Source organism: Arthrobacter sp. ISL-69, from assembly GCF_018613775.1.
In the GTDB taxonomy this organism is placed as follows: Bacteria; Actinomycetota; Actinomycetes; order Actinomycetales; family Micrococcaceae; genus Arthrobacter.
This window is the reverse complement of record NZ_JAGGPO010000027.1, coordinates 1-56048: the sequence shown is the minus strand read 5'-3', so window position 1 is coordinate 56048 and position 56048 is coordinate 1. Positions and strand designations below refer to the sequence as shown.

The following is a 56048-nucleotide window of genomic DNA, read 5'->3' as shown; positions in this document are numbered from 1 at the left end:
GACACGGCGTCTCCTGGTGCGCCACCTGCGACGGATTCTTCTTCCGCGACCAGGACATCATCGTCGTCGGCGGCGGGGACTCCGCCATGGAGGAAGCGACCTTCCTGACCCGCTTCGGGAAGTCCGTCACCGTCGTGGTCCGCAAGGGTGAGTTGCGCGCTTCCCGGATCATGGCCCAGCGGGCCAAGGACAACCCGAAGATCAGCTTCGCCTGGCACTCGGCCGTCAGCGCCATCCACGGTGACGGCAAGGTCACCGGGGTGACGCTGAAGGACACCCGCACCGGCGAAACCCGCGAACAGGCCGCGACCGGAATCTTCGTGGCGATCGGGCACGTGCCGCGCACCGAGCTGGTGGCCGGGCAGGTGGACCTGGACGCCGAGGGCTACATCAAGGTCGATTCGCCCACCACCGTCACCAACCTGACCGGAGTCTTCGCGTGCGGCGACGCCGTGGACCACCGCTACCGCCAGGCCATCACCGCCGCCGGCACCGGCTGCGCCGCCGCCCTGGACGCCGAACGTTACCTGGCCGCCCTGGACGACGCGGACAGCATCGCCACCGCCTTGGTGGAAGAACCCACCCACGCCTAAACCATGCCGGAACGGGAGTGGAACGGACTCTGACGCAGCCGTGGCCCGACCGCCTGGAAGCGGTTGCCAAGCGCTGTTCAAGCGCTGCACGCGGGGCCACAATGGAGTATGTCTCCTGAACGCTTCAGCGGACCTCCTCCCTTGGTGGTCGGGGTGCTGCCCGGCCAGCATGCGGAGGTACTGCGGTTTGCCGGCGGCCTCGCCGAAAAGATGGGCCTCCCCTTGTTGTGCGCCTACGTGGATGAGGCAAGCTACCTGGTCGAGTGGGACCCTGCGCGTTCCGCGCACCGGCTGTCCCTGCACCCTGACAAGGACGACGCTGATGTCCGCGCCGCGAGCGAAGAGCTGCGCGCCGTTGTTGGGGCAGCCTGCGCCGGCAAGTCCGTTGAGTGGACACTCCGGGTCCTGGCCGGAGACCCTGCCCGCGCCCTGGGACGCGTGGCCGCAGAGGCAAACGCCTCCATGATTATCGTCGGCACGCCCGAGCGCGGACTGGGGCACCGCATCTCGGCTGCCCTTAACGGTTCCGTAGCCGCGTGGCTGACCCACCACCAGGACCGCCCCGTCCTCGTAGTGCCCGCCCGCATGGGTGCCCACCGGGACGAACCGGAGTGACGAACGCTCCGGGCACCATTCATCACGGCTACGGGCGCAACTGCAGGGAACTGGAGCTATGGTTGGCCGCTGCGTCCGACGCCGACCTCCGCCGCCGCAGCGCGGGCACCCGCTGGACCAATGAGGAGCTGCTTTTCCACATGGTCTTCGGCTACATGGTGGTGCAGGCGCTGCTGCCCCTGGCTCGCATGTTCGCAGCCCTTCCAGCCCCATTTAGCAGGGGATTCGCGCGGATCCTCAACGCCGGAACTGCGCCGTTCGACGTCGTCAATTACCTGGGCTCCAAAGCAGCGGCCCGGGTGTTCAACCGGAAGCGGATGGCGGCGAAGCTCCGACGGGCCACGCGGTCACTCGAGCGGCGGATGGAGGGCGAGTCAGCTGCGTCGATGGCCCGGGAAATGTCCTTTCCCGACTGCTGGGACCCGTTCTTCACGCCCTGGATGTCCGTGGCGGACGTCTATGCCTATCCCATCCTGCACTTTGACTTCCATGCCGCGCAGCTCAGTCTCGGCCCCGGAAGAACACCGTAGGAAAGTCGGGACGAAAGACCCTGTGAAACTAAAGCGAAAGTAGTTATTCAGAGTGGTAGCGCTCACCGCGGCCGCCAAGTATGCTGGATTTCGCAGGAAGATGTTGGACCTGCCCCAAAAGCTGCTCCGGAGTGCGTATCCCCCAATAACGCACTCCGGAGCTTTTTAATGTCCCGCCGGATTTCCCTTGTGGCCCCGGTCGCCCCTCAGGAGCAATCCCGTGACCTCAGCGCCAAGCCACTCCCCCACCGCAACAGCCGCGGTGACTGCCCCGCTGTACGCGGCCGGCTTCGTCACAGCCTTCGGCGCACACAGCATCGCCGCCGGAATGGGCGCCCACAGCGGTGACATCGGGCTGAGCCTGCTCAACCTGGGTATCCTCCTGGCCGTCTATGACCTGGCGGAGGTGGTGCTAAAACCCGTGTTCGGCGCCCTGAGTGACCGCATCGGCACCAAGCCGGTAGTCGTGGCGGGGCTCCTCGCCTTCGCCCTGATGTCGCTTATCGGGCTTTGGGGGGCGAACCCCCTCATGCTCGGCCTCGCCCGTATTGGCCAGGGCGCGGCCGCCTCGGCCTTTTCACCGGCCTCCTCCGCGATGGTCGCGAGGCTTGCCGGCCGCAGCGCCGGCACCTACTTTGGCCGCTACGGTTCGTGGAAAAGCCTGGGCTATGTCGCAGGTCCCCTGATCGGCGCTGCGCTGATCTTCCTGGGCGGCTTCCCCCTCCTCTTCGCCGCCCTTGGCGTCCTGGCGGCAGCCACCGCGGTGTGGGCGATGGCGGCGCTGCCCCGGCTGGACCCTCTGCCGCGGCCCCGGTACACGGTGTTGGACCTTGCCCGCCAGGTCACGCACCGCAGTTTCCTTGTTCCCACGCTGGTCCTGGCGGCAGCCACCGGCGCCCTGGGCACAGCCATCGGATTCCTTCCCGCACTAGCCACCCGGCACGGCCTGGACCCCGTCGCCGCCGTGGCCGCCGTCAGCCTGCTGGCCCTCACGTCCGCCGCGACACAGCCGTGGATCGGCCGCCTGCGCGATCAGGGCCGACTCCCTGACGGACCGGGAATGACAGCCGGACTGCTGCTGACGGCGGCCGGAATCGCAGCCGTGGCGTTGTTTCCCGGGCCGGTCACCATCTTCGGCGCGGCTGCGGCCATCGGTGTGGGCATCGGCACCGCAACACCGCTGGGCTTCGCGCACCTCGCCGCCACCACTCCGCCCGAGCGGCTGGGCCGGACCATGGGATCAGCCGAGCTGGGACGGGAACTCGGCGACGCCGGCGGCCCCCTCCTGGTGGGTGCCGTCGCCACAGCTTCGGCACTGCCCCTGGGACTCGGAGTTCTCGCCGCGGCCGTCGCCGCCACGTCCCTCCTGGGCATCGGCAGCATTGGGCGCAGCGGGCTTCCTGCGGAGTCCCCTGAACCGAGGCCCTGAACCCGCACCGTAAAAGCGCAGGCGACGCAAACCGGAGACTCGCGGCATACCCCCAGGGGGTACTTGTGTTATACCCCTCAGGGGTATATGTTGTGCATATGGACTCACCTGAAGACGCCGGCACCGGGTTTGCGGACGCCGAATCCGCCCCGCAGCACGGCTACACCTCAAACAAGGACGCGTACCTGCGCAGGCTTAAACGCATCGAGGGGCAGGTCCGCGGAATCGCCCGGATGGTGGATGAGGACAAGTACTGCATCGACATCCTGACCCAGGTTGCCGCGGTAAATAAAGCCCTGCACGCGGTGAGCCTCGGCCTGGTCGAGGAGCACATTGGCCACTGCGTCGTCGGAGCCGCCTCTGAGCCGGACCCTGTACTTCGCGCGGAAACCATCGACTTCAAGGTCAAGGAGGCCACCGATGCCATCGGGCGCCTGCTGCGGTAAACCCAACCCCGCCCGCCACACCTTCCGGCTGATCCAACCGGGTCAGTCCGGCACCACCGGCACCGCCGAGAAAAAGGAGCAACCATGAGCCCCGTATCCACCACCGTCAGCGTGTCCGGCATGACCTGCGGACATTGCGTGTCCTCCGTAAGCGAAGAACTCGAAGCGCTGGAAGGCGTGGAAGCGATCGACGTCGACCTCAACGCAGGCGGAATTTCCACCGTCACGATCATGTCCGAGAAGGCGCTCTCGCGCTCCGAAATCGGGGAAGCAGTGGCTGAGGCCGGCTATCTTGTGGTGGCCAACGAAGCCTGACCCGCCCACCCCCACCAGGACCGAGGACAGAGGACACCCTGTGAGTAACGAGCAACTGCTGCACCAGCCGGGAAACCGGGTGATTGAACTGGACATCGAGGGCATGACCTGCGCTTCCTGCGTCAGCCGCGTGGAACGCAAGCTCGGAAAGCTCGACGGCGTGGAAGCTTCGGTAAATCTGCCCCTCGAGTCCGCCCAGGTCACGGTCCCGCCCGGCATCACCGACGACCAGATCACAGCCACAGTGGAAGCGGCAGGCTACAAGGCAAAGATCCGCCCCCCGCGCTACCCGAGCCAAGGTTCCGGCCACGAAACCGATGCGCCTGGCTTCGGTGGCGCCGCGCCTGCTGACCACATGGCACACGGTGGCGCCGCCCAACTCAAGCCGAGACTGACGGTCGCAGCCGTTCTGACGGTCCCGGTGTTCGTGATCTCGATGTTCCCGGCGTTCCAGTTCGCCGACTGGGGCTGGGTTGTGGGCGCCCTGACTTTGCCCGTCGTGAGCTGGGCGGCCTGGCCCTTCCACCGCGCAGCGGCCATCAACGCCCGGCACTTCGCCTCAACAATGGACACCCTGGTCTCCATCGGCGTCGTTGCCGCTTACCTGTTCTCTGCCTGGCAATTGCTGGCCGATCCTCGCATGACCGAACACCCGGGCATGGAAATGGGGTCGGGTGGCCTGTACTTCGAGGTGGCCTCCGTGGTCACGACCTTCCTTCTCCTGGGCCGCTACCTGGAGGCAAACGCCAAGCAGAAGGCGGGCGACGCCCTGAAGGCACTGCTGAACCTGGGCGCGAAGGATGCCACAGTGCTGGCGGACGGCGCGGAGCTGAGGATTCCGGCCGATCAGCTGGTGGTTGGCGACGTTATGGTGGTCCGTCCCGGTGAGAAGATCGCCACCGACGGCATGGTGATCGACGGCGCCTCCGCGGTGGACGCCTCCCTGGTCACGGGTGAGTCGGTGCCGGTCGAGGTGGGTCCGGACAGCTTTGTCACGGGGGCAACAATCAACACGTCCGGCCGGCTCCTGGTGCGCGCCACCCGGGTGGGCTCGGAAACCACTCTGGCCCAGATGGCCCGGTTGGTTTCCCAGGCGCAGACCGGAAAGGCTCCGATCGCACGTCTCGCGGACCGCATCAGCGCGGTGTTCGTTCCGATTGTGCTGGTCATCGCCGTCGTCACGTTCGCCGCCTGGCTGCTGACTGCCGGGCCCGCCATCACCGATGCTGAATTGCGCGCAGCCTTCACCGCCGCCGTGGCGGTGCTGGTCATCGCCTGCCCCTGCGCCCTGGGCCTGGCCACTCCGGTTGGCCTCCTCACCGGCACCGGGCGCGGCGCCCAGCTGGGGATTCTGATCAAGGGCCCGCAGGTGCTTGAAGACACGCGAACAGTCGACACCATCCTGCTGGACAAGACCGGCACGGTAACCACCGGACGTCTTGCCGTTGACGGCACCCTGGCCTTCGGCACCTACAGCAGTGCAGAGGTGTTGCGCGTTGCCGGGGCGGTGGAGGCCGCTTCCGAGCACCCCATCGCCCACGCCATCGCGGCTGCTGCGCTTTCCGCGGAGCGCCTGAACGACGACGGCGGGCAGCTTCCCGCCGTCGGACACTTCCGTTCCGCGCCGGGCGGCGGGGTTTCCGGCCACGTGGCCGGCCAGCTGGTCACGGCCGGAAGGACAGGCTGGCTGCGGGAAAACCACATACCCGTAACGACGGAACAGATGGAGGCGCTACAGACCGCCGAAGAGTCCGGGGCCACTGCCATCTGGGTTGCCGTGGACGGGGAGGCCGCGGGGATCGTCTCGCTGCGGGACAGCATCAAGCCTGGCTCGGCTGATGCGATTGCGCGGCTAAGGCAATTGGGCCTCCGGCCGATCCTGCTGACCGGGGACAATGCGGCTGTGGCTGCTCAGGTGGCAGCCGCCGTCGGCATCGCTCCGGACGATGTGTTTGCCGCGGTGCTGCCGGCCGGCAAGGTCGACGCCGTGCGGACACTGCAGGCCGGCGGGGCCACGGTCGCCATGGCCGGCGACGGGGTGAACGACGCTGCGGCCCTGGCGCAGGCCGACCTGGGCGTCGCCATGGGCTCGGGCACGGATGTGGCCATCGAAGCGGCGGACCTCACCGTGATGGGCAACGATCTGGGACAGGTGGCGCAGGCCATCGAGCTGTCCCGGCGGACGCTGGCCACCATCAAGACCAACCTGTTCTGGGCATTCTTCTATAACGCCGTCGGCATTCCGGTGGCGGCGCTGGGTTTGTTGAATCCAATGATCGCCGGCGCTGCGATGGCCGCGAGTTCGGTGCTGGTGGTGGCCAACTCACTGCGGCTCCGCAGCTTCGGCCGGCCATCCGCAACCGGCCGGGGCGCTTAGGCGGCGCCGAAGCGGACAGCCGCCCTGGCACGCGCCTTGGCGGCCTCCTCGTCCCGGTGCTTGGCCGGGGCATGCGTCACCAGCGAATCAAGCAGGTGCTGGGTGATGTGGGCGATCTCGTGCACGGCCTCCTCAAAGGCCTCCTCATTGGCCTTTGAGGGCTTGGTGCTGCCGCTGACCTTCCGTACATACTGCAGGGCGGCGGCGTGCACCTCCTCGGAGGTGGCGTGCGGTTCAAAGTTGTGGAGGGTTCGGATATTCCGGCACATATGCCCATGCTAGGCTCTGGAACGCCTGGGATCGACCCCCTGCCTGTGCTGCTTGACGTCTTCCGCACGGTGAGTGGTGCATGGGGAGCGGTGCCCATCGACGGTGGGTTGGGCCGCGGGATAGGTTCTAGGTAATGGATCTTCCGGATGAGCCGGGGGCCGCTGGGGAGCCGATCGGATCGGGTCCGTTGACTAAAGGAGATAACTAATGGCTATGTGGGGCGCAGACATTGCTCAGCTCAAGGCACTCGGAACCAAGCTTCAGGCTGGTTCGTCCGAGATTGAGAAGCAGAAGTCGCAGCTGTCGAAGGCTCTTGACGGCACTGACTGGAAGGGCCCGGACGCGGACAAGTTCCGCAGCGAGTGGTCCGGTTCGCACGTGACGGCCCTGGCCAAGGTGGCACAGGCGCTGCAGGAAGCCGGCAAGCAGGCAACCAAGAACGCTTCCCAGCAGGAAGAGGCTTCCCGCTAGGAAGGCCTCCCACAGGGACGACATGCCGATGCCCCGGACGCCACACAGCGTCCGGGGCATCCGTGCGTCCGGGGTATCCGGCTGTTACCGGACCGAGGGGCCGGCACGGCGTGCCCCGCTTAGGGGACCGGCTCGACGTCGTTCGCGTGATCCAGCGGCGCGAGCGTTGCCGCGGTGTCCGAAACGGAGCCGCCCGCAGCGGCGGCTGCCGCCCGCGACCCCCGGAGTTCGTCCACCCGGACCAGAACCACACCGCCGACAATGAGCACCCCGCCGAGGAGCTGGATGGGACCGGGGAGTTCACCGAGCAGGAGCCATGCCCAGATAACGGCGAAGAGCACTTCGGTGAGCGACACGAAGGACGCCACTTTGGAACCCAGCGCCCGTGCGGCAACAATGCCGGAAACGTAGGCAAGGACTGTGGCCAGGACAATCAGGCCGCCCAGCGAAACCCACCATGGCGTGACCCACGGCCCCAGCTTGGTGTCCGCCGCGCTGAAGGCCATGGGCAGAAGGCCCGTGGCTGCGGCCAGCCACATCACTGCTGCACCCACCATCAGGCCGCCGGACGCCAGGACAATCGGCGGTAGCGTGTCATTCTCCTTGGCTGTGATGAAGAAGTAGATGGCCAGGCAGACAGCTGCGGCGATTCCCCAGAGGACACCGACGAAATCAATCTTCACTGCACCTGTCAGGTCCAGCACCAGGATCAGTCCGCCCAGCGAAAACAGCGTTCCCGCAATGGTCAGGGGGCGAGGCCGCCGGCGGCTGGCCGCCCACAGCCAAAGCACAATGATCACCGGGGCCAGATACTCAAGGAGCAGGGCAACGCCTACAGACAGCCGCGCCACGGCGTTGAAGTAGAAAAGCTGGCAGGCCGCCACGCCGATCAGTCCGAACAGCAGTATGGTCAGCCAGTTGTCCTTCAGCTGGTTCCAGCGGCCGCGCAGGGCTGGGACGGCCGGGACGGCGAGGATTATCGCCGCTCCGGTGAGTCGTGCCGTCACGGCGGCGCCGGGCGTCCAGCCGGTTTCGAGCAGGGCTTTCGCAAATGATCCGGAAAGTCCGAAAACCGCCGAGGAGAACAGCGCAACGCCGAGCCCGGACGCCAGAAAGCCGGCAGCGGGACCGCGGCGGGCGCCGGGCCGGGAAACGGCCCCCTCGACGGACGCTTCGGCGCGTTTGCGTACGGCAGGCACGGCTGCCTCCTGTCAGGAGTAAAGTGGGGTAATGGTCATGACATTACGCCCGGACCCTGTAAGGAGTCAAGATGGTATTTGCCCCTGACACTGAGGTAGCACTCCGCACCGTGGTGAGACTGATCAACAGCGCCGCCAACGGCGAGGAGCACCTCGCCACGGTCGGGGATTTGGACCGCTTTCTCCACGAGGAAGGGTTCTCCGGCGCGAGGGCCCGGGACGCGGCTGAACTGGCCAGCGTCCATAAACTGCGGGGCCAACTCACCGAACTCTGGACCATGGAGGAGGACTCGGCCGTCGAAACGGTCAACCGGCTGCTCCGCGAAGCCAGTGCCCTGCCGCAGCTGATCAAGCACGATGAATGGGACTGGCATCTGCACGCCACCACGCGGGAAGCCCCTTTGGCGGACAGAATGAGCACCGAAGCCGCCATGGCACTGGTGGATGTGATCCGCACCAAGGAGATGGACCGGATGCTGGTGTGCGACGCGGAAGATTGCGACGCCGTGGTGCTGGACCTCAGCCGGAACCGGTCCAAGCGGTATTGCGATACCGGGAACTGCGCCAACCGGGCGCATGTGGCCGCTTACCGTGCGCGGAAGGCGGCGTCATAGGAAACCGCACCGGCAGGAACCGGCGCCCGAAGATCTAGCGGGGATCGGCGCCGGGCGCGGAATCCGGCGTCCCCGGGGCCTGGGACTCCGGACGGGCGGAATAGCCACCGTGCCCGGAGGACTTTTTCGAACTCAGATTGACACCGGAACCCTTGCCCAGGTGGTCGGGGTTGTCCTTGTGGCTCATCGAGAGCATCGCGGCGATGACCAGGGTCACGATGAATGCAATGCCGGCACCGGTGAAGGCGAGATCGAAACGGGGAGCCCGGGAACTGCCCCCGGAGGCGAAGATCAGCACGGCAAAGAACGCCAGGACAGCCCAGAACGCGGAGAACATGAGGGGTCCCTTGACCGAGGTCCGCACATTGCGCGGTTCTCCTGGTTTCTGGTGTGCCAAGGTGTTTCCTCCCGTGCGGCACGGCCGGGGCCCTGCCGCCTTTAGTCAAGCGCTTGTTCTACACGAAGTAGAACCGTTCCGTACTAGTTTACGGCCTCACTGGAAACGGTCCGCGCATCGTGCCGCAGGGTCAGGGCAGCCAGGATCCAAAGAACGCCGGAAATGATCGCCCCGCCGCCGGCCACACCCAGCAGGGCATGCGCTCCGAGGCTGATGAAGAACGGCAGGGCCACAGCAGTTCCCAGGCCGATCACGCCTGAGGCCATCCAGTCGCGCGCCAGGACGCTGCGGCCGCGGTACAGGATTCCCAGGTAGAGTTCCGCTGCCCCCAGCAGGCCCAGGCCAAGCGCCGCGATGACACCGAACACCAGTTCACCGCCCAGGAACACCACGGCAACACCGGCCCCGGTCATGGCAGCGCCGGCTGCGGCCATGGCCTTGCCGGCCGGCTGCTTGGCTGCAATGCCAAACTGCCGGATTCCGCGCAGCAGCGTCACACCGGTGGCCAGCAGGTAGAGGCCGCCCGCCCAGCCCATTTCGGATGCCGACGGCGACGCCCAGAACACGGTCACCGCGCCGAAGGCAAGGGCTACCACGGCTCTGGTGAGCACCGGCTTCCACAGGTCCGCAGCGGGAGCGGTGAGGGCAGCAGGATCGGCAGGAGATGCGGGGAGGGTCACGCGTCCAGTTTAGTGCGCAGCGGATTCCACGCGAACCGGGCACGCGAACGGCCCGCCGAACCGGCTGGTCAGCCCCGGGAACCGGCCTGCGACGGACCCAGGACCATCCACTTATCGGTCCTTGCCCGCAGGCCCAGGGTCACAGCGCGGGCGGACATGTAGCCCAGCGAAAAGGCAACCCACAACCAGGCGAGGCCGGCGGCGCCGTCGACAGCGGCGAGCCGCACCGCCACCAGCAGGGGCACGTACACCGCAAGGTTCACGACGCCGGCAATCGCCAGGTACTTCGCGTCACCGGCACCAATGAGGACGCCGTCCAGGACGAAAACATAGCCGGCCAGCGGCTGTCCCACGGCGAGCACCCACAGCGAGAGCATCAGCGCGGACTGGACGCCGGCGTCGGACGTGAAGAGGCCGCCCGCCCACGGAGCCGCAACGGCCAGCAACACACCGGTGACCACACCGAAACCCGCACCCCAGCGGATCATGGTCCGGGTCAGCTCGCGCACTTTGGCAGGATTGGCTGCACCCAACTCCTTGCCGATCAGGGCCTGGGCGGCGATGGCCAGGGCATCCAGGGCGAACGCCAGGAACGTGAAGATGGTCATGGCCAGCTGATGGGCGGCCAGGTTCACGGAGCCCTGGGCCGTAACCACGAGCACCGTTGCGAGGATCGCGATGCGCAGACTCAGCGTCCGCAGCATGAGCCAGGACCCCACTTTGGTCATGGCCCGCACTCCCCGCCAGTCCGGCCGCAGCGGCACGCCGTGGTCGCGGGCATTGCGCTGGACGATGACCAGATACACCAGGGCCATGGCCCACTGGGCGATGCTGGTGCCCACGGCGGAACCGGTCACGGACCAATTCAGTCCATAGACCAGGGCCAGGTTGAGGAGAATGTTCAGGGTGAAGCCCGCCGATGCCACGGCCAGCGGCGTCCGCGTGTCCTGCAGGCCGCGCAGCACCCCGGTGCCGGCGAAAATCAGGAGCATGGCCACGAGTCCGGGCATGGACCAGCGGAGATAGTCGACGGCGAACTGGCGGACATCGCCCGTTGCCCCCATCAGGTCGACCAGGAGCTCGGCACCGGTAAACCCTGCCGCTGCCAGCACCAGGCCCAGGACAAGTGCCAGCCAGACGCCGTCCCGGCCTGCCGCCAGTGCCTTGGGGAGCTTGCCTTCGCCGATGGCCCGGGCAACCGCCGGGGTGGTGGAGTACGCCAGGAACACCATGAGGCCAACGGCCGTGTGGAGCACCGCGGACGCCAGCCCCACCCCTGCCAGTTGTGCCACACCGAGGTGGCCGACGATGGCCGAGTCCGCCAGAAGGAAGAGCGGCTCGGCGATGAGGGCACCGAAGGCCGGGACGGCTAGGCGAAGGATTTCCCGGGTGTTCCGGCCGGCGGGAACAACTTCGGCGGTGGCGGGTGATTCTGGCACGGATTCAGCCTAATACGAAAGTCGTAGGTGCCTCAGGCTGCGGTGGCCGGGGTGATGGTGACGTCGAAACCGAGGCTGTTGAGCTTTTTGATGGCGTTGTTTTGGCTTTGACCGGGTCCAGACGGGTGAAGTGGTCGGCGCCGGGGTCGGCATAGCATTCGCCGTCGGCGAGCAGGTGCCAGGCCGCGGTGAGGATGGAGTGTTCGGTGGCGACGATGGCTTTCATCGGGCCGCGCCGGGCGGCGATGCGCCGCTATTTGGCGGCCAGATAGGTTTCCTTGCCCCGGGAAGCGGACAGCGCCGCGGTGCCCAGGGCGGCTTTGAGGTATTTGTTGCCAAGCAGGATGTGCGCGGATTTGATCCGGCCGGCTGATTCGTTGGAGCCGGGACAGACACCGGTCCAGGACGCGAGCCGGCCGGGGGTTTCGAAGCGGGACATGTCGGCACCGGTTTCGGCGATGATCACGTCGGCGACTTTGAGTGAGACTCCGGGGATGGTGGCCAGGAATTCCCTGGCGGCACGAAAGGGTGTCATCGCCTCCTCGATCCGCCCGGTGAGCGCATCGATGATGCGGGATTGGGAATCGATCTGGTCCAAATGCAGCCGGGCCATGAACGCGTGGCGGGCCTTGAACCGGCCGGTGAGCGCGTCCACGAGCTCGGGGATTTTGGAGCGCAGGGTTCCCTTGGCGAGGGCCGGCGAGGACTTCCGGGTTGCGTTCGCTGGATTTCACGGGTCCGGTCCCGGGTGGCGATGGGCCGGGCCCGGGTCAGGTCGCGCAGTTCACCGGCGTCGACCGTGGCAGACATCTCCATGATCGGCCCTCAGCCTCAACCGCAGCCAGAGCCCGTCGGCGGGCAGACCCGCACTTTCTCCCACCACGGCGCGACAGCGCCGCTGGGCCGCTGGGCCGCTGGCGGGAGAGACCCGTCACATGCCGCCTCATATGGTTGACTCTTCAACTAATTCTTGGCAGTGTTAATTATTGAACTTTCAATAGCGCGGTCCTCACGGCGCCGCGGCAATGTCCCACCGATCTCCGAAATGGTGAAACTCCCATGAACCAGTCCACCCTGACCACCACAGCACTCACTATCCTGCGCGTCATAGCTGGATTCCTCTTCGCGGCCCACGGCTGGCAGAAGTTCAATGAGTGGACCATCGCGGGCACCCAGGCCTCCTTCGCCAAGATGGGCGTACCGGCCGCTGAACTGGCAGCCCCCGCTGTCGCCACCCTCGAGCTTGTTGGCGGCATCGCGCTGATCCTCGGGGTGCTGACGCGCATCTTCGCCGCACTTCTCGCGCTGGACATGCTCGGCGCTCTGTTCCTTGTCCACGCCTCTGCCGGTGTTTTCGCCGCCACGGGCGGTTACGAGCTCGTGCTTCTGCTTGCAGCCGGAGCCCTCACCATTGCCCTGACCGGCGCGGGCAAGGTGGCCGTGGACCGCGCCCTGTTCGGCCGCAACAACTCGAGGCTCAGCGTCCTCGCCTAAGCAGCCGTCCCCCGAAACAAAGAAACCCGCACGACGCCGGGCCGGTCACCAAGGTGGCCGGCCCGGCGTCGTTTTCCGTGGACTCCAAACAAATATTCCGATCTTGGAATACTAGCCGGCGACTCCCGTCAATTCGTTGGGCACGTGCGGCAGCTCAGCTGATTTACTGACACCGCCCGACGCAAGGTCCACGGCATGGATCACCCGGCGAGCCGGCTCGGTGACGTATGCAGTGGAGCCCTGCACGAACAATGTGGGGCGCGGGTCCTGCCACGCCTCGGACTCCTCCCACGCCTCCACCACCGGAACGGTGGACATGATGCTTCCCGTCAGCGGATCGATGATCCGCAGGGCACCGTCGGTCCCCAGCACCAGAGCCTCGCCCTCGGGGCCCCTGCCCAGCGAGCGGAACGAGTAGCTGGTGCCGAGCTCCACGAGGCGGAGGGTCGCCGTGTCGGTATTCACGAGTGACACACGTGTTGGACGCTCCAGTTCGGCCTCCCTTTCGACTTTGTAGTCGCCCAGGACCACGGGTGACTCCGGCGATCCCGCCTGGTTCCCCATTCGGCCGTAGGTGTCAGGACTGGCCACCTTGGAAATGCGGCCGTCGCGGTAGATCAGCATGCCGTTTTCGCAGCCCACCACAACGGCGTCCTGCCCCGCCGACGCCTCGCCATGCACGCCCGGGCAGTCCTCGTTGCGCACCAGTTCGGTCCGGTCCTGGCCCGCTCCGGCACTGAGGACGGCGACTCCCCGCCTCGCCTCATTGTCACCAGGGGTTACCAGCAGCTTGCCGTCCTTCAGCGGCACCGCCACGCCGTGGTGGGCTTCCGGCGTCGTGTAGACATCAGTCCCCGGAAGGTCCCCGCCTTCTTCCGCCAGTCCGGCCGGGTCAAAGATTTCAACTTTTCCCGAACCGTCACTGAAAAGTGCTGTCCTGCCGGCATGGAATACGGCATGGCCGGGCTTGATCGCCTCAAACGCGGTGTCCGTAAGGGCCGGCGGCGCAGCATGGGAATGCCCGTGATCGCCATGCCTTTCGGTCCAGACGCCGGGATCAAACACCCGGAAGGCGCTGCCTGTCGATACCAGGACATGACGGCCGTCATCCGCGGGTTCAGCCTGTTGAAGCCCGCGAGCTCTGCCTCGCCCACCACGTCCAGCGACGCGGCGTCGAGCACCGTGATGCCCTCGGCGTGCGTCATGACCAGCCTGGGCATCGGGCTCTGGACTTCCTGGGTGGCGGCGGACTCGGGAGCCCGCCCCATGGCTTGCGCGCCGGCTCCGGCGGCAGCGCCGACGCTTCCGGGAGCAGTACCGGCGCAGCCGCTCAGTACCAGAGCCGATGCAGCCAATGCCGCCGCACCGGAGAGGCGGGGAAGGGAGGCGTCAGGTCGCCGGGGCGCCGAGAGACCGGCGGGCCGCAGGAGCACCCCGCATATGGCGGGTGGGGCGGCGTTTGTGTCATTCCGACCGGGCGGTACGCCGGGTCATCAGTAAACTCTCAGCATGAGCGAGACTGCCGCCAATTCAGTGACCCTCCGCTTCCTTGCGGCCCCCACCGACGTCGGCCACAGCGGTTCCGTGGACGCCGGAACGGTCCTCGAGTGGGTTGACAAGGCTGCTTACGCTGCCGCCGTCGGCTGGTCCAAGTCCTATTGCGTGACCGCCTACGTGGGCAATATCCACTTTGCCGATCCGGTCAACAGCGGCGACATGGTGGAGGTCACTGCCACGATCGTCTACACCGGGCGCTCCTCCATGCATATCCGGACCGTGGTGTCCTCCGGTGACCCCAAAGGCGGCCCGGCCACGATGCGCAGCCAGTGCATGGTCATCTTCGTGGCCGTGGGCCCGGACGGGAAGCCGGTACCCGTCACGCAGTTCGAGCCGTCCACCGCAGAGGAAATCGAAGAGCGCAGCCACGCCCTGGCACGGATCAAGGTCCGCGAAGACATCGTCCAGGCAATGAACGCGCAGGAATACACGGACGCCGGAACCGCCGAACGGGTTGTCCTCCGTTTTATGGCCGCTCCCACGGATGTGAACTGGGGAGGCAAGGTGCACGGCGGCATCGTCATGAAATGGATCGACGAGGCCGCCTATGTGTGCGCTTCGCGGTACTGCGGCAAGGACACCGTGGCCGTGTTCTCCGGCGGCGTGCGCTTCTATCGTCCGCTGCTGATCGGCCACGTGGTGGAAGTGGAAGCGCGGCTGGTGTACACCGGCACCAAGGGGATGCACATTGCCGTGCACGTCCGTTCCGGCGATCCCAAGGGCCGGGAGATGAACCTCACCACCTACTGCCTGACCGTCATGGTGGCCCGCGACGCCGCCGGGAACTCGGTGCCCATTCTGCCCTGGGTGCCGGTCTCCGAGGAGGACAAGCGCCTGCACGCCCACGCCCGGGAACTGCTGGAGATCCGGGGCCGGGCACCTGGAAACCGGCTGCCCAACCACCTGCTGGCCGGTGGCGCGGCGCAGCAAACGGCCACGGCGCGGCAGGCGACGTAGCCCGGCGGTCTAGAAGCCGCCGCCTCCGGCGTCAGCCGCCATGTTGGCAAAGCGCGAGTAGTGCCCTTGGAACGCCACCACAATGTCCTTGGTGGGGCCGTTACGGTGTTTGGCGATGAGGATGTCCGCCTCGCCGGCGCGCGGCGATTCCTTGTCGTAGACGTCCTCACGGTGGAGCAGGATAACCATGTCGGCGTCCTGCTCGATGGATCCCGACTCACGGAGGTCCGAGACCATGGGCCGCTTGTCCTGCCGCTGTTCGGAGCCACGGTTCAGCTGCGAAAGGGCAATCACGGGCACCTGGAGCTCCTTGGCCAGCAGCTTCAGTGCACGCGAAAACTCTGAGACTTCCTGCTGACGGGATTCGACCTTCTTACCGGAGCTCATCAGCTGCAGGTAGTCCAGGATGACCAGCTTGAGGTCGTGCTGCTGCTTGAGCCGGCGGCACTTGGCGCGGATTTCCATGAGCGACATGTTCGGGCTGTCGTCAATGAACAGCGGGGCGTCGTTCATCCGGCCCATGGTGGTGGCGATTTTGGACCATTGTTCGTCCTTGATGGTGCCCTTACGGAGGTCCTGGAGGCCGATGGTGGCCTCCGCGGAAAGGAGGCGCATGGCGATTTCGTTCCGGCCCATTTCCAGGGAGAACATCACCGTGGCCAGGTTGTTCTTGATGGCCGCGGACCGGGCGAAGTCCAGGGCGAACGTGGACTTGCCGACGGCCGGGCGGGCGGCGATGACGATCATCTGCCCCGGGTGCAGGCCGTGGGTGAGTTCATCCAGTTCGTAAAAGCCCGTTGGCACGCCCGTCATGCCTTCGCCGCGGTGGCCCGAGGCTTCGATCTCGTCCACAGTGGATTCCATGACGTCCTTGAGGACAACGTAGTCCTCAGCCGTACGTCGTTCGGCCACGGCGTAGATCTCGGCCTGGGCCTGGTTGACGAGGTCTTCCACTTCACCGTCTGAGCCGTAACCCAGCTGGACGATCTTCGTGCCGGCATTTACCAGCCGCCGCAGCACGGCACGCTCGGCAACGATCTCCGCATAGTATCCGGCGTTGGCTGCAGTAGGTACGGTCTGGATGAGCTCGTGCAGGTAGGCGGGGCCGCCGATCCTGTTGATCTCTCCGCGCTTGGTCAGCTCATCAGACACGGTCACGGCATCGGCAGGCTCGCCGCGGCCATAAAGGTCAATCACGGCCTCGTAGATTGTCTCGTGGGCCGGGCGGTAGAAGTCCTGGCCCCGCAGGATCTCGACGACGTCGGCGATGGCGTCCTTGGACAGCATCATGCCGCCGAGAACTGATTGCTCAGCAGGGATGTCCTGGGGCGGCTTTCGGTTGCCTTCGGAACTCCGGGTGCCCTCGATTGAGTCCAGGTGCGTAACTGACAAAGCTGCCGTCCTCCATTGTGTACCGCGGCGGTTTCTCAATGCCGGCGGTGCTGTAGCTATCTGCCTGTGGGCTGCCATGCGCAGCGGAAGTCCCCGCTGGCCAGCAGGACCAGTAGTACCAGCAGGCACTGACAGTTTTCCGGCGTCGGCAAAGCGCCGACGTCCGCTCCTTCCGGCCGCTAATCCGGTTATCCCCAGTTTGCGGAGGTTATCCACAATTGAGCGTCCGAGTCCGTTTCCGGTTGTCCCGCAGCAGGCCTGTCCGGACTATCGAAAACAGGAACCAACGCCCCAAAAACAGGTATCCCGCTACGTTAGTACCCGTTCCGCCGGCCACCAAGCCCGCATACATGCACACCTGTGGATAAGTTGTGGATTAGGGGTCCCTGCTTGTGCACAGCCTGTGTGGTCACCTGTGGATACCAAAAAACTTTCGCCGCCAATGTGCCCCTGACCTGCGGAAACGTTCAAAGTGGCTTGTGGATGAAAGATTCTTTTGGGGAACGTTCATCCACAGCTTGCAGGTTTACATTGGGGATACTGGCCAGTAGGAGAGGCGTAGTGACGCAGAATATACGCGCATTGTGATGTACGCCATGACACCTGGCTCGAATTGACGGTTTACCCACCCGGGCTGTATGCGTCCGTCAGAATATGCTGTGGATAACGGTGAACTGGCATAAGCTCTATTCATGGGCGATGTATTAGTAGTTATGCTGCCTGCCCTCATTCTGGTGGCAGTGATTTGGGGGGTTTCAACGGCGTTGAAACCACGGGACACCGGCATCTCCGACGCGGAACGCTATCAACTGGAATTGGCCCTCCGGTCGCAGGCTCACTACGCTGCCCAGGTCAAGGCAGCCACGGCCGCGCGGGCGCGGGTTGACGCCTCCACCCGGCCAAGCCAGAACGAGCAACAGCAGTCGCAGCAGGCCGACCACGCACGGGCGGCCCTGAGCGCCCAGGCCGGCTCCAGTCCGGGCGTGGGCATGCACGGCTACCAGGGACCGGTCCTCCCCGGCGGGCAGCTGAACCCGCAGTTCGCCTTGCAGCTCCAGTCGATGGCCCGCAGCGGCCACAAACTCCAGGCCATCAAGTTGCTGCGGCAGGCAACGCATTCGGATCTCTTGACCGCCAAGAATTATGTAGATCGGCTGTAGTAATGGAATCGCTAGTGATCCCCGTTCTGATCCTGCTCCTCGTGGGAGCGGGCGTCCTCCTGGTGGCCCGCGCCGTCGGACGCCGCACCGCCGGCAACAGGGCGAGTGGCAGTACGCCGCCCGGGGACCCTGCGGAACTGGCCCGGGCCGCGGCGGCCAAGCTCACCGAGGAACAGCACCGGCGCCTGTACGCCCTGATCGCCCAAGGGCAGGCCATGGCGGCCATCAAGCTCTACTACGAAGCCTCAGGAGAGGGCCTGCGGGCCTCGCGTGACGCCGTCGGCGCCCTGGCGGCCAATCCGCAGCCCTTCCACTCAGCGGCCCCTGAGGAGCCGGAGAATGACGACGACGACGCTCCCGAGCGTTTCCCGTACCGCTACCGCGCCATCGCCAGCAAAGGCGATGTCACCCGCGAGGTCAGCAGCAACATGCTGAACGACGAGATCTACGGCCGGATCCGCACGCTGGCCAGAAGCGGCGACACGGAAGCCGCGGCAATGGCGCTGACGCGGCACTCGGACATCTCCATGAAGCAGGCCCGAGAGTTCATCGCCCTGCTCGACGACTGAGCTTCCAGCCGGGGCAGCCCGCCTGACCCCGCAGGCGTGGCCCCGCTGTTAATGCGGGCCGCCGGGGCCCTTGTCAGAAATCGAAAAGCTCCCCGAGCCAGCCTTCCTTCTTTTTGGGCCGCCTGCGGTCGTCATAGCGCCGGTCGTCATGCCGGGGCTGATCGTACCGGGGCCGGTCCCGCCGCTCGTCATAGCGGCGATCATCGGGACGCCTGTCATCGCGGCGCGGGTCCAGGTTGTTGTTGTACAGCGGCGGCGGAATGAGCCCCGGGGCGGGAGGGGCAGCCGGCGCAGCCGGCGCGGCCGGACCCATCAGATCTGCCGCCCTGTCGATGATCTTGTCCAACTCGCCGCGGTCAAGCCACACGCCGCGGCACTGCGGACAGTAATCGATCTCCACTCCGCTGCGTTCGCTCATGATTAGGTCTACTGAATCCACAGGGCATTTCATGACCGGCACAACGAGCAGGGCCCCGGAATAGTTCGGAGTGTCCACCGCGGCCAGCTGCCGAGGACCCGCGCTCTGTTCCTACCGCCCGCTCGAGATTCCGGCCAGCAGCTGTTCGAACGGCAGGGACTCGGCGGCTTCGGGCTTCCGCCGCGGCCGGGAAGCCGTCAGCAGCCCCGCGAACTCATCCGCAGCCCGGTCGATCCGCACCGAAAGGGGCGAACCGCCGTCGTCCGTGTTGCCCCAATCCTGGGGGCCGGCGAAGACGGCGGTGGCCGCTGTGCGAGTCCGCAGGTAGCTGAACAGGGGACGCATGGCATAGTCCAGGACCATCTGGTGGCGGTCGGTGCCGCCGGTTGCCCCGAGGAGGGCGGCCTTGCCCTCCAGCGACTTCGGATCCAGGACGTCGATGAAGGACTTGAAGAGGCCGCTGTACGAGGCACTGAAGACGGGCGTGACCGCGATGATGCCGTCCGAGTCCTCCACGCCGGCAATGACTTCAGCGAGGCGCGGGCCCGCATAGCCCGTCACAAAATTGTTGGCGATGTCCACCGCGAGGTCACGGAGTTCCACAACGTCCACGGCCACGGCGTAGCCTGCTGCGGCCAGCCGCTGTTCGGCTGCGACCGCCAGCTGGTCAGCCAGAAGCCTGCTCGACGACGGTACGCCGAGGCCGGCGGAAAGGACGGTTATGCGGCGGGTTTCCACGGTTTTCTCCTGAAGGTCAACGGTAAATCCAGAGTATATGCGTTTGCATCTACCTACTCAACCCACGCATCCTCGTGTTTATTCCGCAGCGACGGGGCACCGCGGGCGGGCATGCTGACAACCCGGGCGGCGTCTGCCAGACTGCCGTCATGGCTGAAAACAAGACCCAGGCAACCGACGCGTCCGTGCAGGATTTCCTGGACGGCGTAGAAAACGACGCCCGGCGAAACGATGGCCTGCGGCTTCTGGCCCTCATGAAGGAAAACACCGGGGAGGCACCCGTGATGTGGGGTCCCAGCATCGTTGGCTTCGGAAGTTACCACTACCGGTACGAGAGCGGCCGTGAGGGAGACACCGTTGCTGTGGGGTTTTCCCCCCGGAAGGGGAGCCTTTCTCTGTACGGGCTCACCTACGCACCCGAGGCGGCGGACCTGCTGCCGCGGCTGGGCAAACACAAGGTGGGCGCGGGGTGCCTGTACGTCAACGTGCTGGACGACGTGGACGAGGCGGTGCTGGCCGAACTCATCCGGGCAGGCCACCGGCACTCCACCACCGTGATGCACCAGGACTAGGACTCAAGTGGGAACCGGGCGTCAAAGACAAAGGCCCCCACGTTCGGTTCCGAAGCGGAATCCGAATGCGGGGGCCTTCAGCAGTTCAGGACTGCGTAGCGCTCTGGCGAAGGGCCGGAGGGACTACTTGCCTGCGACTACGTCGAGTTCGATCACAGCGGCAACGTCGTCGTGCAGACGGACGTTGGCCTGGTAGGAACCAACCGACTTGATGTGTGCCGGCAGTTCAACCTTGCGCTTGTCGATGCGGCCGAGGCCAGCGGCCTCAACAGCGTCGGCCACGTCGCCCTGCTTGACGGTGCCGAACAGGCGTCCGGTTTCGCCAGCCTTGACAACGAGCTTGACCGGCTTGGCGGAGAGTGCAGCAGCCTGCTTCTGAGCATCTTCCAGGGAAGCGTGCTCGCGGGCAACGCGGGCAGCCTTGATGGACTCAACCTGCTTTTCGCCACCCTTCGACCAGGTCAGAGCGAAACCGCGGGGCAGCAGGAAGTTACGTGCGTAACCGTCCTTGACCTCGACAACGTCGCCAGCAGCACCGAGACCGGTTACTTCGTGGGTCAGAATGAGCTTTGCCATTTTAGTTAATCCCTTCCTTAGCCGCGGCCAGCGCCGGAGTAAGGCAGCAGAGCAACTTCGCGGGCGTTCTTGATTGCCTGGGCGATCTTGCGCTGTTCCTGCACCGTGACGCCAGTGACGCGACGGGCGCGGATCTTTCCGCGGTCGGAGATGAACTTGCGCAGCAATGCTACGTCCTTGTAGTCGATGACGGTGATGTCAGCGGCCTTCAAGGGGTTGGACTTTGGTTTGGGCTTACGGAGTTCAGCCTTAGCCATCGTGGAGCTCCTATTCTATGGAGCCCGTGGATATTGATCCACGGGATGGTGGTGGTTCGACGGCGGCACTCACCCGGGAGCCGTGAGGCATCCCGGCGGGTTCCGGCGCCGGACCTGAATTATTGGTTAGAAGGGAGGTTCGGAATCCGGGCCGTTGCCCCAGCCGCCGCCCGCATTGCTGACACCGGGCGTTGCCCAGGGGTCTTCCTGCGCTGCGGGCTGGTTGCCGCCCCAAGTTCCTCCGGTGTTGCCGCCCTGGTTTGCACCCTGGCCGCCACCGAATCCACCGCCGCTGTTGCCGCCGCCGAAGCCACCCTGACCACCCTGACCGCCGGAGCGCTGGGTGCGGTTGACCTTGGCGTTGGCGTAGCGCAGGCTCGGGCCGATTTCATCGACTTCGAGCTCGATAACGGTGCGCTTTTCGCCTTCTTTGGTTTCGTAGGAACGGCTCTTCAAACGGCCGTTGACGATAACGCGCATGCCCTTGGTAAGGGATTCCGCGACGTTTTCGGCTGCTTCACGCCAAACCGAGGCGCGGAGGAACAGGGTTTCCCCGTCCTTCCACTCATTCGACTGGCGATCGAAGGTGCGGGGCGTAGAAGCGATGGTGAAATTCGCTACTGCCGAACCTGACGGTGTGAACCTCAGTTCGGGGTCATTGGTGAGATTACCGATGACCGTAATAGTGGTTTCGCCTGCCATCTACTGCCTCCTTGTTCGTTCCTGCGGGGTAAAGATTGAATGCCGGGAGCTGAAATTACTCAGCAACGACCTTCTGCTCTTCGGGGCGGGTGATCTTGGTGCGCATGATGGTCTCATTGAGACTCAGCTGGCGGTCAAGTTCCTTGGCGGTGTCCGGCTTGGCGGTGAAGTTCACCACTGCGTAGATACCTTCAGACTTCTTCTTGATTTCGTAAGCCAGGCGACGACGGCCCCAGATGTCAACCTTTTCGATGGTTCCACCATCGTTGGTGATGACGTTCAGGAACTTCTGAAGCGTTGGCTCAACGGTACGCTCTTCGACCTCGGGGTCGATGATTACCATCAATTCGTAAGGACGCATATGTGAACCCACCTCCTTTGGGCTAAGCGGTTACGGCATTTCCGTAACAGGAGGTTCATTTGCGATGCCATGCACGCCCGGTCACCAAAACGGAGCCAGGACGCAGCACAGACTTCAATATCTTAGTGCATTTAGGCCGGTTTCGGCGATTCGTGACCCGTTCAGGCTAGTCCCGTGGCCGCGCCGGGCGGAAACGTCCCCGGACGCTATGTGGAAAAGCGTGCGGGAAAGGGGCCCGGTCTGTTTGTTTGGCTAGAGTAACGACACATGGACACCAGCCCTCCGCCCGCCAGGATCAGACGAAGCCGGCTGCGGTTCTTTGCCATGGTCGCGGCAGGCCTGGCTACCGCGGCAGCAACCGGGCTGTCCGGGCACTGGGTCGAAGCGCCGGCCGTCGGTTGGGGCAGCGCCGCGCTGGTCTACGTGGCTTGGGTGTGGCTTGTGGTGGGAAGGCTCGACCCCGCCGGGACGCGGGCCCATGCGACGTCGGAGGACCCGTCCCGCAGAACAACCGACCTGCTGATCCTGGTGGCCAACGTTGCCAGCCTGGCCGCCGTTGCCGTAGTCGTCGTGGATTCGCACAGGGCCGACGGCGGCTCGCGACTCAACGGCGGGCTCCTGGCCCTGGCGTGTGTCGCATTGTCCTGGATCCTGGTGCAGACACTCTTCACCCTGCGCTACGCCGAGCTCTACTACAGCACCGGCAAACGCGACGCACGGGAGGTGGGCGGCATTGACTTCAACCAGGAGCGGCCGCCGCAGTACACGGATTTTGCCTATCTCGCCACCAGCCTTGGCATGACGTACCAGGTGTCTGACACCAATCTTCAGAACCACCTCATCAGGGCCGAGGCCCTCAAGCACAGCCTGCTTTCCTATGTCTTCGGCACCGTCATCCTCGCCACGACCATCAACCTGGTAATCGGACTGGCCTGAGTACGGGCCGAATGGACCGGGCTCCCGGGCGGAATTGATTGCTCGCGGTCTTGACCCATCGGACGCCGAGGAGCACTATGACACAAGCACCGGTCTCACCTCGGCGACGATAGGGGTAGACCATGGGAAAAATCACGCGTCGCAGGGCGGCAGGGGCCGGAGGAATTAGCCTCAGCGTCCTCATCGCAGCCATCCTTGTTGCTTCAGGACTTTCCTTCGTGTGGAACCAGACGCAATCTGCCCCTGCCCAGGCCGTGGCAACCGCCGGCCCTGCTCAGTTGCGTGGAGTGGACGGCGGTCCCGATTACTTCAGGAACTTTCCCAATTCACTGCCTACCGATCCTTCCTATTTCCCCATCGGCATCTGGCAGGAAAGCCTAACCGACCTCGCCGACGCCCCTAAGGACCGCGTCGTCGGAATCAATCTGTACGTTGATCTGACGAGCAATTCGGACATCACACTTGCCACCAACCAAGGGATGCACGCCTTGCCCAGCACTCCGTTTCCGACTGCCACAGGACGGATGCTTTCGGATGAGGTGGACATGTGGGCAGGCCCCGGTGATGCGGCCTGGACAGGTATCTGGCCGGGATACGGCCCAATTTGCACGCCGGAGAACCAGCGCTGCGGCTACACCGTCCAGCGCGACCTCCGAAAGTCTCTGCCCGCCGGAACGATGGTCTATGCGAACTACGGAAAAGGCGTGACGTTCTGGGAAACCAACGAGCAGGCTGCCGTCTTCATCAATGAATTCCAGGACGTGGTGTCGGCGGATACCTATTGGTTCACGGACCCGTTCATTTGCGGCCCCTCCGAAGGCGGTGCCGTGTTCGCCGCCGGAGGCCAGTTGGCACCGGAGAAGTGCAGACTGGCCGCCAACTACGGCTGGACCATCGAACGGCTTCGTTCGCTGGTAACGCCAGCAAAGAGCAAGCCTGTCTGGGCATTCGTTGAAGTGGGCCATCCCTTCACTGAAGCCGATGCACCGAATATCTCCGGACCGGAAATCCGCGCCGCAGTGTGGAGCAGCCTCATCCACGGGGCCCGAGGGATCGTGTACTTCAACCACAACTTCGGCGGAGACTGCCAGACCCAGCATGTGCTGAGGGACCCCTGCGGGGATGCAGTCAGACCGTGGGTGACGGATGTGAATGCACAGATTACGAGGCTGGCGCCTGTACTCAATGCCCCTTTCCTCGACAATGCACTCTCCCACGGCGAAGGGATTGATGCCGCCGTCAAGGTCCGCGACGGATCGCTCTACGTCCTGGCCGGTGCTGGCGCCGCTGTAACTGTCCTGGACGAAAACCGCACCGTGACGATGGCCGACGGCGCCTTCAGCGATCACTTTGCGGACGGCAATGCCGTCCATTTATACAAGATCGACGGCGGCGCCGCGTCCTGCGTCAAGTAGCGGAGCCGCCGAACTTCCTGGCTACGCCGGCGTCCGGAAGAACAGTTCGGTCACACGGGCCAGCCGGAACGGGTCTTCGACGCCGCAGAGTTCGCGTGCCGAGTGCATGGACAGCAGCGGCACACCCACGTCGACAGTCCTGATGCCCAGCCGCGTCGCTGTCAGCGGCCCGATGGTGGAGCCGCACGGCATGACGTTGTTGGAGACGAACTCCTGGTAGGGAATGCCTGCCTCCCCGCACAGCCGCGCCCAGAAGGCGGCCCCGGGTCCATCAGTCGCATAGCGCTGGTTGGCGTTGATCTTCAGCAAGGGCCCGCCGTTGAGGACCGGCCGGTTGACCGGATCGTGGCGCTCGGCATAGTTAGGGTGCACCGCGTGACCCGCGTCGGCGGACACGCAGAAGGACGCCGCCAGCGCCTGTCGCCGCTGGCTCGCCGATGCACCGAGGCCGTCCGAGATGCGCACGAGGATGTCCTCGAGCAGCGGGCCGCAGGCACCCGAGCGCGAGTTGGAGCCGATCTCCTCATGGTCAAAGGCCGCGAGGACGGCGATCGGCCCGCCGTCCGCGCGCTCCCCGGCCTCACCGTGTGCGATGAGTGCTGCCAGGCCCGCATGGGTGGCGGACAGGTTGTCCAGCCGGCCGGAGGCGAAGAACTCACTTTTGGCCCCGAAAACCGCGGCTGGCTGCGTGTCCGCGATGACGACGTCGTACCCGCCGATCTGTGCCGGATCCACCGGCGCGGAGCCGGGAGCCGCCGGGGTGGCCCTTTCGGCCAGCAGCGCGAGGAGGTCCTCGCCGGCCGGGTCGCCGAGCCCGAAGACGGGATTCATGTGCTGCTGCTTGTCCAGCGCAAGGCCGTCGTTCACCGCCCGGTCCAGATGAATGGCCAGCTGAGGGAAGCGAAGCAGCGGTCCGGTGGCGGTCAGGCACTGCGTGCCGTCGAGCATCACCAGGCGCCCGGCCAGCTGCAGTTCACGGTCCAGCCAGGAGTTGAGCAGCGGACCGCCGTAGACCTCGACGCCTGCCTGGAGCCAGCCGAACTTCCCCATGGTGGGCTTGGGCTTGAGCTTGAACGACGGCGAATCGGTGTGCGCCCCCAGGACGTTGAACCCGGTGGTGGGTCCGGCAGTCTCCGGCGTCACCCAGGCGATCAGCGCACCGTCGCGGACCACGTAAAACCGGCCTGCCGCGCCGGCTTCCGGGCCTTGGCTTGCGCCGGCCGGCCACGCCTCAAGCTCGTCCAGTCCGGTGAAGCCCGCCTCGTCCAGCCGCCGCGCGGCTTCCTCCACTGCGTGGAAGCTCGATGGCGACGCGCTGACGTACGCGCCGAGGTCCCGGATATGGTCTGCGGCGGTGGCGTGGGAAGGCATGGCTCCGAGTCTAGCGGTGCCACGACGACCCACCGTTGAAGGCCCTTTTCCACACCGTTTCCTACACCGTGACGTTGAGCCCCGCCGTGTAGCCGCCTGCCACCGAACCGGACATGGTGGCCAGCTGGTAGATGCCGCCGTCGTCGCCAAAGACGTTGTCCGAGGAGAGCGTGGTATTGGGAAAGTTCCGGGCGCTGGACTCGTAGCCTGCCGTGGCATAGACCTCGGTGCAGGCAGCCTCCGTCATAGCGATCTGGGAGACCGCCAGCACCTGGCCGGCCACCGTGGCATTGCTCATGGACTCGAAGACTTCGAAGTGGATGTGGGGCCAGCGGCCTTTGTACGCCCCGGGGAAGATGGTGGTGAACGAGACCTGTCCGTTCGCGTCAGCTTCCTGGACCCCGCGGAGGAAGTTCTCGTTTTCCAGCCCGGCGTCGTACATCGAGTACTTGCCGTCGCGGTCGCAGTGCCAGGCATAGACGGCGGCGCCGGCGAGCGGTTTGCAGCCGTTGGCGTTGTCCAGAAGAGTCAGGGTGACCGTCAGCGGGGTGCCTTCGGCCTTGGTGGTGGAGGTCCCGAAGCTCGAGGTGATGTCCTGCCGGACCACACCGGATGCCTCCAGGACGTTGGGCCCGTTGGAACCGTCTCCCGGGTAGGGGCCCGCTGTCTCCTGCGGAATTTCCACACCGCATTCGGCAATGGCACGGGTCAGCGTGGCGGACGCCGACGCGGAGGGGGTCGCCGTCGCTGTTGCGGAACCGGTGGCGGCCGCCGTCGTACTGGCAGCTCCGGAGGTGGACCCGCCCGGGCTGCAGGCAGCCAGTGCTGCGGCCGCGGCGCCGGCGCCGAAAAACATGCCCAGCGACCGGCGGCTCATCAGCGTCGAAAGGTCGAATTCCAGGCCGCGGTCATGGTTGGGATGCGGTTCGTGGGGAGGCTGCGGTGAAGTAGTCATGGACCCATGAAACTCCGAACGACTATGCCGCGCATAGGCCGTTCCTGTGTGCCGGTTGTGCGGTTCCTTCAGGCGCAGCGGCGGTTCCTTCAGGCGCAGCGGCGGTGCCCGCCGCAGGGTTCTCGCCGTTTCGTGAATGACTGGTCCAGTCGGGGACTTTGGTCCCTACCCCCGGTCCGCGGACAGGTATCTACTGGTGTGTGGGTCCGACCGCCTGCGGCTGCCGCCCTGCCAGGAGAACAACCAGGAGAGAGCTATGTCCGGTGCGTTGAAATGGTCCCCGTTCGAGTCGGCCCGATGGCCGGACGCCGACGACGTGGCGGGCAGGGCTCCCTCGGGCTTCACCGGCGCACTCGGGCGGGTCTTTGATCGCAACAACGTACAGGTCCCCGCTCATAACGAGGAGGTCCGTATCGCCGATGTGCATGTCGAGGAGTTCGTCGACCGGGAGACCCTCGTGGTCCGGGCCGACATGCCCGGCGCGGACCCGGACCGTGACATCGAGGTGTCCGTGGCCGGAGGCGTGCTTCATATCCGCGCCGGACGCGGGGATTCCGATGGTCCCTCCGACGGGAACGGCCATCATTCCGGGTTGCATTACCGCCCCTTCACCCGCAACCTGCCGTTGCCGGAAGGGGTTACCGACACAGATATCAAGGTGTCCTTCAGGGACGGCGTGCTCGAAGTCAGAACGCCGCTTCCCGCGGCACCATTAGCCGATGCCCCGGAGAAGCGGCTCCCGATCAGCCGCGAATAGCGTCGGATCCATCGGCCAACAGGCTCATTCAACCAGCCGGGCGACCGGGAAAGAGGCAGCAGAACATATGAAACGGGTCCCTCAATGGAACTGAAAACACAGTGGCACCGGCTTGATCCCGCTACCCGCCGCTGGTTCATGGACAATCCCGGCTGTGTGGTGCTGCCGAGGACGATCGCCACGATCGTTGCCCGGGTTGCCGATGAGCCGGTGGTTCGGGACCAGCACGGCGCCATCCAGCTCAGTGCGGAGGACGTCAGCTTCATTCAGACCCGGGTTCACAGTTCCGCCGCCGCAGCCGGGGAGCACAAATTCTTCGATTCCGTGCAGCCGGGCCAGGGCGTGGATCCGGCGACGGAAGTGGACTCCGAAAGCACGGAGTCCGGCCACCTGGACTGAAGGCGGCCGGACTCCGGTTGCGGGCGGGTTACGCCCGCTGCTGCTGGGCTAACGCAAGAGAATTACGACGCCGGTCCGGCACCTACGCCGGCTTCTTCGGCTGTGGCGTCCGTCCGGTCGGTGCTGGTCGTGGCGGTTTGTTCGGTCCCGGTTTGTTCTGTCCCGCCGGTGCTGCCGAGGTTCTTGCGGTAGCGCCAGACGCCGATGCCCACCACAACCAGAGCCAGTGCCAGTGAGAGCAGCAGCGACTCCCGGGTGGACTCCAGGACCACCATGCCGATCAGCAGCGCAACAATGCTGACGATGGACACCCAGGTCAGGTAGGGGAAGAGCCACATCTTCAGGGCAAGATCCTTGGCGGCCGCGCCCATGCGGCGGCGGAGAATCAGCTGCGAGGAAGCGATGACCAGCCAGACGAACAGCGCGATGGCGCCTGACGTGTTGACCAGGAACAGGAACACCGTGTCCGGCGCAATGTAGTTGAGGCCGACAGTAACGAAACCCACCACGGTGGAGGCCATCACCGCAGCGGCCGGAACGCCGCGCTTGGAGATCTTCATCCAGGCCCGGGGTGCGTCCCCCCGGCGGGAAAGCGAGAACAGCATGCGGCTTGCCGTGTAGAGGCCTGAGTTCAGGCAGGACAGCACCGAGGTCAGGACCACAATGTCCATGATGGTGCCAGCGCCCGGGATGCCGAAGAGCTCGATTACGGCGACGTAAGGGCTCTTGGCCACGGAGGCGGAGTTCCACGGCAGCAGGGTGACCACGATGGCGATGGAACCGATGTAGAACACCAGGATGCGCCAGACGGTGGACTTCACGGCCTTCTTGACGGCGTCCACGGGGTTCTCGGACTCACCGGCGGCGATGGTGGCGATTTCAGCGCCGAAGAAGGAGAAGACGACCACCAGGATGCCGGCGAGCACTGCCGCAGGTCCGTTGGGCAGGAATCCGCCGTTGTTGACCAGGTTGTCCAGCCCCGGTGCCGGAACTCCAGGGATCAGGCCCAGGATGGCGGCCACGCCGAAGAGCAGGAACAATACGATGGCAGCCACCTTGATGGAGGCAAACCAGAACTCGAACTCGCCGTAGGACTTCACCGAGCCCAGGTTCGTCAGCGTCAGCAGCACCATGAGGACCAGCGCCCACACCCACTGGTCGATTCCCGGAACCCAGCGGTGCATGATGGCTGCGCCAGCCGTTGCTTCGATTCCCAGGACTATGATCCAGAACCACGCGTAGAGCCAGCCGATGCTGAATCCGGCCCACCGACCCAGGGCCTTGTCCGCGTAGGTGGAGAACGATCCGGTCTCGGGGTTGGCCGCGGCCATTTCACCCAGCATCCGCATCACCAGGATCACCACGATTCCCGCAGCCATGTAGGCGAGCAGGATGCCGGGGCCGGCCTGCTGGATGGCGGCACCGGAGCCGACAAAGAGGCCAGCGCCGATCACGCCGGCAATGGCGATCATGGACAGGTGCCTGGGTTTCAGGGACTTGGAGAGCTGTTGGTCAGCGTGCATGGAAGCGCCGTCCTTAGTTGAGGGTGCGGGCCCCGGACAGGCACGGATCTCCGTGCGTCAGGCCACATTTCTCTCTCACCCTAGACCGGATGCCGGACGCCACATCTTGTGCAGTCGAACATATTGGGTGCCCATGAAACAGCGCTTCCCACAACGAAGAACAGCATTAGGCAACGAAAGTATCCCTTAAGGCAAAATGGAAATGTGCCCGAAATCTACTTCCGGGTAGTTAGTAGTCCGGATTGCTCGGGACCACCAGCCCTGTCTCGTAGGCATAAACAACTGCCTGAACCCTGTCCCGGAGATGCAGTTTGGCGAGGATCCTGCGCACGTGGGTTTTCACGGTTGCCTCGGACAGGAAGAACCTCTGGGCGATCTCGGCGTTGGACAGTCCCTCGGCCATGGCCTCCAGCATTTCCGTTTCGCGCGGTGTCAGCGCCTCCAGCAGAGGGTCCCTGTGCTGCTCGTCGCCGTTTGCATGCCTGCCCCGGCCCGCTGCCGGCGCGGAAGCTCCCAAGCGTTGACCGGGCACGGCCGAGGGGTGGTCCCCGCGAACATAGGCTTCCAGCAGGCGGCGCGTGACGCGCGGTGCCACCACGGCGTCTCCGCTGGCCACCACCCGCACTGCATTCACCAGGTCAGCCGGGGCCACGTCCTTGAGCAAAAATGCCGAAGCACCGGCCTGCAGGCCGGCAAAGGCGTACTCGTCCAGGTCGAATGTGGTCAGGATGATCACCTTGGCGGCGGATCCTGAAGAGGTCACTGCCCGGGTTGCCTCGATTCCATCCAGGACCGGCATCCGCACATCCATCAGCACCACATCCGGGTTCATTTCCCTGACCTGCCGGATTGCTTCCGCCCCGTCGGACGCTTCCCCCACGATCCGCAGATCATCCTCGCCCTCGAGGATCAGCCGGAAGCCCATCCTCAGCAGCGGCTGGTCGTCCACCAGCAGGACTTTGATCGGTGCATTGCCATTCATGATTTTCCTTGGTCCCCATTCCAATTCAGTACAGCCCTGACCCGCCATCCTCCGGCGGCCGGGCGTCCGGCTTCCACCGTACCGCCGTAGATCCCCGCCCGCTCGCGCATTCCGGTCAGACCCTGGCCGGTCCCCAGCGGTTTGGCTCCGCCGGCCACCGTTCCCGCTCCGCCCGTTCCCGCCTGGCCCACAGTGCCCCGGCCGTCGTCGAGCACTTCAATGGTGACCGTGCCGTCAGCACGCACCATGCTCACATCCACCCGGCTCAGGGCCCGGCCGTACCGGAGCACGTTCGTCAGTGATTCCTGAACAATCCGGTAGACGGTCAGCTGGAACGCCGCGTCGTCAGGAAGTGCCGGCCCGGTGTGCGAGTAGTGCAGCGGCAATCCCGCCGTACGGAATCCCTCCAGCAGTTTGGCAAGGCTGTTTCCTGCGCTCAGGGGCTGGCGCGGTGCCTGTCCGGCGGGCGATTCGTCGCGCAGGACTCCCAGCACGCGGCGCATGTCGGCCAAGGCCGTCCGTCCGGTCCGCGACAGTTCGGCCAGCACCACGGCGGCGCGGTCCGGGCTCTTCCGGACCACCACGGCCGCGCCGTCCGACAAGGTGACCATTACCGTCAGGGAGTGGGCAACGACGTCGTGCATTTCCCTCGCGATCCGGTTGCGTTCAGTGACCGAACCCAGTTCCGCCGTCCGGGCCGCCCATGCGGCGATTTCCTGTTCGTGTTCCCGGCGCTGCCGGACGGAGATGCCGATTCCGGTGGCGATGATGTTGGACAGCGTGATGGTGATGCCGGCAACGATTCCGAAGACAAGCTGCGAATTCTCCGGCGCTGCGGGACCCCCGTTGGGAAGCGCCCGTTCCAGCGGCCCCACAAGGGTGAGGAAGTACAGCAGTGATAACGGAGCGTTGGCCAATGCTAGCGCCGTGATGGAGAACCTGCGGGACCGCTGCACTGCCAGCGCATAGAGGGCAAACCAGAGGCCCCCTGAAACATTGGAGCCCCAGGGGTGCAGGAAGGTGATGCCTACTTCCAGCACGGCCACTGCCGCCACAACGGCCACCGGATGGGACCGGCGGAACGAGAGCGCAACGGCGACGGCGGCAAGGAGCGCCGTCGCCGCCCAGCCGCCGTCGGCCACGGTGTCCACTGTGGTGGGAGTGACGAGGAGCAGGTAGCACAGCACCACCACGGCATCCATGGCCCGGGGGTGCCGGTGGAGGTACCGCCGAAGCCTGCCGCGGCGCCGGTCGGCGAGTGCGGCAAAGGACGCATCAACCTGATTCAGGGCTGATGCGTCCTTTGCCATCGGTTCTTCATGCATTCGTTGAGCCTAGACGGCCCTTCCGCTGCGGGACCGGCTCATACGTCGCGCTTCTTCAGCAGGATCATGGCGAGCACTGCGGGAACGACCACCCACGCGCCGAGCACCAGGGCCGCCTGCCACGCCTCAAGGGACCCGTCCACATGGTTCACGGCCGTCAGGGCGTCCACGGTGTTGCCCGGCAGGTACTTGCGGGCTTCCTCGAAGAATTCGCCGGGAATCAGCTGGAAGGCGATCGGAACCACGAAGAAGAGACCCACCAGGCTCATGATCCCGCCGGCGGAATTCCGGATGATGCTGCCCAGGGACATGCCGATGGTAGCCACAGCGGCCACGTAGAGGCTGTTGACGATCAGGAGTTTGACCGACTGCGAACTGGCCAGATCCAAGCCAAGGTCGTAGTTGTCCAGGATCGGAACGGATATCAGGCCGGCCAGCAGGGTCGAGACGCCTGTGAGGGCGAAGGACACGACACCAACCACGAGGAATTTCGCCACGAAGGCGGGGATCCTCTTGGGCACGGCCGCGAACGTGGAACGCGCCATTCCGGTGGTGAACTCGGAGCTCATCAGCAGCACGCCGAGGGACCCGAGGATCAGCTGGGCGAAGACGACCCCGGAAGTGGGCGCGGTCACCGCAATGTCTCCGCCCTGGGCGGCCATCTGGGCTGCCGCTGCCGGATCGGACGCCATCTGCTCGCGGAACTGGCCCGTGGAGAATGCCGCCAGAGCCCCGAAGCCAACCATCACCAACATGGTGGAACCGAGCAGGATGAGCGTCGAGAGCAGGGTGCGGAACTTGATGAATTCCGAGTTCAGCACACGCAGGAAACTGGGACCGGGGCCCGGTGACGCCGGACGGCCGGCCGGAAGGGCAGCCTGCCCTGCGGGCGTCCCGGCTTGAGGCTGGCTGCCGGACTGGGCCCGGCGGCCTGAGGGGTTGGGTTCCAAAGTGGTTGAGCTCATGGCTTAGTTGCCTCCGGTCTGGGCGGGAACGGGGGCTCCCGTGGTGATCAGCGAGTGGTATTCGACCTCATCCTTGGTCAGCTCCATGTAGGCCTCTTCGAGGCTTGCCTGGAGCGGAGTGAGTTCGTAGATCATGACGTCGTTGTCCAGGGCGGCGCGTGCGATCTGGCGGGGATCCAGCCCCTTGACCTCCAGCAGTTCCTGATCCTGGGCCTCCACCGAAACTCCCGCGCCGGCGAGGAGGCGCATGAGCTGGTCGGGCTGGTCGGTGCGGACCCGCGTGCGGCTCGCGCCCTTGCCGTTGATGATGTCCCTGATGGGGGCGTCGGCAATGATTTTTCCGCGGCCGATCACAATCAGGTGGTCCGCCGTCACGGCCATTTCGCTCATCAGGTGGCTGGACAGGAAGACGGTCCGCCCTTCAGAGGCGAGGTACTTCACCAGGTTGCGGACCCACACCACCCCCTCCGGGTCCAGCCCGTTGACCGGCTCGTCCAGGATGATGGTCTGCGGATCCCCCAGCAGTGCCGCGGCAATGCCCAGCCGCTGGCCCATGCCCAGCGAAAAGCCCTTGACCTTCTTTTTGGCGACCTCACCCAGTCCGGTCATTTCGATGACCTCGGTGACGCGCTTCTCGGGAATGCTGTGGGTGGCGGCCATGGCCAGCAGGTGGTTGTAGGCCGAACGGCCCGTATGGACTGCCTTGGCGTCCAGCAGGGCACCGATTTCCCGCAACGGGGCGGCGTGCTTGGCGAATGGGACACCGTTGACGGTGACCGAGCCCGACGTCGGGGTGTCCAGTCCCATGATCATTCTCATGGTGGTGGATTTGCCGGCTCCGTTGGGGCCAAGGAAGCCGGTGACCTGGCCTGCCTGGACCGTGAAATTGACTCCGCCGACGGCGGTTTTATCGCCGTAGACCTTGGACAGGCCTTTTGCTTCAATCATGGAAGCGTTCCTTTGCGTAGCTGTGGATGCGGTGACGGCTTCTGCTCGCCGCAGATCCGTTCGTACCACCCACGCTACAGACGCAAGCCTCCGATTTCGCCGGTCTCAGGGATGATTCAGGGTGCAGTCAGGGTAGTCCCAAGGGATGACCCCCGCCCCGTTCCGCCTGCCTACTCCGGCTGCGGCGAGTAGTAGGTCAGCGCCCCGGCCAGCACGGAGAATTCGACGCGGCGCACGCCGGGCATGGCTTCACCGTCCACGGCCAGGGCCATGGGCGATCCGGCTGCCTCCACTGTCACCGACGTAGTTTCGCTCAGGTGCGTGATCCGGGACGTGGCCACAGTGCCCGTAAGGACGGACCACAGCAGCCGGATCCGCGCAAACGACTCGTCGGCGGTGATCATCCGGAGGTCCAGGACGCCGTCGTCCATCACCGGCCGCACCAGCGGGGCATGGTCCCGGGGGTAGTAGCGGCCCCGGCCAACGTAGAGGATCCACAGCTTGTGGCGGACGCCGTTCACAATCATGGTGGTCGGGGTTCCGGAAGCGAAGGTCCGGAACATGGCCCCGACTCCGGCAAGCGGTTTGCCGAGGGCCGGCTGGAGCTGTTCCCGCCGGCGGACCAGGTTGGGATACAGGCCGATGCTGGCCGTGTTGAGCATGATCCGTTCCAGCTTTTCGGGACTTCCCGCGAGGCCCCGTTCGAGCCGGACATGCCCGACGTCGGCGCGGGCCGCCGCCCCGTTGGAGGCCGCCTGCACGGCATCTTCGAGGGAGGATGTTCCGGCGTCACGGGCAAAGTGGTTCAGTGTTCCGCCGGGAAGGACCAGCAAAGGAAGCGAGAGTTCGACGGCGACAGCCGCCGCCGTCCCCACCGTTCCGTCCCCGCCCCACACGCCGAGCGCCGTCACACCGGGCCGGACAGCAGCCGCCTCGATCTCGGCGGCGATGTTTCCTTCGTTACCGATCTCCTGTATATGCGCCAACGGGAATACATCCTGCAGCGCCTTCACGGTTTCCGGCGCATAGGACCCGCCCAGGGTGTTGACCGCGATGCTGAGGCCCTCGCCGCCGGGCAGCTTTGCGGCCTCGGCACCGGAGCGGCTGGTCTCCGGGAAGGGCGGGCGGACGGGCCACCACTTGCGGGTAATCATGGCTGCACCGGCGCCTATGGCGGACCCGAACAGCACGTCCGAGGGCCAGTGGGCGCCGGTGTGCACACGGGAATATGCAACACCGGCCGCAAGTGGCGCCAGGGCTGCGCCGATGGCCGGCTGAACCAGCCCGACGCCCACGGCAAAGGCCGCCGCGGACGCCGAGTGGCCTGACGGCATTGAGGAACTGGTGGGTTGCGGGTTGACGAACCTGAACACGGGAAGATGCTCGGGCAGCGGTCGGGCACGCGGAAGGAGTGTCTTGAACACCACGTTGGTGATCGCCGACGCCACGCCCTGGGCAATCAGCCCGTGCAGCGCTGCGCGCCGCGGTTTGCCCGGGATGAGGGCCAGGCCTCCGGCCACCGCGAACCAGAGCTTTCCGTGGTTGGCGGATGCCGAGAGCCGCCTGAACAGCACATCATGGTTGCCGCCGGGCAGGCCGGACACGGCCTTGAGTAACATCCGGTCCAGCCCGGCGACCAGGCCCGGGCCCTTCCTCAGCATGCTTCGCATTTTCCCACCCTACCGCCGTGGAGCCGCCTACTCGTTGCGGAGCGGCGCGCCCGGCAGCGGCTTCGCGGCTCCGGCAAGGAGGAGCGCCACGAGGATGGGCGCCATGATCGCGAGCAGGGCCAGGTGGATGCCGGTGAGGTCACCCAGGTATCCGAGGAGCGGCGGCCCTGCCAGGAAGGAGATGTATCCCAGCGTGGACACCACCGACACCCGGGCGGCGGCCTTTTTCGGATCGTCGGCAGCGGCGGACATGCCCATCGGGAAGGCCAGCGCGGCCCCGATTCCCCAGAGCGCGGCCCCGGCCGTGGCCAGCCAGATGTTGCCCGCAAGGACAAAGAGACCCAGGCCCGCGGCTGCGGCGGCCATGCTGGCGCGGAGCACGGCAACACGTCCGTACTTGTCGATGACGAACCCGCCGCAGAACCGCATCGCCGTCATGGCGAGGACAAAGACAGCAAACATCAGTGCGCCGGTGGATTCGCTGGTGCCGAGGCCGTCCACTGAGGCCTTGGCGATCCAGTCATTTCCGGCACCCTCGGTGAGGGTGGCCCCGAGGACCACCACGCCGATCAGCAGCGTGCGGCTGTCCCGCCAGGCGGACTGCCCCTTGGTCGTTGCGGTTTCCGGGTCGGAGTGCACCTCGGCGGCGATGTGCGGCAGGAAGTAGCGGGGCGCCACCATGGTCAGTACGGCCACTATGGCGGCAATGACCAGCAGGTGGGCCGGGAGTCCGACGCCAAGACCGGAGAGGCCGGCGCCGATCAGGGCGCCCACGAAGGCGCCGCCGCTGAAGGCCGCGTGGAACTGCGGCATGATGGTGCGCTTAAGCCGGTGCTCGACGTCGGCTCCTTCAATGTTCTGGGAAACGTCCCACAGACCGATGCCGATACCGAAGAAGAACAGCGCCACCGCCGTCCCGGGCACGGATTCGGCCGTCAGCGAGAGGGCGATGCCCACGCCGGCCACAGCAGCCAGAAGACCGCTGGCGCGTACAGCGTTGGCCGTTCCGATCCTTCCCACTACCCACCCGGCGGTGGGAAGGGCGATCAGCGAGCCGACGGCCGTGCAGAGGAGCAGCGTTCCCATCTGTCCGGAGGTGACGTGCAGAATTTCGGTGACAGCGGGGATGCGGGCGGCCCAGCTGGCAAACACCAGGCCATTGATCCCGAAAATCAGGAACGTCGCGGCGGCCGCGGCATTCAGTTTCTGGCTGGAGACGGCGATGCTCATACGTTCACTACTTTCACTGAGTGTTTTCCAAGTTGTGTGAGTTCCTGCGGGCTGAATGTCCTGTCCGTCACGATGACGTCGACCGCCTCCAGGGCTGCCACGAGCGCCACGGCGGCTGCGTTCCATTTGGAGTCGGCGCAGGCGGCGATCACCCGGCCGGCGGATTCCAGGCCGGCGCGCTTAACGGCGGCATCGTCGAGGTCGTGCGCCAGCAGTCCGTCTTTGAGGGTTACCGCGCAGGGTGTCACCACGGCAGTGTCAAAGCGGAGGGAGCGGATGTTGGCCTCGGCCAGCGGCCCGCGGAAACACAGCTCGCCCGGGATCAGGCTTCCGCCCGGCACCAGGAGGGCGGGCCGGTACCCGGCGTGGCTTTCCGCCGTCAACACATTGAGGGCGCGCAGCGACATGGGCATGAGGGTCAGTTCGCGTTGCCGCAACTGGCGGGCGATCTCGGTCGCAGTGGTGCCGCTGTCCAGCCAGACGTGCTCCCGGTCCCGCAGCAGTCCTGCCACGCCGGCGGCGATCCGGACCTTGGCGTCCTGCCCTTCCAGCTCCCGCTGCCCGTACCCGGGATTCTCGCCCCGGAGCACCAGGCTCTTGGCTCCGCCGTGCACCCGGCGGAGGACGCCGTTGCCGGCCAGGGTATCCAGGTCGCGCCGGATGGTGGCACCGGAAGCTCCGCATTCCGCCATCAGCTCGTCAACGGTCACATCTTCGCGGCTCCGCAGCAGTTCACCGATCAACCGGTGCCGCTCTTCAGTCCTCATGTTCAAATGCTAGCGGAACATGATCATTTAGTCAGAACCGTGAGCGTTTGGACGGCGTAGTGTTTCCCTATGGCTGAGGAACTCTTCAAGGACGGCAAACTTTCAGGAGCCGGGGACTACCTCGACGGCGAACGCGAGGGCCGCTGGCTCTTTTATTACCGGAACGGGCAGCTGAAGGCTGATGCCGGCTACCGCCGCGGTGAACTGGACGGAGACTGCGTCTGGTACCGCGAAGGGGGCGGACTGCTCCAGAAGGGGGCGTTCCGTGAGGGGCAGCAGGACGGTTTCTGGCAGCGGTGGCACAGCACCGGGAACCTCATGGATGAAGGAACGTACGACGCCGGCCGCAAAGCGGGCGAATGGGTCACCTACGCGCCGGACGGCGCGGAGACCAAGCGCAAGACCTTCAAATAGTCCGACGCTCTCTCACTTCCTGCAACTAATCCCCAAACCCTCTCTCACTTCCTGCAGGAAAAACACGAACGCTCGTTCACCAGGTGAGCGAGCGTTGGCGCAAAACATGCAGGAAGTGCGGGAGCGTCCCGCTCAGCGTGCGCGCTGCACGCGCTTCTCGTCCCAGACAGGCTCGGCGGATTCGTACACCCTGCCGTCCGAACCGAACACCATGAAGCGGTCGAAGGTCCGGGCGAACCAGCGGTCGTGCGTCACGGCCAGGACGGTTCCCTCGAAGTGGTCGATGGCGCGTTCCAGCGCCTCGGCCGAGTGCAGGTCCAGGTTGTCGGTCGGCTCATCGAGTAGCAATAGTGTGGCGCCGGAGAGCTGGAGCAGCAGGATCTGGAACCGGGCCTGCTGCCCGCCGGACAGGGACTCGTATTTCTGCTCCGACTGCGAGGCCAGTCCGTAGCCGTCCAGTGCGCCGGCGGCAGCCTCGCGGCCCAGGCCTGAGCGGTGCTCGTCACCGCGGTGCAGGATCTCCAGCAGCGTCTTGCCGAGGAGGTCGGGGCGGACATGCGTCTGCGCGAAGAAGCCGGGACGGATCCGGGCGCCGAGTTTTACGGTGCCTTCGTGGGGCACTTCGGCGATGTCGACGTCGGACACCGGCAGGTGCTCACGCTCAGGGTCGGTGCCGCCGGTGGCGAGCAGCCGCAGGAAGTGGCTCTTGCCGGAACCGTTGGAGCCGAGCACGCCGACCCGGTCACCGAACCACACTTCGGTGGAGAACGGCTTCATCAGTCCGGTCAGTTCCAGCTTTTCGGCCACAATGGCCCGCTTGGCGGTCCGGCCGCCCTTGAGCCGCATCCGCACGTTCTGCTCGATCGGCAGCGCCTCTGGCGGCCCGGCTTCGAGGAACTTCGCCAGCCGGGTCTGGGCGGCGTGGTACCGGTTCGCCATGTCGGAGCGGAACGCAGCCTTGTTCTTGTACATGTTGACGAGTTCCTTGAGCTTCACGTGCTCCTCGTCCCAGCGCTTGCGCAGTTCCTCGAAGCGGGCATTGCGGTCTGCACGGGCGTCGACATAGGAGCCGAAGCCGCCGCCGTGGACCCATGCGCCCGCACCATTGATGCCCGGTTCGAGGGTGACGATGCGGCCGGCCGCGTTGTTGAGCAGCTCGCGGTCGTGGCTGATGAAGAACACGGTCTTCTTGGACTCGTTGAGCTTGCCCTCGAGCCAGCGCTTGCCCGGCACGTCGAGGTAGTTGTCCGGTTCGTCCAGGAGCAGGAGCTCGTCCGGGCCGGCGAAGAGCGCCTCAAGTACCAGCCGCTTCTGCTCGCCGCCGGAAAGGCTCGACGCCGGGCGGTGCTGCGCACGGTCGAACGGCAGTCCCAGCGCGGCCATGCAGACCTCGTCCCACACGGTCTCGACGTCGTAGCCTCCTGCGTCTCCCCAGTCCACGATTGCCTGGGCGTACTGCATCTGGGTGGGCTCGTCGTCGTGCTCCATCATGGCCATCTCGGCCTCGTCAACGGCGCGGGCAGCGGCGGCCAGGGCGGGCGGGGCAGCCGAAACCAGCAGGTCGCGCACGGTGGAGTCATCCCGGACCTGTCCGACGAACTGGCGCATGATGCCCATGTTGCCGGAGCGTCCGATCACACCTTCGTCCGCGATGAGGTCGCCGGAGATGATCCGGAACAGCGTCGTCTTGCCGGTTCCGTTGGGCCCGATCAGCGCGGTTTTGGTCCCGTCCGGGACCTTGAAGGTCACGCCGTTGAGCAGCTGGGTGCCGTCGGACAGGAAGTAATCGATATTGGAAACGTCAATATGAGCCACGCTTCCATCCTCCCACGGCCACCCCGCCGGAGCTTTTGAAGGGCGCACTACCCCGCTGCGACCAGGAATTCCTTGAGCAGCGGGCCTGAGGTGGTGGCGCCAAGGCCACCTTCCTCGACGAACACGGCAACGGCGAGGTCGCCGTGGACGGCCACAATCCAGGCGTGCGTCTTCGGCGGGTTTTCGTTGCCAAATTCGGCGGTGCCTGTCTTGGCGCCGACGGGTGCCCCCGGCACGGAAGAGAGGAATCCAGCGTGGCCCGACGTCACCACTGCACGCATCATGTCGGCCAGGGCGGCAGCCTCCGCCGCCGTAATCGGCTTGTCCGCGGCTTTCGCGGGCGCAGGTGCAGTGGAGGTCAACGACGGCGACGTTCCGTCCGCCGTCGGCGTTCCGGTGCCGTCCGTGCCCGCCGTGCCGGCGCCGGCTTCAGCGTTGAGCACGAGGGTGGGTGAGACGGGGGAGCCCTTTGCTACGGATCCGGCCATGACGGCCGCTGCCAGCGGGGACAGGAGCACCTTGCCCTGTCCAATCATGGATGCGGCATGTTCGGTGCCTTCAGCCTCGCCGGGGACGGAGCCGAGGAAGGCATCGGCCCCGAGGCCGGGCGCCTCAACGGCAACGCCCAAGGACGTGGCTGCGGACTCCAGCTGGGCCTGGCTGACTGAATCCCGGGCCGAGATGAACGCGGTGTTGCAGGAGTGGGCAAACGCGTCGCGCAGGGTGACGGACCCAAGGGAGCCTGCCGGATAGCCTTCGGCGTTTTTGAACGTGCGGCCGTCCACCGTGAGCGTGGGCGTGCACTCAACCTTGGAGTCCGGGGTCATGCCGTTGCGGATCATGGCGAGTGAATCCACCATCTTGAACGTTGAGCCCGGGGCGTACTGGCCCAGCATTGCGGTGTTATAGCCGTTGCTGCCCGGTCCTGACGCTGCGGCCAGGACCGCGCCACTGGAAGGCCGCAGGGCCACGATGGCGGACGCCGGACCCACTTCGGCAAGGACGTCTTCTGCGAGCTGCTGAAGATTCGGATCCAGTGTGGTCTTCACGGGCGTCCCCGGCTCGATCTCAACCTGGAACAGGAGCCGGCGGCCCTCGTTGGGAAGCGCCTGCTTCTCCTCAGCCGTGAGGCCGGCCTTTTCGGCGAAGACCTGGACTCCATCCGTGCCGCGGAGTTGCGCGTCGTATTGTTGCTGAAGCCCGCCGGTGCCGGTGGTGTCCCCGGTCTTAAGGGTCCCGCCGGACTTTTCGATCTGTTCGGCATTCGCCTCGGCCGCAGTGCCCAGGAGGGCGCGGGCGAAAGTGCGGGAGGGTGCCAGCGGCAGGGAGTCGTGGATGGAGCGGGCGCCGGGAATCTCGGCGATCTGCGCGTCCGTGACGGTCCGGCCGTCCTCGCGCAGGGTGATGGCGGCGACGAAGGCCTCGGCCCCGGCCGCCTGGACCTGCTGGGTGTAGGCGGCGGGATCCACTCCCACAAGCTGGGCAAGTTTGGTGGCGGACGCAGCCGGATCGGCGGAACCCAGCTGGGGCTTGTCGATGCCGACGTTCACTACCGGCCGGTACGTGACGAGTTTCGCGTCACCGGCGCCCAGGATCTCGGCCCGCTGCGGCGAGTGTACGGCTGCGCTCAGGACTTCGCCGTCCGCCAGTTCGGGGACTAGCATGTCCGGCTTCCACACGGTCAGCCACTTGTCGCCGGACTTCTTCAGTTCGGCGGAAACGGTGTACTTCCAGTCATCGGAGCCGACCTTCCAGCTGTAGTTCAGGGGGACCGTTGCCGTGTCCTTCTCCAGTTTCACCTCGCCGCTTTCAACAGCCGGCTTGGCAGGCTCGAGCGCCTGGAACACCTCTTTCAGCTGTTCGTTGGCGGCGGCGGCGTCCTTGCCGTCAAAGGCAACGGAGCCTACATCCAGCGCCGTCACTGCCGCAGCGAGCTGCTTCGCGGTGTCCTGCGCACCGGCACGGCCGTCATCGCAGGCCACCAGCGATCCGCCAATTATGAGTCCGACAAGGGCAAGCGAAAGTTTCTGAAAGTTCCCCACCGCGCCATTATGCCCGTTGGCGCGGACAAAGTCCTTGTCACAGCGTTGCTGCGCTCAGGCGGGGCGGATGATCCGGCGCTGCGTGGCGACCGAAATGGCCGCCGTGCGGTTGTCCACGCCCAGCTTGCCGTAGATGTGCACCAGGTGGGTTTTGACAGTTGCCTCCGAAATGAAGAGCTGCCGGGCGATAGCACGGTTCGGCAGTCCCGTGGCCAGCAGCTGCAGCAGCTCGATCTCCCGGCCGGACAGGGCCGGTTCGGGATTCCGGATCCTGCCCATCAGCCGGGCGGCCACCTCGGGTGCCAGCGCCGTGTGGCCTGACGCCGCCATCAGCACGGCCTGCCGGATGTGCTCGGGCGGTGCGTCCTTGAGCATGTAGCCGCTGGCACCGGCTTCGACGGCGGCGAGGATGTCGGCGTCGGAATCGTAGGTGGTAAGGATCAGCACCGGCGGTGCGGGTGTGCCTGCCGCACCGGCCTTGATCTTTTCCGTGGCCGTGACGCCGTCCATGCCGGCACCCATTTGCAGGTCCATGAGCACCACGTCCACGGGCTCACCGAGGGTGTGGAGCCGGGAAAGCTGGGCCAGTGCCGCGGCACCGTCGGCGGCTTCTGCATCATATTCCAGCAACCCAATCTGCTGCCGTCCCTGACGGCAGTCGACCAGCTCCTCCTGGCTGACCACCTGCGCGGCAGGCCACTGGCGGCGGCGCGCCGGAGGGCAGCCGAGCTATTGGAAAGGGTCGGACTCGGTCCGGTCCGGAACAAACGCCCACATCAGCTGTCCGGTGGACAGCGCCAGCGCGTGAACATTGCGCGCGCCTTGATGGGGCGTCCTGCCGTACTCCTCGTGGACGAACCAACGGCGGCACTGGACCACTCGCGGAGCGGGGAAATTGTCCGGCTCCTGCGGGAGGTCACCGACGAATTTAGCGTGGCCACCGTGATGGCCACCCACGACACCGAATTCGTGCCGCTGACGGATGCCGTGGCCACCATGCGGGATGGCCGGATCTTTGCCCGTCAGCCCTCCGGCAGCGCCCCGTCACGGGCGTCATCGTAGGCGTCCCTGGCGTCCAGGATGCTGGGAACGTTTGACTCGGCCCATTCCCGGAGGACCGCGAGAGGGCCCAGCAGCGACTCCCCCAGGCCGGTCAGTTGATAGTCGACGCGCGGGGGAACCTGGGCGAACACTGTCCGGGTGATCAGCCCGTCCCTCTCCAGCGTCCTGAGGGTCTGGGTCAGGACCTTGGGCGTAATGACGTGGACGTGCTTGCGCAGTTCGGAGAAACGGACGGGCCCGTCCGCGAGCACCTGGACCACAAGCGCCGCCCATTTGTCCCCGATCCGTTGGAAAATAACGCGGGACGGGCACAGCGGATCCATGATGTCGGCTCCTGGCCTTAGGCCGGGCAGTAGGGTATCCAAGCAGCACCTCATTTCTCTGACGCCAACGGTATCCTATAGATACTGTGGTGAAGTCCTACGGTACCAACGCTAGGAGCGGCATGAAAATTGCGGTGTACGGTGCCACCGGGATGGTGGGCGGCCAGATCGTCAAGGAGTCGCTGCGGCGGGGCCACGAAGTCACGGCCGTCACGCGGACAGGCGCCCCCGTCCGGGGTGCCACGGCATGCAGCGCCGAATTGGCGGATGTCCGCACGTTCGCCAACATAGCCAATGATCACGACGCCGTAGTGCTGGCCACGGTGCCCAGCCGCACAGGCGGCGACCACGGTGAGTGGCTGGCGGCCATGACGGCCGCCTTCAGCCACGCCGGCGATACGCGGCTGTTGGTGGTGGGCGGTGCAGGTGCGCTCGAAATCAATGGTGTCCGGCTATGCGATTCCCCAAATTTCCCTGAGCCGTACCGGCCCGAGGCCCGCACCATGGCAGCCGCCTACGACGAGATCCGGTCAGCCCCGGAGACCCTCGACTGGACCGTGGTTGCCCCTGCGCCCGTCATGCAGCCGGGTCCGAGGACCGGCATGTACGTCACGGCGAAGGATTCGCCCGCAGGCCCTTCCATCTCCACTCAGGACTTTGCCGTGGCGATGCTGGACGAGTTGGAGACCCCGTCCCATCACCGTGCCCGCTTCACGGTGGCAAACCCTGAAGGAGCGTTGGCCCGGGACGCTCCCGCCTATCCCGTCTCCTGAACTGGAGTGCTAGAGGCCCAGCCGGGGCACCGGCAGCCCGAATATGTCCTTGAGGGCATATTTAGCGGCATGGAAGCCCGGCATGCCGGTCACACCCGGACCTGGCGGGGTCGACGAGGAACAGAGGTACACACCGGCCAGCGGAGTGCGCCACGGCACGGGGCTGATGACCGGCCGCTGGATCAGCCCGCGGAGATCCATCAGTCCGGCAGCGAAATCTCCGCCGACGTAGTTCTGGTTGTACTCGGCCAGCCCGGCCGCCGTCGTGACGTGGACCTGGACCACGAGGTCCCGGAAACCCGGGGCGAACCGTTCCAACTGGGCCGAAACCGCCTCCGTCATATCAACCGTTGAACCCGCAGGAACGTGGCAGTAGGTCCACAGGATATGCCGCCCCTCCGGAGCGCGGGAGGCGTCAAACCGTGACGGCTGGGACACCAGCACGTAGGGCCGCTCCGGGTGCTTCCCAGCAGCCACAAGGTTTTCGGCCTCGGCCATCTCGGCGCGTGAGCCGCCCACATGGACTGTTCCGGCGTCGGCCAATCCGGCTGCGGCCCACGGCACAGGTCCGGACAGGATGAAGTCCACTTTGCAGGCGGCGTTGCCGAAGCGGAAAGACTCGAGCGACCGGCGGTAACCGGAAGGCAAGCTGTCCCCGGCGAGCCTGAGCAGTGCAGGCGGCGCAATATCCAGGAGCGTCGCCTTGGCCGCCGGCAGCTCCTCCAGGGAGCCGATCGACCGCCCGGTCTCGACGGTCCCGCCATGGGCTTCGATGTCCCGGACCATGGCACGGGCGATCGACACGGACCCGCCCACGGGTATTGGCCAGCCCTGCGCGTGGGCCAGCGTCCCGAGCATCAGCCCGGCTCCCGAAGGTGCCAGCGACGGCAGCCGTCCCACGGAGTGCGCGGCAACACCGGTCAGGAGTGCCGGCGCCAGCTCGTCCCGGAATCTGGCACCCCATGCCGCTGAACCCTGTTCGAGCGTCCGCAGCCCGAAGAGGATGGCTGCAAGCGGATCGTGCGGGATGCGCAGGAGTTGGTTGAGGGTGAAGTCGGCTACGCCGTTCGCCCGGCGCACGAGAGGTGCCATCAGGCGGCGGTAGGCGGGGCCGTCGCGCCCCAGCCCTGCAACCGTCCGGTCCAGGGAGTGGTATGCCAGGGCAGCCCGGCCGCCATCCAGGGGCGACCCGAAGGAGAGCTCCGGCGTGATGAGCTCCACGCGCCGGGACAGCTCGAACGCCCGGAAGAACGGCGACGCAAGCGCCATGGGCTGCACGGCCGAGCAAATGTCATGCAGGTGCCCCGGCTGCATCAGCTCGGACGTCCGGAGTCCGCCGCCAGGGGTGCCGGCCGCCTCAAACACATGCACCTTGAGGCCCGCGCGGGCCATTGTCACCGCAGCGGCGAGTCCGTTGGGACCGGAGCCGACGACGGCGACGTCAGGCATTGCTGGCCGCCCGCCGCCAGGGGAGGACCGAAGAGGCGGGATCTCCCGGGTTAAACCGCAGCCAGTCCCGGGCGCCGCCGAACGGGCCGCCCTGCGGATCGTCCAGGGCATGGCGGCGGATGACGTCGTAACCCGGGTCCCAGATATCCCATGCCACGCGGACCATAAGGTATGCCGTGGCAATCATGTGCAGGCCCACCGCCAGTACGTAGTACGGCATATCGATATTGTGCTGCGTCGGGCCTCCGCTGGTCACCTGTCCCAGATACATCCACACGGCCGCCCAGTGCAGTCCTTCTATGCCCTGCCAAATGAGGAAGTCGCGCCAGCGCGGGCGGGCCAGGGCCAGCAGGGGGATCAGCCAGATGACGAACTGCGGCGAGTACACCTTGTTCGTCAGGATAAAGGCCGCCACAATCAGGAACGCCAGCTGTGCCAACCGGGGGCGGCGGGGTGCCGTCAGGGCCAGGCCTGCGATGAGCACGCAGCTGATGAGGAAGAGGTTGAGGGCGAGGGCGTTGATCGCCTCCGGCCCCAGGACCGGCCATTGCAGGCGTCCGGCCACAAGGTTGTACGCGAACCAGGGGGAGCTGTATCCGGCCGGGCGGTCCTCCGTGAATTGGTAGAAGTATTTCCAGCCGGAGGGGTTCATGGCGGCAATGGGGATGTTGACGGCGAGCCAGGCCGCTGCGGCTGCGGCGGCCGTGACCAGTAGAGGACGGATCTTCCCCGTGCGAAGGGCCAGCAGGAGGATCGCGCCGAAAACCAGGACCGGATACAGCTTGGTGGCCGTGCCCAATCCGATGAGGATGCCGGCCAGCACCAGCCGTTCGCGCGAGAAGAAGTACATCCCGACGGCCAGCAGTCCGACCGCCCACATGTCCCAGTTGATAACTCCGGCGAGGATGATTCCGGGTGCGACGGCAACCATGGCCGCATCCCACGGCCTGCGGCGGCTCATGCGCGCGGTGGCCAGGACCGTAACGATCCAGACGGCGGCGATCAGTGTGGCGTTGACGTCGAAGTAGCCGAGGATGCGGGCATCGGTGGCGCCCTGCCCGGGGACCAACATGGCTGTCAGCCCCGCAATAATTCCCATCAGGACGGGATATTCGAAGAAACTGCCCTCGCTGAAAAAGGGGAAGGTGCCGTCGCCCAGGCCGCGGTTGCGGAAAAGTTCCGGGAAATCCGAGTAGCAGGTGGAATAGAACTGGCCCGGCGAATCCCAGCCGTTTGCCCGGCAGTAGTTCTTGACCAGGACACCTGCCAGGGCGGCCAGCACGGTGAGGACGATGAGGACGCGTTCGACGCTGAATATTCCGGGCGAGACGATGCCCGGTGCAGCCCGGCGGCCCATGGGGCCGCCGATCAGCTCGGTGAAGTTCCTGAGCAGGAGATCGCTTCGGCTCGGGATAACCAGGCGGGACCGTTTTCGGTGCGCCGGCGGCATAGTCTCCTGCATTCCTCGAGCTTACCGTCGTGTTTAGGGGATCAGGGTCCCCGTAGCGGCTTGGCCCGCCCGGGGGAGCGGCTCCGGCAAAACAAAAAGCCCACGCGTTGCCGCGTGGGCTTTTTGTGCATGGAGATCGGTTGCCGCCATCAGGTCCTCCTGGTTGATCCGTTCCCGGCTGCAGCCCGGGAAGTTCAGAAACGAGGGTCCTGCCTCAGCGGATGACGCCCATTTGGTGCATTACGACGTACACGTCTTCACGTTTCTGGTCGAGGAGCTGGCCGTCGAACAGCGTCTTGTCCTTCAGGGCAGGCCTCCAGCCAAGGCGCAGAACGCTACGGAGTCTTTTCATCATGGTTACCTCCTTTCGGGGTGTGTTTCGCCGGTGCCGGACGCGGCGGGGTTCGACGCGGCGCTTTGCCTCGGTCGTGCTGACAGGGGTGCTGACTGTGGTGCTCACACTGGATCCTTTGATTGGTTGAATAGTGAATTCTCTTGGAGTTGGGCATGACAATTAGGGCCAGTTAATTTCGCGAATTAATGGCTTGAATAAAGGCAGGGAAATGCCCGGTGAATGTACCCGCGCAAAGAATGCGCTGGTAATTGGTGGGGTTCGCTGGGCGAAGGATGGCCCCTGGATGCAGTTACGCCGCCGCCCCAACAAGAAGCTGGGTTTCGAATTATGGGGTGGTGTTGCGCAACCGCACGGGCCCGCGCGGACGGCCGCCTGCCGCACGGCTTCCTTTGTCAGGAAGCCGGTCACCGATACCTCGGCCGCAAGGCCGGAGTCAGTGGGTCAGGAGACGGTCAGTCCGTGATTTGGGCGCGATTCAGCAACAGAGGCCGGGGACGCGGTGATGGTCATCTTCCATCCGCTAGTCAAAGTAATCATTTCCCAACCTCCTTTTCTGCTATGCCGCCGCCCAGTCGACTAACTGGACAACGCGCGCCGGTGACCCTGGCAGGACGCACTGGGGTCAGGAATAAAATTACACTAGGCTCAGGGCTTTTGCCTACTGAATTTAGAAGATTCTTCGAGATATTTGATAAATCGTCTTTATAGTCCCCAGCGGACCACAGCGGGGGTCTTCTTATCCCACCCCAAGGTGCAGACCTTCGCCGTCCCCAGGATGAAGTGCCGGCCTTCTTGCGGGTCCAGTCCGAGCCAGCGCGCGGTCAGGATCCTGGAGAAGTGTCCGTGGGCCACAATGAGCACGTTGTCGAGACCGGATTCCAGCACGCGGGCCACGATCTTGTCCGCCCGCGCTGCCACTTCCTCCAAGGCCTCGCCGTTGGGTACACCGTGGGTCCAGATCAGATACTCCGGGTTGTCCTTGCGGATCAGGTCCGAACTGATGCCTTCATAGTCGCCGTAGTTCCATTCCACCGCGAGGGGTTCCTGTTCGGCGTCGGGGAAGCCTGCAAGTTCCGCCGTCCGGCGTGCCCGCCGCAGCGGCGAGGTCAGCACCAGGTCGAAATCGACGCTATCGAGGACCTTCCGTGCCTCCACGGCCTGCTGCTCGCCTTCGACCGTCAGGGGAAGGTCCGTGAGTCCGGTGTACTGGCCGCTCTTTGACCATTCGGTTTCACCATGGCGCAGGATCCAGAGCTGGGGGCGGGCAGTGCTGTTGAACGACATCACTTATGACTCCTCGGTAGTGGAAAGTTCGACGCCGGCGGCCGGCTCCTGTTGGGCGGCTTCAGGCTGGTCCGCCCACCACTCACGCAGCTTTGCCTCGGCTACTGCAGGTTCGAGCGGGCCGTACTCCATGCGCTGATCAAGCAGGAACTTATAGGCCTTGCCCACCACGGGCCCGGGTTTCAGGCCAAGCAAGGCCATGATCTGGCCGCCGTCGAGGTCGGGCCGGACTGCTTCCAGTGATTCCTGTTCCCGCAGCGCCGCGATGCGCGCTTCAAGGTCGTCATAGGCGAAGGATAGCCGGTCCGCCTTGCGCTGGTTGCGGGTGGTCACGTCCGACCGTGTCAGCAGATGCAGGCGGTCCAAGAGGGGCCCCGCGTCGGTCACGTAGCGGCGGACCGCGGAGTCGCTCCAGCCGGCCTCGCCGTAGCCGTAGAAGCGCATGTGCAGCTCGACCAGCCGTGCCACAGCCTTGATGGTGTCGTTATCGAAGCGGAGGGCTTTCATCCGTTTCTTTGTCAGTTTGGAGCCCACCATGTCGTGGTGGCGGAAGCTCACCGCGCCGCCCGGCTCAAAACGGCGCGTAGCCGGCTTGCCGACGTCGTGCATCAGTGCCGCAAACCGCAGGACAAAATCCGGGCTGGGCACGGGGCCCTCAGGGCCCCCGGTTTCCATCCCTACGGCCTGCTCAAGCACCTGGAGGGAGTGCTGGTAGACGTCCTTGTGCCGGTGGTGTTCGTCAGCCTCCAGGCGCAGGGCGGAAACTTCCGGCAGGACGAATTCGGCCAGGCCCGTGTCCACCAGGAGGTCTATGCCCACGCGCGGGTGGGTTCCGCAGATGAGTTTCACGAGCTCCTCGCGGATCCGCTCCGCGGAAATGATGGTGATCCGCTCCGCCATCTGCGTCATGGCCTGCTTCACGTCGTCGCGGACCGCCACACCAAGCTGGGAGGCAAAGCGGGCCGCCCGCATCATGCGCAGCGGGTCATCGGAAAAGGATGTCTCGGGGGCGCCGGGAGTGGCCAGCACGGAGGCGTGGAGGTCGCGGACTCCACCGAAAGGGTCCACGAGTTCCATCGAGGGCAGCCGCAGCGCCATGGCATTGATGGTGAAGTCCCGTCGAAGGAGGTCATCCGTCAAGGATGAGCCGAACGCGACGGCGGGCTTGCGCGACTCCGGGTCGTACGCCTCGGCGCGGTAGGTGGTGATCTCGATCTGGAAGCCGGATTTCTTCATGCCGATCGTCCCGAACGCCCGTCCGATCTCCCAGAAGTTGTCCGCCCATTTACGGATCAGCGCCAGGGTCTGGTCCGGCGTGGCGTCCGTGGTGAAGTCGAGGTCGGGGGAGAGCCTGCCCAGGAAAAGGTCACGCACGGGCCCGCCCACCAGCGACAGTTCATGGCCGGCGTCGACGAAGCGCTGCCCGAGCTCCAGGACCACCGGGTCCACCTGGAAATCGACGGTGTGGGAGTCGGACTTTTGATGTGCGTGCGCCATAGTTACTTAAGCTTGTCAGAAAACCACGCCAACAAGCACCAATAGGGGCCGCGGAACCATGCCGTTACGCCGCGGGTTCCGGAAACTGCGTCACACGCAGTCCACTTTCTTGTCATGTTCCGGTCATCACCAAGGGGCAAGAGTCGTTAGAGTGGACTTCATGGCCCATCCCGTACCGAGTGCTCCAGGCAGGAGGACAAACCCACCGTTGCCGTCGGCAATCGGTGCCCATGTCGCGCCCGCCCAGCACCCGGGGCCGGCCTCGCTGCCTACTGTCGAAGAAGTCTCCGCCGGAGGCGTTGTTGTTGACACGTCCGACGGCGAGCTGAGGGTTGCGATTATCGCCCGCCTTAACCGCGGCGGCCGCCTCGAATGGTGCCTGCCGAAGGGCCACCCTGAGGGCAAGGAAAAGAACGAGGAAGCGGCAGTCCGCGAGATCGCCGAGGAAACGGGCATCAGCGGCAACATCCTGGCGCCGCTCGGCAGTATCGACTACTGGTTCACCGTCAGCGGGCACCGGGTCCACAAGACCGTCCACCACTACCTGCTTCGGGCCACGGGCGGCGAGCTGACCATCGAAAACGATCCCGACCAGGAAGCCGTGGATGTCGCGTGGGTACCCATCCAGGAGCTCGCACGCAAGCTCTCTTTTCCGAATGAGCGCCGCATTGCCGACCTCGCCAGAGAAGTCCTGCCGGAACACCTCTGAGGCCATGTGACGGATTCCATGAAGCGCCCGCGTGCGTAACTGCGCACCTTTGAGACGATGAAGGCCATGTCAGCAGCCAATCCAGCCACTCCCGAGCCAGGCTCGGCCGAATCCCAGGCCGATTCCCGGGCCGTCCAACGAGGAGAGGCCCGTTCCAGCGCCATCATGGCGGCAGGGACCCTGGTCTCCCGCTTCCTTGGCTTCGGTAAGACATGGATGCTGGGTTTTGCCCTTGGCCTCGGATCCACCGTCAATGACACGTTCATCAATGCCAACAACCTGCCGAACCTGATCTTCCTGCTCGTGGCCGGCGGCGTGTTCAACGCCGTCCTGGTGCCCCAGATCATCAAGGCCAGCAAGGCACCGGACCGGGGAGCGGACTACATCAGCCGGCTCCTCACACTGGCTGTCCTGGTGCTTGTGAGCCTGACCCTGCTCGTCACCCTCCTGGCTCCGTGGGTCATTGAGCTGACCACGCAGGGGTACTCACCTGAACAGAAATCACTCGCGGTGTCCTTCGCGTTCTGGTGCCTGCCGCAGATCTTCTTCTACGGCCTGTATGCCCTGCTGACGCAGGTGCTGAACGCCAACGGGGCCTTCGGTCCGGCCATGTGGGCGCCCATCCTGAACAACATCGTGGCCATTGCCGGCCTGGGCATGTTCATCTGGATCCTCGGACCCAACTTGAGTAATCCCCACACACTGGACAACTGGGGCCCCACCCAGACCTTCCTGGTGGCCGGCTTCTCCACCATCGGTGTGGTGGCCCAGACGGCCATTCTGCTGATTCCGGTGTTCAGGCTCAGGCTGCGGCTCCGGCCCAGGTTCGGCTGGCGCGGGGTGGGCCTGGGACAGGCCGCAAAACTGAGCGTGTGGACGCTGCTCACTGCCGCCGTCGGGCAGCTCGCTTTCCTGTACGTGATGCGCATTGCCACCATTCCGGGTGCCGAGCGGCTTCGCCTTGAGCACGCGGGGGACCTCACCGCTGCTGCCACCCTGCCCGGCAACGCCGTCCTGGAGGTGGCCAGCCAGCTGTACTTGCTGCCACACTCCATCATTGCCCTGTCCCTCGCGACCGTGCTGTTCAACCGGATGACCAGGGCAGTCCAGGACGGTAACCGGGCCGAGCTGCGGGACGCGCTGTCTCACGGCCTCAGGACCATGGCAGTGGCCACGGTCTTCGGGGCACTGGCGCTGTTCGCCCTCGCCGGGCCGCTGGGCATGTTCTTCTCGGGCGGAAAAGAGCAGGACGGCGTGATGCTCGCCCAGACGCTCACCATCCTGGCGCTCAGCACGCCTTTCATGAGCGCCAACTTCATGATGTCCCGGGTCTTCTACGCCAACGAGGACGCCCGAACGCCGTTCTACATCCAGCTCGTGCTGGCCCTCGTCAACGTCGTGGCGGCGTTCAGCATTCAGTTCCTGCCCTTCGACCAGATCATCTTCGCCATTGCCATCCTGTACACGGGCGGAAACATCCTGTCGGTGGTTGTGAGCGCGTTCTTCCTCCGCCGCCTGCTGGGTCATCTGGACGGTCCCCGGATCGCCAACTCCTACATCCGGATGGGTTACGCGGCGCTCGGTTCCGCTGTGGCTGGTGCCGGTGCGCTTTGGCTCATGGGTAGCTACAGTGCCGATGGGTTTGCCTGGAGCGGCAGGATCGAGGCCTTGGTGACAATTGTCGTCGTCGGGCCCGTGATGCTCGTGGCGTACCTGTTGCTGCTCAAACTTTTCCGCGTCACCGAACTTCGCGACCTGCTGCAGCCCCTGCTCGGCCGCCTGGGCCGGCGCTCAGCCCCCGCCGCCGCCGGACCGGCGGAATCGTCCGCGGGGACGCCGGCGGGCACCCCTGCGGCACGGGGACGGACGACGGCGGAGCGCGCCACGGTTTCGGTCGACACCGGCCTGATTCCCAGGATTTCCGGAGAGTTCGACGCCGCGTCGTTCCGTGCGGGACCCCAGGTTGAAGAACCGGTACAGCACCACGACGGGCAGGGTCCGGCGTCCGCGGACGAATACCTCCCGGCAGAGGAAGTGCCCAACACCGCCCGCGGAAGCATCATGCGTGAGGAGATCCCGTTGCCTGGCCGCAGGACGTTCCAGGGAACGGCTGGCCGCAACCCGCACTTCAGCAGGCACCGGAGGAAGAAAAGGTGACAATGCGGCGGTTTCACAGCGCCTGTCTCACACGGCCGTTATGCTCCATCGGCTAGGATCAGAAGCTAACTAGGGTAATTACAGACCAGAAATTAACCGGCTAACCGGTGGATACGCTTTGGCATGACCGAGGCGGCGATTCGCCGGACAGTCTAGGAGGAACCCGTGTCCCACCCGATCGATGTTGGATCAGTGCTCGGCGGCCGCTACAAGGTCACCGCCACCGTATTGACCTCACACGACCATGATCTGGTGCTGGATGGTGTTGACCAAGTCCTCAACCGGCCGGTGAGCATCCTGGTTGCGGGTCCGGACAATGCGGAGCAGGTGGCCCAAAGCGCCCGCGAGGTTGCCACCGGAGAACGTCCGGGAAATGTCCAGATCCTGGACCTTGGCGTCAGCGATTCCACAACCTACCTGATCACCAACCACACATCGGCTGCCGACCTCCTGGACCTTGTGGTTGCGGCTCACCCGCCCTACGTCGAGCCGTTCTTTACCGACACCCTCGGAAGTGAGATTTTCGGCCAGGCGCGGTCCCACGAGCCCGAGACCTATGACGGCCTCTACGACGAAGAAGAGGTCGACGCCGGCTACATCAATTACGGCAACAACAAGCCCGCAAGCCAGGACGGCAAACAGTCGACGCCCCCGGTGGTGCCGCCTCGCGCTGCACCGGCGCGCCCGTCGTCGGCGCCCTCCCTTGGCTCCTCCGGCGCCGGTGCTGCCAATGGACGCGGACCCGGGGCCGGGGCTGCAGCCGCCGGTGCAGCCGGGGCCGCCGGGCTTGCTGCCGGAGCGGCAGCAGCGGGCAAATCGTCCAGGGATCCTTCCACTGCGCCCCAGGCGACCACCCCGCACCAGGCCGTTTCCCCGCAGGCCAGTACACCGGCATCAGCGCCCAGCGAACCGCGGAACACCGAAGCGCTAAAGGCCCAGGCTCCGGCTGCGGAATCTCCAAAGGTGTCCCTGTGGGCCGACGATGACTATGACTACGGGGATGAAGCGGAAGCGGCCCCCGCCACCGGACCCGCCAAGACGGCGCGGGAGCGCATGGCCGGCACTTTCCCGGCTTTTGCCCGAAACAGTCGGGACGACGAGACAGACGAATACTACGACGACGACGAGCCTGTGGAGCGCGAGCCCCGGTCAATGCGATGGCTCGTGGGCGGGCTGCTGGCCGCCGTACTGGTAGTGGGCCTCATCTTTGCCGTATCCAACCTGGGAAGCCTGTTCAAGAGCGAGCCCCAGGGCAATCCTGCCCCGGGAACCTCCGGTGCGTCCCAGCCGCAGACGTCAGGGGAGGCCACCCCGAGCCAGTCCTCCTCACCGGTGGTAGGCCCGCCGGCGGTCGACGGAGTATCCCGCCTGGGCGACTTTGACTTTGCCGCCACCTATGACGGCGACCTGTCAAAGACCTTTGACGGCAACGGTGCAAGCTACTGGTCGGATATGGAGTTCGCCACGGACAACTGGGGCGGCCTGGCTCCTGATGTGTCCCTCGTCGTCAAACTGAAGAGTCCATCGAAAGTCTCTTCCATCACCCTTAGCCAGCTGGGCGGTTCCGGCGGCAGCATCAGTGTGCTGACGAATGACCGCCCGTCCATGGAGGGCGCCAAACAGGTTGGAAGCAACAGCTTCACCTCGCCGGACCTGACCATGCCGCTGTCTGAGCCTGTGACGGCGCAGTATGTGATTGTGACCATCAAGAACCTCCCCAAGCTGGCGGCGCCCAAGACACGCTTCGGCTACGGACTCCGTCTCGCCGAGATCAAGGTCCAGTAGGCAGCCCCACGCACCCGGCAGCAACGGGTTCATGAACGCGCTCGAGGCCCGGTAACACGCCGACTCCCGGCCCGACGAGACGGTACCCTGAGTTGTGGCGTCTTGTTGGGCTACCGCCTTCCCCGGAATATTCAGCACCAACAATGGGTTGTGCCATGTGGCCGGCCAGCAAAAGCAGGCGCATCGACTAAGGAAGAGGTTCACCGTTCAGTGAGCAACGCAGAAAACACCGCGTCCCAGGTACGTGATGTCATCATCGTCGGCTCCGGCCCTGCAGGCTACACGGCTGCAGTCTATACGGCACGAGCCAACCTGAAGCCGCTGCTCCTTGCCGGTTCCGTCACCGCCGGTGGGGAACTGATGAACACCACCGACGTGGAGAACTACCCCGGGTTCCCTGAGGGCATCATGGGCCCGGACCTGATGGAGAACTTCGAAAAGCAGGCCGCCCGTTTCGGCACGGAGATCCAGTTCGAGGACGTCACCGCACTGGACCTCGACGGCGACGTCAAGACCGTCACCATCGCCACGGGGGAGACCTTCCAGGCCCGCGCCATCATCCTCTCCACCGGATCGGCTTACCGCGAGCTCGGCCTTCCGAACGAGAAGCGACTGTCAGGCCACGGCGTTAGCTGGTGTGCAACCTGCGACGGTTTCTTCTTCAAGGATCAGGATATCGCCGTTATCGGCGGCGGAGACTCCGCCATGGAGGAAGCACTGTTCCTCACCAAGTTCGCCAAGTCAGTCACCGTCGTTCACCGCCGGGACACGCTGAGGGCCTCCAAGATCATGGCGGACCGCGCACAGGCCCACGAGAAGATTGATTTCGTGTGGAACACCGCCGTTGAGGACGTCCTCGGTGGAGACAAGGTCACCGGCCTGAAGCTGAAGAACCTTGTGGACGGCACCGAGTCGGAGCTGGCTGTGACGGGCGCCTTCGTGGCCATTGGAAACGATCCCCGCACCGACCTGATCAAGGACACGCTGGACCTCACTCCGGAGGGGACCATCGCCGTCGAGGGCCGCAGTTCCAAGACGAGCGTCAAGGGCGTATTCGCAGCCGGCGACGTTGTGGACCCCACGTACCGCCAGGCAATCACTGCGTCCGGCTCGGGCTGCGTTGCAGCCATCGATGTCGAGCACTACCTCGCAGACTTCCACGCCTAAACAGCGCACTATTGATCCGAAGGGAAACAACAAGCTAATGAGCAACGCAAAAGACGTAACGGACGCAAGTTTCAGCACGGATGTACTGTCGGCCGACAAGCCGGTCATCGTGGACTTCTGGGCCGAATGGTGCGGTCCCTGCCGCAAGCTGGGCCCGATCCTGGACGAGATCTCCGTTGAGTACAGCGAGAAGGTCAATGTCGTCAAGGTAAACGTTGACGACAACCCGGCTATCGCAGCCGAGTACGGCATCACCTCAATTCCGGCCGTCTACCTGTTCCAGGATGGCGAGGTGAAGAACACCGTCATCGGCGCCAAGCCGAAGCAGTTCTTCGAGAAGGAATTCGCCGACGTCCTGTCGTAGCTCGTTGACCGCCTAGGTTGTGTCTGTTAAT

59 protein-coding genes and 1 pseudogene are annotated in these 56048 nt (G+C 65.5%); 26 read left to right on the top strand and 34 right to left on the bottom strand.

What is annotated here, in order from left to right:
• From J7I79_RS19255 to J7I79_RS19225, 7 genes are all read left to right on the top strand, one after another.
• The coding region (locus J7I79_RS19255; protein ID WP_214955952.1) for an NAD(P)/FAD-dependent oxidoreductase at positions 1–593 on the top strand (593 nt) is incomplete at its 5' end.
• Positions 594–701: 108 nt separating this feature from the next.
• Positions 702–1208, top strand: coding sequence for a universal stress protein (locus J7I79_RS19250; RefSeq protein ID WP_214955950.1), 507 nt, complete (start codon positions 702–704; stop codon positions 1206–1208).
• Positions 1205–1738 (top strand): DinB family protein, encoded by a 534-nt coding sequence (locus J7I79_RS19245; protein ID WP_214955948.1) that lies wholly within the window; start codon positions 1205–1207, stop codon positions 1736–1738. Before J7I79_RS19250 ends, J7I79_RS19245 begins: the two co-directional genes overlap by 4 nt.
• 220 nt (positions 1739–1958) lie before the next feature.
• Positions 1959–3167 carry an MFS transporter gene (locus J7I79_RS19240; protein ID WP_214955946.1) on the top strand — a complete coding sequence of 403 codons (1209 nt, stop codon included), beginning with the start codon at positions 1959–1961 and terminating at the stop codon, positions 3165–3167.
• Positions 3168–3265: 98 nt separating this feature from the next.
• Positions 3266–3613: a metal-sensitive transcriptional regulator gene (locus tag J7I79_RS19235; protein WP_214955944.1), complete on the top strand. Its 348-nt coding sequence runs from the start codon at positions 3266–3268 to the stop codon at positions 3611–3613.
• An 84-nt stretch (positions 3614–3697) separates the two neighbouring features.
• A complete protein-coding gene (locus J7I79_RS19230; protein WP_214955943.1) occupies positions 3698–3928 on the top strand; it encodes a heavy-metal-associated domain-containing protein in 231 nt (76 codons plus the stop codon).
• A gap of 40 nt (positions 3929–3968) precedes the next feature.
• Entirely contained in the window at positions 3969–6305 is a 2337-nt protein-coding gene (locus J7I79_RS19225) for a cation-translocating P-type ATPase (RefSeq protein WP_214955941.1), read from the top strand.
• On the opposite strand, the gene J7I79_RS19220 is transcribed toward J7I79_RS19225, so the two are convergent.
• Positions 6302–6574: a DUF2277 domain-containing protein gene (locus tag J7I79_RS19220; RefSeq protein ID WP_104174555.1), complete on the bottom strand. Its 273-nt coding sequence runs from the start codon at positions 6572–6574 to the stop codon at positions 6302–6304. The two genes, J7I79_RS19225 and J7I79_RS19220, sit on opposite strands and share 4 nt — an antisense overlap.
• A 208-nt stretch (positions 6575–6782) precedes the next feature.
• On the opposite strand from J7I79_RS19220, the gene J7I79_RS19215 reads away from it, so the two are divergent.
• Positions 6783–7046 (top strand): hypothetical protein, encoded by a 264-nt coding sequence (locus tag J7I79_RS19215; protein WP_214955939.1) that lies wholly within the window; start codon positions 6783–6785, stop codon positions 7044–7046.
• Positions 7047–7165: 119 nt separating this feature from the next.
• Here J7I79_RS19215 and J7I79_RS19210 read toward each other — a convergent pair whose 3' ends face one another.
• The gene (locus J7I79_RS19210) at positions 7166–8158 is read right to left on the bottom strand and encodes a DMT family transporter (protein ID WP_214955961.1); all 993 of its coding nucleotides are present in this window, start codon (positions 8156–8158) and stop codon (positions 7166–7168) included.
• Between the two features lie 158 nt (positions 8159–8316).
• On the opposite strand from J7I79_RS19210, the gene J7I79_RS19205 reads away from it, so the two are divergent.
• Positions 8317–8859 (top strand): CGNR zinc finger domain-containing protein, encoded by a 543-nt coding sequence (locus J7I79_RS19205; RefSeq protein WP_214955937.1) that lies wholly within the window; start codon positions 8317–8319, stop codon positions 8857–8859.
• A 34-nt stretch (positions 8860–8893) separates the two neighbouring features.
• Here J7I79_RS19205 and J7I79_RS19200 read toward each other — a convergent pair whose 3' ends face one another.
• The 5 genes from J7I79_RS19200 to J7I79_RS19180 form a co-directional block, all read right to left on the bottom strand.
• Positions 8894–9256 carry a hypothetical protein gene (locus J7I79_RS19200; protein WP_214955935.1) on the bottom strand — a complete coding sequence of 121 codons (363 nt, stop codon included), beginning with the start codon at positions 9254–9256 and terminating at the stop codon, positions 8894–8896.
• An 83-nt stretch (positions 9257–9339) separates the two neighbouring features.
• On the bottom strand, positions 9340–9936 hold the full coding sequence (locus J7I79_RS19195; protein WP_214955927.1) for a hypothetical protein: 597 nt from the start codon (positions 9934–9936) through the stop codon (positions 9340–9342).
• A 68-nt stretch (positions 9937–10004) separates the two neighbouring features.
• Positions 10005–11375 (bottom strand): MATE family efflux transporter, encoded by a 1371-nt coding sequence (locus J7I79_RS19190; protein WP_214955926.1) that lies wholly within the window; start codon positions 11373–11375, stop codon positions 10005–10007.
• Between the two features lie 4 nt (positions 11376–11379).
• Positions 11380–11601, bottom strand: coding sequence for a hypothetical protein (locus tag J7I79_RS19185; protein ID WP_214955924.1), 222 nt, complete (start codon positions 11599–11601; stop codon positions 11380–11382).
• Between the two features lie 27 nt (positions 11602–11628).
• Entirely contained in the window at positions 11629–12030 is a 402-nt protein-coding gene (locus tag J7I79_RS19180) for a transposase (RefSeq protein WP_214955922.1), read from the bottom strand.
• Between the two features lie 404 nt (positions 12031–12434).
• Between J7I79_RS19180 and J7I79_RS19175 the strand changes: the two genes are divergently transcribed.
• A complete protein-coding gene (locus J7I79_RS19175) occupies positions 12435–12869 on the top strand; it encodes a DoxX family protein (RefSeq protein ID WP_214955920.1) in 435 nt (144 codons plus the stop codon).
• Between the two features lie 111 nt (positions 12870–12980).
• Here the strand turns inward: J7I79_RS19175 and J7I79_RS19170 are convergent, their stop codons facing one another.
• Entirely contained in the window at positions 12981–13961 is a 981-nt protein-coding gene (locus J7I79_RS19170) for a hypothetical protein (RefSeq protein WP_251043032.1), read from the bottom strand.
• Between the two features lie 417 nt (positions 13962–14378).
• On the opposite strand from J7I79_RS19170, the gene J7I79_RS19165 reads away from it, so the two are divergent.
• On the top strand, positions 14379–15383 hold the full coding sequence (locus tag J7I79_RS19165; protein ID WP_214955918.1) for an acyl-CoA thioesterase: 1005 nt from the start codon (positions 14379–14381) through the stop codon (positions 15381–15383).
• A gap of 9 nt (positions 15384–15392) precedes the next feature.
• Here J7I79_RS19165 and dnaB read toward each other — a convergent pair whose 3' ends face one another.
• Complete coding sequence (gene dnaB / locus J7I79_RS19160; RefSeq protein ID WP_104174562.1) at positions 15393–16775, bottom strand: replicative DNA helicase; 1383 nt, start codon at positions 16773–16775, stop codon at positions 15393–15395.
• Between the two features lie 692 nt (positions 16776–17467).
• Here dnaB and J7I79_RS19155 point away from each other — a divergent pair.
• On the top strand, positions 17468–17935 hold the full coding sequence (locus tag J7I79_RS19155; protein ID WP_214955916.1) for a hypothetical protein: 468 nt from the start codon (positions 17468–17470) through the stop codon (positions 17933–17935).
• A gap of 2 nt (positions 17936–17937) precedes the next feature.
• Positions 17938–18504: a hypothetical protein gene (locus J7I79_RS19150; RefSeq protein ID WP_214955914.1), complete on the top strand. Its 567-nt coding sequence runs from the start codon at positions 17938–17940 to the stop codon at positions 18502–18504.
• A gap of 73 nt (positions 18505–18577) precedes the next feature.
• Here J7I79_RS19150 and J7I79_RS19145 read toward each other — a convergent pair whose 3' ends face one another.
• Positions 18578–18955, bottom strand: a complete 378-nt coding sequence (locus J7I79_RS19145; protein WP_214955958.1) for a zf-TFIIB domain-containing protein — start codon at positions 18953–18955, stop codon at positions 18578–18580.
• A 78-nt stretch (positions 18956–19033) separates the two neighbouring features.
• Complete coding sequence (locus tag J7I79_RS19140) at positions 19034–19660, bottom strand: FMN reductase (RefSeq protein ID WP_214955912.1); 627 nt, start codon at positions 19658–19660, stop codon at positions 19034–19036.
• A gap of 149 nt (positions 19661–19809) precedes the next feature.
• On the opposite strand from J7I79_RS19140, the gene J7I79_RS19135 reads away from it, so the two are divergent.
• Positions 19810–20232 carry a DUF1801 domain-containing protein gene (locus J7I79_RS19135; RefSeq protein ID WP_214955910.1) on the top strand — a complete coding sequence of 141 codons (423 nt, stop codon included), beginning with the start codon at positions 19810–19812 and terminating at the stop codon, positions 20230–20232.
• A 123-nt stretch (positions 20233–20355) separates the two neighbouring features.
• Here J7I79_RS19135 and rplI read toward each other — a convergent pair whose 3' ends face one another.
• The 4 genes from rplI to rpsF form a co-directional block, all read right to left on the bottom strand.
• Positions 20356–20808, bottom strand: a complete 453-nt coding sequence (gene rplI, locus J7I79_RS19130) for a 50S ribosomal protein L9 (RefSeq protein WP_011693939.1) — start codon at positions 20806–20808, stop codon at positions 20356–20358.
• A gap of 17 nt (positions 20809–20825) precedes the next feature.
• On the bottom strand, positions 20826–21065 hold the full coding sequence (rpsR, locus tag J7I79_RS19125; RefSeq protein ID WP_003800144.1) for a 30S ribosomal protein S18: 240 nt from the start codon (positions 21063–21065) through the stop codon (positions 20826–20828).
• A 126-nt stretch (positions 21066–21191) separates the two neighbouring features.
• Positions 21192–21767 carry a single-stranded DNA-binding protein gene (locus J7I79_RS19120; protein WP_104174567.1) on the bottom strand — a complete coding sequence of 192 codons (576 nt, stop codon included), beginning with the start codon at positions 21765–21767 and terminating at the stop codon, positions 21192–21194.
• Positions 21768–21822: 55 nt separating this feature from the next.
• A complete protein-coding gene (gene rpsF, locus J7I79_RS19115) occupies positions 21823–22128 on the bottom strand; it encodes a 30S ribosomal protein S6 (RefSeq protein WP_055802737.1) in 306 nt (101 codons plus the stop codon).
• A 267-nt stretch (positions 22129–22395) separates the two neighbouring features.
• On the opposite strand from rpsF, the gene J7I79_RS19110 reads away from it, so the two are divergent.
• Positions 22396–23064 carry a DUF1345 domain-containing protein gene (locus J7I79_RS19110; RefSeq protein WP_214955908.1) on the top strand — a complete coding sequence of 223 codons (669 nt, stop codon included), beginning with the start codon at positions 22396–22398 and terminating at the stop codon, positions 23062–23064.
• Positions 23065–23186: 122 nt separating this feature from the next.
• Positions 23187–24479 (top strand): hypothetical protein, encoded by a 1293-nt coding sequence (locus tag J7I79_RS19105; protein ID WP_214955906.1) that lies wholly within the window; start codon positions 23187–23189, stop codon positions 24477–24479.
• A 21-nt stretch (positions 24480–24500) separates the two neighbouring features.
• On the opposite strand, the gene J7I79_RS19100 is transcribed toward J7I79_RS19105, so the two are convergent.
• Positions 24501–25850, bottom strand: coding sequence for a M18 family aminopeptidase (locus J7I79_RS19100; protein ID WP_214955904.1), 1350 nt, complete (start codon positions 25848–25850; stop codon positions 24501–24503).
• Positions 25851–25911: 61 nt separating this feature from the next.
• The gene (locus tag J7I79_RS19095) at positions 25912–26805 is read right to left on the bottom strand and encodes an intradiol ring-cleavage dioxygenase (RefSeq protein ID WP_214955902.1); all 894 of its coding nucleotides are present in this window, start codon (positions 26803–26805) and stop codon (positions 25912–25914) included.
• Positions 26806–27061: 256 nt separating this feature from the next.
• Between J7I79_RS19095 and J7I79_RS19090 the strand changes: the two genes are divergently transcribed.
• Both J7I79_RS19090 and J7I79_RS19085 read left to right on the top strand, forming a co-directional pair.
• Positions 27062–27562: an Hsp20/alpha crystallin family protein gene (locus J7I79_RS19090; RefSeq protein ID WP_214955900.1), complete on the top strand. Its 501-nt coding sequence runs from the start codon at positions 27062–27064 to the stop codon at positions 27560–27562.
• A gap of 84 nt (positions 27563–27646) precedes the next feature.
• Positions 27647–27961 (top strand): hypothetical protein, encoded by a 315-nt coding sequence (locus J7I79_RS19085; RefSeq protein WP_214955898.1) that lies wholly within the window; start codon positions 27647–27649, stop codon positions 27959–27961.
• Between the two features lie 62 nt (positions 27962–28023).
• Here J7I79_RS19085 and J7I79_RS19080 read toward each other — a convergent pair whose 3' ends face one another.
• The 8 genes from J7I79_RS19080 to J7I79_RS19045 form a co-directional block, all read right to left on the bottom strand.
• Complete coding sequence (locus J7I79_RS19080; protein ID WP_214955896.1) at positions 28024–29484, bottom strand: amino acid permease; 1461 nt, start codon at positions 29482–29484, stop codon at positions 28024–28026.
• A 229-nt stretch (positions 29485–29713) separates the two neighbouring features.
• A complete protein-coding gene (locus J7I79_RS19075) occupies positions 29714–30466 on the bottom strand; it encodes a response regulator transcription factor (RefSeq protein WP_214955895.1) in 753 nt (250 codons plus the stop codon).
• The gene (locus J7I79_RS19070) at positions 30463–31791 is read right to left on the bottom strand and encodes a sensor histidine kinase (RefSeq protein ID WP_214955894.1); all 1329 of its coding nucleotides are present in this window, start codon (positions 31789–31791) and stop codon (positions 30463–30465) included. The genes J7I79_RS19075 and J7I79_RS19070 overlap by 4 nt, the downstream gene beginning before the upstream one ends.
• Positions 31792–31829: 38 nt before the next feature.
• Positions 31830–32756: an ABC transporter permease subunit gene (locus J7I79_RS19065; RefSeq protein WP_214955892.1), complete on the bottom strand. Its 927-nt coding sequence runs from the start codon at positions 32754–32756 to the stop codon at positions 31830–31832.
• 3 nt (positions 32757–32759) lie between these two features.
• Positions 32760–33704: an ABC transporter ATP-binding protein gene (locus J7I79_RS19060; RefSeq protein WP_214955890.1), complete on the bottom strand. Its 945-nt coding sequence runs from the start codon at positions 33702–33704 to the stop codon at positions 32760–32762.
• A gap of 170 nt (positions 33705–33874) precedes the next feature.
• Positions 33875–35374, bottom strand: a complete 1500-nt coding sequence (locus J7I79_RS19055; RefSeq protein WP_214955876.1) for a bifunctional phosphatase PAP2/diacylglycerol kinase family protein — start codon at positions 35372–35374, stop codon at positions 33875–33877.
• A 27-nt stretch (positions 35375–35401) separates the two neighbouring features.
• Positions 35402–36604 carry an MFS transporter gene (locus J7I79_RS19050; RefSeq protein WP_214955874.1) on the bottom strand — a complete coding sequence of 401 codons (1203 nt, stop codon included), beginning with the start codon at positions 36602–36604 and terminating at the stop codon, positions 35402–35404.
• Positions 36601–37371, bottom strand: a complete 771-nt coding sequence (locus J7I79_RS19045; RefSeq protein WP_214955872.1) for a DeoR/GlpR family DNA-binding transcription regulator — start codon at positions 37369–37371, stop codon at positions 36601–36603. Before J7I79_RS19045 ends, J7I79_RS19050 begins: the two co-directional genes overlap by 4 nt.
• Positions 37372–37440: 69 nt before the next feature.
• Between J7I79_RS19045 and J7I79_RS19040 the strand changes: the two genes are divergently transcribed.
• Positions 37441–37785 (top strand): toxin-antitoxin system YwqK family antitoxin, encoded by a 345-nt coding sequence (locus tag J7I79_RS19040; RefSeq protein ID WP_214955870.1) that lies wholly within the window; start codon positions 37441–37443, stop codon positions 37783–37785.
• A gap of 132 nt (positions 37786–37917) precedes the next feature.
• Here J7I79_RS19040 and J7I79_RS19035 read toward each other — a convergent pair whose 3' ends face one another.
• From J7I79_RS19035 to J7I79_RS19025, 3 genes are read right to left on the bottom strand one after another with little or no spacing between them, the layout of a single operon-like run.
• Positions 37918–39600: an ABC-F family ATP-binding cassette domain-containing protein gene (locus tag J7I79_RS19035; RefSeq protein ID WP_214955868.1), complete on the bottom strand. Its 1683-nt coding sequence runs from the start codon at positions 39598–39600 to the stop codon at positions 37918–37920.
• Positions 39601–39647: 47 nt separating this feature from the next.
• Positions 39648–41642 (bottom strand): penicillin-binding transpeptidase domain-containing protein, encoded by a 1995-nt coding sequence (locus tag J7I79_RS19030; RefSeq protein ID WP_214955860.1) that lies wholly within the window; start codon positions 41640–41642, stop codon positions 39648–39650.
• A 54-nt stretch (positions 41643–41696) separates the two neighbouring features.
• Positions 41697–42272 carry a response regulator transcription factor gene (locus J7I79_RS19025; protein ID WP_285291478.1) on the bottom strand — a complete coding sequence of 192 codons (576 nt, stop codon included), beginning with the start codon at positions 42270–42272 and terminating at the stop codon, positions 41697–41699.
• Here J7I79_RS19025 and J7I79_RS19020 point away from each other — a divergent pair.
• A pseudogene (locus tag J7I79_RS19020) lies at positions 42258–42704 on the top strand (ATP-binding cassette domain-containing protein); the annotation flags it as partial. The gene J7I79_RS19025 and the pseudogene J7I79_RS19020 sit on opposite strands and share 15 nt — an antisense overlap.
• On the opposite strand, the gene J7I79_RS19015 reads toward J7I79_RS19020, so the two are convergent.
• Complete coding sequence (locus J7I79_RS19015; protein WP_214955956.1) at positions 42665–43027, bottom strand: helix-turn-helix domain-containing protein; 363 nt, start codon at positions 43025–43027, stop codon at positions 42665–42667. The pseudogene J7I79_RS19020 and the gene J7I79_RS19015 overlap by 40 nt on opposite strands.
• Positions 43028–43149: 122 nt before the next feature.
• On the opposite strand from J7I79_RS19015, the gene J7I79_RS19010 reads away from it, so the two are divergent.
• A complete protein-coding gene (locus J7I79_RS19010) occupies positions 43150–43800 on the top strand; it encodes an NAD(P)-dependent oxidoreductase (RefSeq protein ID WP_214955855.1) in 651 nt (216 codons plus the stop codon).
• Between the two features lie 9 nt (positions 43801–43809).
• Here J7I79_RS19010 and J7I79_RS19005 read toward each other — a convergent pair whose 3' ends face one another.
• The 5 genes from J7I79_RS19005 to J7I79_RS18985 all read right to left on the bottom strand — a co-directional run bounded on the left by J7I79_RS19005 (position 43810) and on the right by J7I79_RS18985 (position 49835).
• Complete coding sequence (locus J7I79_RS19005; RefSeq protein ID WP_214955853.1) at positions 43810–45249, bottom strand: NAD(P)/FAD-dependent oxidoreductase; 1440 nt, start codon at positions 45247–45249, stop codon at positions 43810–43812.
• A complete protein-coding gene (locus J7I79_RS19000; RefSeq protein ID WP_214955851.1) occupies positions 45242–46711 on the bottom strand; it encodes a glycosyltransferase family 87 protein in 1470 nt (489 codons plus the stop codon). Before J7I79_RS19000 ends, J7I79_RS19005 begins: the two co-directional genes overlap by 8 nt.
• A 202-nt stretch (positions 46712–46913) precedes the next feature.
• Positions 46914–47159 (bottom strand): hypothetical protein, encoded by a 246-nt coding sequence (locus tag J7I79_RS18995; protein WP_146072343.1) that lies wholly within the window; start codon positions 47157–47159, stop codon positions 46914–46916.
• Positions 47160–47756: 597 nt separating this feature from the next.
• A complete protein-coding gene (locus J7I79_RS18990; RefSeq protein ID WP_214955954.1) occupies positions 47757–48338 on the bottom strand; it encodes a histidine phosphatase family protein in 582 nt (193 codons plus the stop codon).
• A 3-nt stretch (positions 48339–48341) separates the two neighbouring features.
• Entirely contained in the window at positions 48342–49835 is a 1494-nt protein-coding gene (locus J7I79_RS18985; RefSeq protein ID WP_214955842.1) for a CCA tRNA nucleotidyltransferase, read from the bottom strand.
• A 208-nt stretch (positions 49836–50043) separates the two neighbouring features.
• On the opposite strand from J7I79_RS18985, the gene J7I79_RS18980 reads away from it, so the two are divergent.
• The 5 genes from J7I79_RS18980 (at position 50044) to trxA (ending at position 56017) form a co-directional block, all read left to right on the top strand.
• Complete coding sequence (locus tag J7I79_RS18980) at positions 50044–50544, top strand: NUDIX hydrolase (protein ID WP_104174597.1); 501 nt, start codon at positions 50044–50046, stop codon at positions 50542–50544.
• A 66-nt stretch (positions 50545–50610) separates the two neighbouring features.
• On the top strand, positions 50611–52701 hold the full coding sequence (gene murJ, locus J7I79_RS18975) for a murein biosynthesis integral membrane protein MurJ (protein WP_214955840.1): 2091 nt from the start codon (positions 50611–50613) through the stop codon (positions 52699–52701).
• A 165-nt stretch (positions 52702–52866) separates the two neighbouring features.
• Positions 52867–54486, top strand: coding sequence for an ABC transporter substrate-binding protein (locus tag J7I79_RS18970; protein ID WP_214955838.1), 1620 nt, complete (start codon positions 52867–52869; stop codon positions 54484–54486).
• 210 nt (positions 54487–54696) lie between these two features.
• A complete protein-coding gene (trxB, locus tag J7I79_RS18965; protein WP_214955836.1) occupies positions 54697–55653 on the top strand; it encodes a thioredoxin-disulfide reductase in 957 nt (318 codons plus the stop codon).
• A gap of 37 nt (positions 55654–55690) precedes the next feature.
• Positions 55691–56017 carry a thioredoxin gene (gene trxA, locus J7I79_RS18960; RefSeq protein WP_214955833.1) on the top strand — a complete coding sequence of 109 codons (327 nt, stop codon included), beginning with the start codon at positions 55691–55693 and terminating at the stop codon, positions 56015–56017.
• Positions 56018–56048: the final 31 nt, after the last annotated feature.

Bases quoted from the DNA above. Each gene is read 5' to 3' on its own strand.
- J7I79_RS19250 (WP_214955950.1), top strand. From the start codon at position 702: ATGTCTCCTGAACGCTTCAGCGGACCTCCTCCCTTGGTGGTCGGGGTG.
- J7I79_RS19235 (WP_214955944.1), top strand. From the start codon at position 3,266: ATGGACTCACCTGAAGACGCCGGCACCGGGTTTGCGGACGCCGAATCC.
- J7I79_RS19230 (WP_214955943.1), top strand. From the start codon at position 3,698: ATGAGCCCCGTATCCACCACCGTCAGCGTGTCCGGCATGACCTGCGGA.
- J7I79_RS19220 (WP_104174555.1), bottom strand. From the start codon at position 6,574: ATGTGCCGGAATATCCGAACCCTCCACAACTTTGAACCGCACGCCACC.
- J7I79_RS19215 (WP_214955939.1), top strand. From the start codon at position 6,783: ATGGCTATGTGGGGCGCAGACATTGCTCAGCTCAAGGCACTCGGAACC.
- J7I79_RS19205 (WP_214955937.1), top strand. From the start codon at position 8,317: ATGGTATTTGCCCCTGACACTGAGGTAGCACTCCGCACCGTGGTGAGA.
- J7I79_RS19185 (WP_214955924.1), bottom strand. From the start codon at position 11,601: ATGAAAGCCATCGTCGCCACCGAACACTCCATCCTCACCGCGGCCTGG.
- J7I79_RS19175 (WP_214955920.1), top strand. From the start codon at position 12,435: ATGAACCAGTCCACCCTGACCACCACAGCACTCACTATCCTGCGCGTC.
- J7I79_RS19165 (WP_214955918.1), top strand. From the start codon at position 14,379: ATGAGCGAGACTGCCGCCAATTCAGTGACCCTCCGCTTCCTTGCGGCC.
- J7I79_RS19155 (WP_214955916.1), top strand. From the start codon at position 17,468: ATGGGCGATGTATTAGTAGTTATGCTGCCTGCCCTCATTCTGGTGGCA.
- J7I79_RS19150 (WP_214955914.1), top strand. From the start codon at position 17,938: ATGGAATCGCTAGTGATCCCCGTTCTGATCCTGCTCCTCGTGGGAGCG.
- J7I79_RS19145 (WP_214955958.1), bottom strand. From the start codon at position 18,955: ATGAAATGCCCTGTGGATTCAGTAGACCTAATCATGAGCGAACGCAGC.
- J7I79_RS19135 (WP_214955910.1), top strand. From the start codon at position 19,810: ATGGCTGAAAACAAGACCCAGGCAACCGACGCGTCCGTGCAGGATTTC.
- rplI (WP_011693939.1), bottom strand. From the start codon at position 20,808: ATGGCAAAGCTCATTCTGACCCACGAAGTAACCGGTCTCGGTGCTGCT.
- rpsR (WP_003800144.1), bottom strand. From the start codon at position 21,065: ATGGCTAAGGCTGAACTCCGTAAGCCCAAACCAAAGTCCAACCCCTTG.
- J7I79_RS19120 (WP_104174567.1), bottom strand. From the start codon at position 21,767: ATGGCAGGCGAAACCACTATTACGGTCATCGGTAATCTCACCAATGAC.
- rpsF (WP_055802737.1), bottom strand. From the start codon at position 22,128: ATGCGTCCTTACGAATTGATGGTAATCATCGACCCCGAGGTCGAAGAG.
- J7I79_RS19110 (WP_214955908.1), top strand. From the start codon at position 22,396: ATGGACACCAGCCCTCCGCCCGCCAGGATCAGACGAAGCCGGCTGCGG.
- J7I79_RS19105 (WP_214955906.1), top strand. From the start codon at position 23,187: ATGGGAAAAATCACGCGTCGCAGGGCGGCAGGGGCCGGAGGAATTAGC.
- J7I79_RS19100 (WP_214955904.1), bottom strand. From the start codon at position 25,850: ATGCCTTCCCACGCCACCGCCGCAGACCATATCCGGGACCTCGGCGCG.
- J7I79_RS19095 (WP_214955902.1), bottom strand. From the start codon at position 26,805: ATGACTACTTCACCGCAGCCTCCCCACGAACCGCATCCCAACCATGAC.
- J7I79_RS19090 (WP_214955900.1), top strand. From the start codon at position 27,062: ATGTCCGGTGCGTTGAAATGGTCCCCGTTCGAGTCGGCCCGATGGCCG.
- J7I79_RS19085 (WP_214955898.1), top strand. From the start codon at position 27,647: ATGGAACTGAAAACACAGTGGCACCGGCTTGATCCCGCTACCCGCCGC.
- J7I79_RS19080 (WP_214955896.1), bottom strand. From the start codon at position 29,484: ATGCACGCTGACCAACAGCTCTCCAAGTCCCTGAAACCCAGGCACCTG.
- J7I79_RS19075 (WP_214955895.1), bottom strand. From the start codon at position 30,466: ATGAATGGCAATGCACCGATCAAAGTCCTGCTGGTGGACGACCAGCCG.
- J7I79_RS19070 (WP_214955894.1), bottom strand. From the start codon at position 31,791: ATGCATGAAGAACCGATGGCAAAGGACGCATCAGCCCTGAATCAGGTT.
- J7I79_RS19065 (WP_214955892.1), bottom strand. From the start codon at position 32,756: ATGAGCTCAACCACTTTGGAACCCAACCCCTCAGGCCGCCGGGCCCAG.
- J7I79_RS19060 (WP_214955890.1), bottom strand. From the start codon at position 33,704: ATGATTGAAGCAAAAGGCCTGTCCAAGGTCTACGGCGATAAAACCGCC.
- J7I79_RS19055 (WP_214955876.1), bottom strand. From the start codon at position 35,374: ATGCGAAGCATGCTGAGGAAGGGCCCGGGCCTGGTCGCCGGGCTGGAC.
- J7I79_RS19050 (WP_214955874.1), bottom strand. From the start codon at position 36,604: ATGAGCATCGCCGTCTCCAGCCAGAAACTGAATGCCGCGGCCGCCGCG.
- J7I79_RS19045 (WP_214955872.1), bottom strand. From the start codon at position 37,371: ATGAGGACTGAAGAGCGGCACCGGTTGATCGGTGAACTGCTGCGGAGC.
- J7I79_RS19040 (WP_214955870.1), top strand. From the start codon at position 37,441: ATGGCTGAGGAACTCTTCAAGGACGGCAAACTTTCAGGAGCCGGGGAC.
- J7I79_RS19015 (WP_214955956.1), bottom strand. From the start codon at position 43,027: ATGGATCCGCTGTGCCCGTCCCGCGTTATTTTCCAACGGATCGGGGAC.
- J7I79_RS19010 (WP_214955855.1), top strand. From the start codon at position 43,150: ATGAAAATTGCGGTGTACGGTGCCACCGGGATGGTGGGCGGCCAGATC.
- J7I79_RS19005 (WP_214955853.1), bottom strand. From the start codon at position 45,249: ATGCCTGACGTCGCCGTCGTCGGCTCCGGTCCCAACGGACTCGCCGCT.
- J7I79_RS19000 (WP_214955851.1), bottom strand. From the start codon at position 46,711: ATGCAGGAGACTATGCCGCCGGCGCACCGAAAACGGTCCCGCCTGGTT.
- J7I79_RS18990 (WP_214955954.1), bottom strand. From the start codon at position 48,338: ATGTCGTTCAACAGCACTGCCCGCCCCCAGCTCTGGATCCTGCGCCAT.
- J7I79_RS18985 (WP_214955842.1), bottom strand. From the start codon at position 49,835: ATGGCGCACGCACATCAAAAGTCCGACTCCCACACCGTCGATTTCCAG.
- murJ (WP_214955840.1), top strand. From the start codon at position 50,611: ATGTCAGCAGCCAATCCAGCCACTCCCGAGCCAGGCTCGGCCGAATCC.
- trxA (WP_214955833.1), top strand. From the start codon at position 55,691: ATGAGCAACGCAAAAGACGTAACGGACGCAAGTTTCAGCACGGATGTA.